This is a genomic window from Nonomuraea sp. NPDC003709 (assembly GCF_040610775.1).
GTDB classification, from domain to species: domain Bacteria; phylum Actinomycetota; class Actinomycetes; order Streptosporangiales; family Streptosporangiaceae; genus Nonomuraea; species Nonomuraea angiospora_A.
Map to the genome: position 1 here is coordinate 112,618 of NZ_JBEXMW010000008.1, position 57,337 is coordinate 169,954.

49 protein-coding genes (1 of these 49 cut by a window edge) are annotated in these 57,337 nt (G+C 71.4%); 31 read left to right on the forward strand and 18 right to left on the reverse strand.

Going from position 1 to position 57,337, the window contains the following annotated elements:
- Positions 1-336 precede the first annotated feature (336 nt).
- Positions 337-996 (reverse strand): DUF1707 domain-containing protein, encoded by a 660-nt coding sequence (locus tag ABZX61_RS24900; RefSeq protein ID WP_355198039.1) that lies wholly within the window; start codon positions 994-996, stop codon positions 337-339.
- A 455-nt stretch (positions 997-1,451) separates the two neighbouring features.
- Here ABZX61_RS24900 and ABZX61_RS24905 point away from each other — a divergent pair, with 455 nt between their 5' ends.
- Positions 1,452-2,132 (forward strand): hypothetical protein, encoded by a 681-nt coding sequence (locus tag ABZX61_RS24905; protein ID WP_355198041.1) that lies wholly within the window; start codon positions 1,452-1,454, stop codon positions 2,130-2,132.
- A gap of 251 nt (positions 2,133-2,383) precedes the next feature.
- Positions 2,384-3,619, forward strand: a complete 1,236-nt coding sequence (locus tag ABZX61_RS24910; protein WP_355198043.1) for a hypothetical protein — start codon at positions 2,384-2,386, stop codon at positions 3,617-3,619.
- A gap of 120 nt (positions 3,620-3,739) precedes the next feature.
- Here ABZX61_RS24910 and ABZX61_RS24915 read toward each other — a convergent pair whose 3' ends face one another.
- Positions 3,740-4,609 carry a CPBP family glutamic-type intramembrane protease gene (locus tag ABZX61_RS24915; RefSeq protein ID WP_355198045.1) on the reverse strand — a complete coding sequence of 290 codons (870 nt, stop codon included), beginning with the start codon at positions 4,607-4,609 and terminating at the stop codon, positions 3,740-3,742.
- A 112-nt stretch (positions 4,610-4,721) separates the two neighbouring features.
- Between ABZX61_RS24915 and ABZX61_RS24920 the strand changes: the two genes are divergently transcribed.
- The 3 genes from ABZX61_RS24920 to ABZX61_RS24930 all read left to right on the forward strand — a co-directional run bounded on the left by ABZX61_RS24920 (position 4,722) and on the right by ABZX61_RS24930 (position 7,864).
- The gene (locus ABZX61_RS24920) at positions 4,722-5,963 is read left to right on the forward strand and encodes a sensor histidine kinase (RefSeq protein ID WP_355198047.1); all 1,242 of its coding nucleotides are present in this window, start codon (positions 4,722-4,724) and stop codon (positions 5,961-5,963) included.
- Positions 5,951-6,595, forward strand: a complete 645-nt coding sequence (locus tag ABZX61_RS24925) for a response regulator transcription factor (protein WP_355198049.1) — start codon at positions 5,951-5,953, stop codon at positions 6,593-6,595. The genes ABZX61_RS24920 and ABZX61_RS24925 overlap by 13 nt, the downstream gene beginning before the upstream one ends.
- 285 nt (positions 6,596-6,880) lie before the next feature.
- Positions 6,881-7,864: a hypothetical protein gene (locus tag ABZX61_RS24930; RefSeq protein ID WP_355198050.1), complete on the forward strand. Its 984-nt coding sequence runs from the start codon at positions 6,881-6,883 to the stop codon at positions 7,862-7,864.
- A gap of 150 nt (positions 7,865-8,014) precedes the next feature.
- On the opposite strand, the gene ABZX61_RS24935 is transcribed toward ABZX61_RS24930, so the two are convergent.
- Positions 8,015-8,770 (reverse strand): hypothetical protein, encoded by a 756-nt coding sequence (locus ABZX61_RS24935; RefSeq protein ID WP_355198052.1) that lies wholly within the window; start codon positions 8,768-8,770, stop codon positions 8,015-8,017.
- Positions 8,771-9,454: 684 nt separating this feature from the next.
- Complete coding sequence (locus tag ABZX61_RS24940; protein WP_355198054.1) at positions 9,455-9,826, reverse strand: hypothetical protein; 372 nt, start codon at positions 9,824-9,826, stop codon at positions 9,455-9,457.
- Between the two features lie 66 nt (positions 9,827-9,892).
- Between ABZX61_RS24940 and ABZX61_RS24945 the strand changes: the two genes are divergently transcribed.
- Complete coding sequence (locus ABZX61_RS24945; protein WP_355198056.1) at positions 9,893-10,636, forward strand: Sir2 family NAD-dependent protein deacetylase; 744 nt, start codon at positions 9,893-9,895, stop codon at positions 10,634-10,636.
- A gap of 97 nt (positions 10,637-10,733) precedes the next feature.
- On the opposite strand, the gene ABZX61_RS24950 is transcribed toward ABZX61_RS24945, so the two are convergent.
- Both ABZX61_RS24950 and ABZX61_RS24955 read right to left on the reverse strand, forming a co-directional pair.
- The gene (locus tag ABZX61_RS24950; protein ID WP_350726922.1) at positions 10,734-12,119 is read right to left on the reverse strand and encodes an SPFH domain-containing protein; all 1,386 of its coding nucleotides are present in this window, start codon (positions 12,117-12,119) and stop codon (positions 10,734-10,736) included.
- A gap of 143 nt (positions 12,120-12,262) precedes the next feature.
- Positions 12,263-13,486, reverse strand: coding sequence for an oxygenase MpaB family protein (locus tag ABZX61_RS24955; protein WP_355198058.1), 1,224 nt, complete (start codon positions 13,484-13,486; stop codon positions 12,263-12,265).
- A 181-nt stretch (positions 13,487-13,667) separates the two neighbouring features.
- Between ABZX61_RS24955 and ABZX61_RS24960 the strand changes: the two genes are divergently transcribed.
- Together ABZX61_RS24960 and ABZX61_RS24965 are read left to right on the forward strand one after the other, a co-directional pair.
- Entirely contained in the window at positions 13,668-14,315 is a 648-nt protein-coding gene (locus ABZX61_RS24960) for a TetR/AcrR family transcriptional regulator (RefSeq protein ID WP_355198574.1), read from the forward strand.
- Positions 14,316-14,502: 187 nt separating this feature from the next.
- Positions 14,503-15,348 carry an SMP-30/gluconolactonase/LRE family protein gene (locus tag ABZX61_RS24965; protein ID WP_355198060.1) on the forward strand — a complete coding sequence of 282 codons (846 nt, stop codon included), beginning with the start codon at positions 14,503-14,505 and terminating at the stop codon, positions 15,346-15,348.
- Between the two features lie 213 nt (positions 15,349-15,561).
- Here ABZX61_RS24965 and ABZX61_RS24970 read toward each other — a convergent pair whose 3' ends face one another.
- Both ABZX61_RS24970 and ABZX61_RS24975 read right to left on the reverse strand, forming a co-directional pair.
- Positions 15,562-16,074 carry an NUDIX domain-containing protein gene (locus tag ABZX61_RS24970; protein WP_355198062.1) on the reverse strand — a complete coding sequence of 171 codons (513 nt, stop codon included), beginning with the start codon at positions 16,072-16,074 and terminating at the stop codon, positions 15,562-15,564.
- A gap of 70 nt (positions 16,075-16,144) precedes the next feature.
- The gene (locus ABZX61_RS24975; protein WP_355198064.1) at positions 16,145-17,161 is read right to left on the reverse strand and encodes a serine/threonine protein phosphatase; all 1,017 of its coding nucleotides are present in this window, start codon (positions 17,159-17,161) and stop codon (positions 16,145-16,147) included.
- Positions 17,162-17,364: 203 nt separating this feature from the next.
- On the opposite strand from ABZX61_RS24975, the gene ABZX61_RS24980 reads away from it, so the two are divergent.
- Entirely contained in the window at positions 17,365-18,396 is a 1,032-nt protein-coding gene (locus tag ABZX61_RS24980; protein WP_355198066.1) for an NADP-dependent oxidoreductase, read from the forward strand.
- A 48-nt stretch (positions 18,397-18,444) separates the two neighbouring features.
- Positions 18,445-18,837, forward strand: coding sequence for a MerR family transcriptional regulator (locus tag ABZX61_RS24985; protein WP_350726928.1), 393 nt, complete (start codon positions 18,445-18,447; stop codon positions 18,835-18,837).
- Between the two features lie 211 nt (positions 18,838-19,048).
- Here the strand turns inward: ABZX61_RS24985 and ABZX61_RS24990 are convergent, their stop codons facing one another.
- Positions 19,049-22,003 (reverse strand): BTAD domain-containing putative transcriptional regulator, encoded by a 2,955-nt coding sequence (locus ABZX61_RS24990; protein ID WP_355198068.1) that lies wholly within the window; start codon positions 22,001-22,003, stop codon positions 19,049-19,051.
- 133 nt (positions 22,004-22,136) lie between these two features.
- Between ABZX61_RS24990 and ABZX61_RS24995 the strand changes: the two genes are divergently transcribed.
- Genes ABZX61_RS24995 through ABZX61_RS25010 form a run of 4 tightly spaced genes read left to right on the forward strand, consistent with a single transcriptional unit; the run spans position 22,137 to position 25,833 of the window.
- Positions 22,137-22,589, forward strand: a complete 453-nt coding sequence (locus ABZX61_RS24995) for a carboxymuconolactone decarboxylase family protein (RefSeq protein ID WP_350726930.1) — start codon at positions 22,137-22,139, stop codon at positions 22,587-22,589.
- On the forward strand, positions 22,583-23,287 hold the full coding sequence (locus ABZX61_RS25000) for an SDR family oxidoreductase (protein ID WP_355198070.1): 705 nt from the start codon (positions 22,583-22,585) through the stop codon (positions 23,285-23,287). Before ABZX61_RS24995 ends, ABZX61_RS25000 begins: the two co-directional genes overlap by 7 nt.
- 31 nt (positions 23,288-23,318) lie before the next feature.
- A complete protein-coding gene (locus tag ABZX61_RS25005; RefSeq protein WP_355198072.1) occupies positions 23,319-24,614 on the forward strand; it encodes an FAD-dependent oxidoreductase in 1,296 nt (431 codons plus the stop codon).
- Between the two features lie 13 nt (positions 24,615-24,627).
- On the forward strand, positions 24,628-25,833 hold the full coding sequence (locus ABZX61_RS25010; protein ID WP_355198073.1) for an SGNH/GDSL hydrolase family protein: 1,206 nt from the start codon (positions 24,628-24,630) through the stop codon (positions 25,831-25,833).
- 11 nt (positions 25,834-25,844) lie between these two features.
- Here ABZX61_RS25010 and ABZX61_RS25015 read toward each other — a convergent pair whose 3' ends face one another.
- Positions 25,845-26,513 carry a hypothetical protein gene (locus ABZX61_RS25015; RefSeq protein WP_355198075.1) on the reverse strand — a complete coding sequence of 223 codons (669 nt, stop codon included), beginning with the start codon at positions 26,511-26,513 and terminating at the stop codon, positions 25,845-25,847.
- A 247-nt stretch (positions 26,514-26,760) separates the two neighbouring features.
- Between ABZX61_RS25015 and ABZX61_RS25020 the strand changes: the two genes are divergently transcribed.
- On the forward strand, positions 26,761-27,960 hold the full coding sequence (locus ABZX61_RS25020) for a cytochrome P450 (RefSeq protein WP_355198077.1): 1,200 nt from the start codon (positions 26,761-26,763) through the stop codon (positions 27,958-27,960).
- An 81-nt stretch (positions 27,961-28,041) separates the two neighbouring features.
- Positions 28,042-29,028 carry an aldo/keto reductase gene (locus tag ABZX61_RS25025; protein ID WP_355198079.1) on the forward strand — a complete coding sequence of 329 codons (987 nt, stop codon included), beginning with the start codon at positions 28,042-28,044 and terminating at the stop codon, positions 29,026-29,028.
- An 18-nt stretch (positions 29,029-29,046) separates the two neighbouring features.
- Here the strand turns inward: ABZX61_RS25025 and ABZX61_RS25030 are convergent, their stop codons facing one another.
- The 3 genes from ABZX61_RS25030 to ABZX61_RS25040 form a co-directional block, all read right to left on the reverse strand.
- Positions 29,047-29,700 carry a haloacid dehalogenase-like hydrolase gene (locus ABZX61_RS25030; RefSeq protein ID WP_355198081.1) on the reverse strand — a complete coding sequence of 218 codons (654 nt, stop codon included), beginning with the start codon at positions 29,698-29,700 and terminating at the stop codon, positions 29,047-29,049.
- Between the two features lie 36 nt (positions 29,701-29,736).
- Positions 29,737-30,018 carry a hypothetical protein gene (locus ABZX61_RS25035; protein ID WP_355198083.1) on the reverse strand — a complete coding sequence of 94 codons (282 nt, stop codon included), beginning with the start codon at positions 30,016-30,018 and terminating at the stop codon, positions 29,737-29,739.
- A gap of 94 nt (positions 30,019-30,112) precedes the next feature.
- Complete coding sequence (locus tag ABZX61_RS25040) at positions 30,113-30,829, reverse strand: GntR family transcriptional regulator (protein ID WP_355198085.1); 717 nt, start codon at positions 30,827-30,829, stop codon at positions 30,113-30,115.
- A 308-nt stretch (positions 30,830-31,137) separates the two neighbouring features.
- Here ABZX61_RS25040 and ABZX61_RS25045 point away from each other — a divergent pair, with 308 nt between their 5' ends.
- From ABZX61_RS25045 to ABZX61_RS25060, 4 genes are read left to right on the forward strand one after another with little or no spacing between them, the layout of a single operon-like run.
- Complete coding sequence (locus ABZX61_RS25045) at positions 31,138-33,444, forward strand: LuxR C-terminal-related transcriptional regulator (protein WP_355198087.1); 2,307 nt, start codon at positions 31,138-31,140, stop codon at positions 33,442-33,444.
- Positions 33,434-34,963, forward strand: coding sequence for a sugar ABC transporter ATP-binding protein (locus tag ABZX61_RS25050; RefSeq protein WP_355198088.1), 1,530 nt, complete (start codon positions 33,434-33,436; stop codon positions 34,961-34,963). The genes ABZX61_RS25045 and ABZX61_RS25050 overlap by 11 nt, the downstream gene beginning before the upstream one ends.
- A complete protein-coding gene (locus tag ABZX61_RS25055; protein WP_355198090.1) occupies positions 34,957-35,970 on the forward strand; it encodes an ABC transporter permease in 1,014 nt (337 codons plus the stop codon). Before ABZX61_RS25050 ends, ABZX61_RS25055 begins: the two co-directional genes overlap by 7 nt.
- Positions 35,967-37,070, forward strand: coding sequence for a substrate-binding domain-containing protein (locus tag ABZX61_RS25060; protein ID WP_355198092.1), 1,104 nt, complete (start codon positions 35,967-35,969; stop codon positions 37,068-37,070). Before ABZX61_RS25055 ends, ABZX61_RS25060 begins: the two co-directional genes overlap by 4 nt.
- 3 nt (positions 37,071-37,073) lie before the next feature.
- Here the strand turns inward: ABZX61_RS25060 and ABZX61_RS25065 are convergent, their stop codons facing one another.
- Positions 37,074-37,841 carry an alpha/beta hydrolase gene (locus ABZX61_RS25065; RefSeq protein ID WP_355198094.1) on the reverse strand — a complete coding sequence of 256 codons (768 nt, stop codon included), beginning with the start codon at positions 37,839-37,841 and terminating at the stop codon, positions 37,074-37,076.
- A gap of 74 nt (positions 37,842-37,915) precedes the next feature.
- Here ABZX61_RS25065 and ABZX61_RS25070 point away from each other — a divergent pair, with 74 nt between their 5' ends.
- From ABZX61_RS25070 to ABZX61_RS25085, 4 genes are read left to right on the forward strand one after another with little or no spacing between them, the layout of a single operon-like run.
- Positions 37,916-39,163: a CoA transferase gene (locus ABZX61_RS25070; protein WP_355198096.1), complete on the forward strand. Its 1,248-nt coding sequence runs from the start codon at positions 37,916-37,918 to the stop codon at positions 39,161-39,163.
- A complete protein-coding gene (locus ABZX61_RS25075; RefSeq protein WP_355198098.1) occupies positions 39,160-40,026 on the forward strand; it encodes a MaoC family dehydratase N-terminal domain-containing protein in 867 nt (288 codons plus the stop codon). The genes ABZX61_RS25070 and ABZX61_RS25075 overlap by 4 nt, the downstream gene beginning before the upstream one ends.
- 1 nt (position 40,027) lies before the next feature.
- Complete coding sequence (locus ABZX61_RS25080; protein ID WP_355198576.1) at positions 40,028-41,656, forward strand: acyl-CoA dehydrogenase family protein; 1,629 nt, start codon at positions 40,028-40,030, stop codon at positions 41,654-41,656.
- A 50-nt stretch (positions 41,657-41,706) separates the two neighbouring features.
- Positions 41,707-42,159: a GNAT family N-acetyltransferase gene (locus ABZX61_RS25085; protein ID WP_355198100.1), complete on the forward strand. Its 453-nt coding sequence runs from the start codon at positions 41,707-41,709 to the stop codon at positions 42,157-42,159.
- On the opposite strand, the gene ABZX61_RS25090 is transcribed toward ABZX61_RS25085, so the two are convergent.
- Entirely contained in the window at positions 42,160-45,663 is a 3,504-nt protein-coding gene (locus tag ABZX61_RS25090; RefSeq protein WP_355198102.1) for a BTAD domain-containing putative transcriptional regulator, read from the reverse strand.
- Between the two features lie 16 nt (positions 45,664-45,679).
- Positions 45,680-46,348, reverse strand: coding sequence for a hypothetical protein (locus tag ABZX61_RS25095; RefSeq protein ID WP_355198103.1), 669 nt, complete (start codon positions 46,346-46,348; stop codon positions 45,680-45,682).
- A 159-nt stretch (positions 46,349-46,507) separates the two neighbouring features.
- Between ABZX61_RS25095 and ABZX61_RS25100 the strand changes: the two genes are divergently transcribed.
- Together ABZX61_RS25100 and ABZX61_RS25105 are read left to right on the forward strand one after the other, a co-directional pair.
- The gene (locus ABZX61_RS25100) at positions 46,508-48,547 is read left to right on the forward strand and encodes a sensor histidine kinase (protein ID WP_355198105.1); all 2,040 of its coding nucleotides are present in this window, start codon (positions 46,508-46,510) and stop codon (positions 48,545-48,547) included.
- Positions 48,537-49,184: a response regulator transcription factor gene (locus ABZX61_RS25105; protein ID WP_355198107.1), complete on the forward strand. Its 648-nt coding sequence runs from the start codon at positions 48,537-48,539 to the stop codon at positions 49,182-49,184. The genes ABZX61_RS25100 and ABZX61_RS25105 overlap by 11 nt, the downstream gene beginning before the upstream one ends.
- Before the next feature lie 39 nt (positions 49,185-49,223).
- Here ABZX61_RS25105 and ABZX61_RS25110 read toward each other — a convergent pair whose 3' ends face one another.
- Complete coding sequence (locus tag ABZX61_RS25110; protein ID WP_355198109.1) at positions 49,224-49,901, reverse strand: TetR family transcriptional regulator; 678 nt, start codon at positions 49,899-49,901, stop codon at positions 49,224-49,226.
- A gap of 102 nt (positions 49,902-50,003) precedes the next feature.
- On the opposite strand from ABZX61_RS25110, the gene ABZX61_RS25115 reads away from it, so the two are divergent.
- From ABZX61_RS25115 to ABZX61_RS25125, 3 genes are read left to right on the forward strand one after another with little or no spacing between them, the layout of a single operon-like run.
- Complete coding sequence (locus ABZX61_RS25115) at positions 50,004-51,542, forward strand: acyl-CoA carboxylase subunit beta (protein WP_350726962.1); 1,539 nt, start codon at positions 50,004-50,006, stop codon at positions 51,540-51,542.
- Complete coding sequence (locus tag ABZX61_RS25120; protein WP_355198111.1) at positions 51,539-51,736, forward strand: acyl-CoA carboxylase subunit epsilon; 198 nt, start codon at positions 51,539-51,541, stop codon at positions 51,734-51,736. The genes ABZX61_RS25115 and ABZX61_RS25120 overlap by 4 nt, the downstream gene beginning before the upstream one ends.
- Before the next feature lie 8 nt (positions 51,737-51,744).
- Complete coding sequence (locus ABZX61_RS25125) at positions 51,745-53,490, forward strand: biotin carboxylase N-terminal domain-containing protein (RefSeq protein ID WP_355198578.1); 1,746 nt, start codon at positions 51,745-51,747, stop codon at positions 53,488-53,490.
- Positions 53,491-53,511: 21 nt separating this feature from the next.
- Here ABZX61_RS25125 and ABZX61_RS25130 read toward each other — a convergent pair whose 3' ends face one another.
- Positions 53,512-54,870 (reverse strand): cytochrome P450, encoded by a 1,359-nt coding sequence (locus ABZX61_RS25130; protein WP_355198113.1) that lies wholly within the window; start codon positions 54,868-54,870, stop codon positions 53,512-53,514.
- A gap of 208 nt (positions 54,871-55,078) precedes the next feature.
- Here ABZX61_RS25130 and ABZX61_RS25135 point away from each other — a divergent pair, with 208 nt between their 5' ends.
- Together ABZX61_RS25135 and ABZX61_RS25140 are read left to right on the forward strand one after the other, a co-directional pair.
- The gene (locus ABZX61_RS25135) at positions 55,079-56,542 is read left to right on the forward strand and encodes a serine/threonine-protein kinase (RefSeq protein WP_355198115.1); all 1,464 of its coding nucleotides are present in this window, start codon (positions 55,079-55,081) and stop codon (positions 56,540-56,542) included.
- A gap of 173 nt (positions 56,543-56,715) precedes the next feature.
- A protein-coding gene (locus tag ABZX61_RS25140) for a TerC/Alx family metal homeostasis membrane protein (protein ID WP_355198117.1) crosses the window boundary here: on the forward strand, positions 56,716-57,337 show its 5' portion. Its footprint extends 428 nt past the window's final position; only the first 622 of its 1,050 coding nucleotides appear in the window; its start codon is at positions 56,716-56,718; its stop codon lies off the right edge, out of view.

Below are 57,337 nucleotides of genomic sequence, written 5' to 3' on the forward strand. Positions count from 1 at the left end.
GCATTCACTAAAGGCCGCTTACCAGTACGAATCCCGGAGAACGTCCGCCACAACGACCACGCCGGGACGTCGCGCCTGCTCCGCCTGGCGTCCACGCGTGTGGACCGGTCACACCGAGCTCAGCCGGCTCGGCGTGGCCCGGTTCGCTGCGCGACCGCGACGAGTTCACCCTGAAGCTCCGTCATTCCTACAGCAACGGTCGGCCGCCGCTGCGACCGTCTGGGTGGGCGGCCCTCGGCCGGACGGCACTGCGTGGGGGCTGGTTGGCGGGGTGGTGCTCGGCAGCGATGCGGGCTGAGGCCTCCTCACCCAAGCGCATGTACCGGCCCATACCGGTCAGGCCCTGGTGGGGACTCTTGGCTTGCGGACCGGGACCAGTGCCGGCGCCGCGTGGGTCGCTCGCGCCCGCGAGACCGCCATCGATGCCCCTCCCGCGGCCGGCTCCTTGGAGGAGGTGCCCAACCGCGGCAGGAGCCAGGGCCGGTGTCCTTCCAAGGGCGGCGTCAGCCCGGGCCGCCGCCGAAATTCATCGTCAAGGGCAACCAGCCCACCCCGCTGATCTGGCTCAAGGCCATCCTCAACCGTCACCAGCGCCACCGCCAGAAGCGGCGTTGACGGCGGATGAGCAGCCGCCCGGCCACCTGCCTGCCGCGTACCTACGAAATGGAGTCCTTGTCCGGCGCCGCCGGCGGCGGCGTCGCGGACCCGGACCGGGCTGGCGCCCGGCTCGACCTCATCGACGTCCACGGTCGCGCCGGGCGGCACCACGAGCGTCGTCCAGCCGAAGGAGACGTCGAGGTCCGCCTCCACGACCCGATGCGGATACGGATCGGCCTCCCCGTGAGTACGGGCCGCCAGGACTGCGCTCAGGCGCTGCTCGAACTCCTCCGGCGTGAGCCGCCCCTCGCCGACGGCCGCCCCGGGCAGCGACCTGATCGCGCTCGTCGTCCGACAGTCGCGACTCGCGGGCTCGTGGCACCAACCCCTCGTCCACATCACCACTCTTGGCAGCCACCGCGCCCTTTGGAGTCTCGGCGGCTCGCCTCTGGGGCACAAGGTGTCCGGAAGGGGGCGGTACGACGTGTACGGATCCCGGCTTGATGCGCCGTCTTTCACGGGCCATGGTCGCGGGGCGGACCGCTGCAATAGGGAGCGGCCAGTGCTGCGTCCCGGATCGACTCCAGGGCGTCTCGCCAGCCGACAAGGCCTTCTGCTCGAAAGCTTGTGCTTCGGCCGTGCTGCGCCGACTTGTCGCCGACGACGTTTCGGTAACCGAGGATGCCCGCACGCTCAAGATCGATCGCTCCACCGCCTACGAGGCGCTGGCTCGACGCTGAACAGTGGCTCACGTGGATCGTCACGGCGGGTAAGCCTAGGCCCGCTTTGCGACGGACTCAGGCATGATGGCGGAGGGCTTGCCATGCGCTGTCCCCGGATCGCACTCTGTAGCAATGACGTCGCCCTCTGAAGACGAGCCTCCGGCCGACAATCCGTCCAGCGGCCAGCCCGGCGCTTCTGCCGAGAAAGCGCAGGATGCGTCCGCGACTGATGACGACACCAAACTCGGCCTCTGGCTTGTGGGCGGCCTCATCGCATGGGTGGTGGTGGGCACGCCGTTCGTCATCGGCCTGGTCGGGTCGCTGGCAGGCGTTGACATGGAGGCACCGGCGGGGCAGGCGCTGCTCGACAGGTTCTACTGGTGGGTCGCGCTCGGCGTGCCAGGAGCGATCGCCGTGGTCGGCGGTTCCTTCTGGGGGGTGACCACGCTGCTGACCCGTCGCCGGGAACGGGTGGCGCGGCGGGAACTTATCCTGACCGAGCGCGTCAAAAGGCTGCAGGACATGGTCAAAGAGGCGCAGGTGGTCTCGCGTGAACTCGAGCGCTACCTGCAGGAGCGGCTGGTCGCGCTTCAGCAGCTCAGCGCGCAGGTGGACAGTACCGAACGGCTGGCGGCGCTGACGCCCGAACAGGTCAAGGCGCTCGACGACGTCTTGCGACGCCAGTTCACCGGACAGAACCGCAAGGGGTTCGTCACTCAAATCGTCTTCTTCCTCTTGGGCATCCTGGTCGCATTCGTCGTCAATTGGCTGTCCAACCCGATGCTCGCCCTCGTGCGAAACTGGCTGTCCTGATAGCTGGTGCAGGCGTTGCGCCGCGAGCCGACCAGGTATGCGGGTGGGTTCCGCGCTGTTCGGGCTGCAGATCACCGATGCGTACGGCGCGTTGCCGCGCGGCCGCGACATGTCTTGAAGGCCGGTCCACGTGCTTTGCGTACCTGAAAAGATCATCTCGCTCTGACCTGCGAGAAGGGACCTCGAACCCGAGGAGGAGCAGCTGAGCCGGGCTGCCCACTTGTGCGCTGGAGACCTCTACAATGCCGCGGGTGGATCGTGACCGCATTCTCCTGACCCATCCAGGTACCTCGAAGCCGAAGTACCTGGAACTCCGGGTCGACGGGGCTGAGCTGCACCGGAATTGGTGGGCCGGCACTGGGAAGCCTCAGGGGCGCACGAAGTCGTTCGATCACGGAGACGCGGCGCGCGAGGCTCTGGAGAAGGTCGTCGCCGAGAAGATGCGTGACGGGTACGCCCTGCTCCGCGACGTCGCGGCAAGCGACCCGGGCGACGTCGTCGTACAGTGCGCGACACAGGCGAAGAACGGCGTCGTGGCGATCGCTCTGCACCCGGACGGCCACACCGTCGCGGTCGCCCGCGGCATCCCCGACCGGATCGGGGCGGCCGGCTCCGATGTGCAGACAGTCGACTTACGGACCGGCGCGCGCCAGGTGGTGTACACCGATGCGTACCAGTACTCACTGATCCATACCGTGATGTTCGAACCGGACGGATCGCACCTGACGTTCACCGTCCGCGACACGATCTCCATGGCGGAGGTGAGCTACACGGTGGCGCTCGCCACCGGTCATGTCCAACGCCTGCCCTACACCCGGCCAGGGTGGGATGCCGCCCGCCGGCGGATGCTGGTGGTCGACAACGATCACGCGCTGCGAGTGCTGGGCCCGGACGGCGATTCGTGCCTCGATCTTCCGGCAAGCAAGCGCTTCCAGACCACCGCCGCGCTGTCGCCGTCGGGCCGGCTCCTCGGCCTCGCCCACGACCCGGACAACCGCGATACGGAGCACGACCTCGAGATCTGGGATGTCGATGCAGGTCAGCGAGTGCTCGCCGCCCCGTTCCCCTTCCCGGCGGGATTCCAGGGGATCAGTCACCGGTTCGACAAGCTGGCGTTCGATGGGGCCGAGCAGATCCTTGTCGCGAGCGGCGCGACGTCAGGATGCTTTGGCGTCTCGGTGGAATCCGGTGCCTTGTGCTGGGCGATCGAGGACGAGTGGGAGGGGTGCGAGCGGTTGGGTGACTTCGCGCTGTCACCCAACGGCACCCTGCTCGCCGGCGTTCTCCACCGCGGCCCGGTCGTCGTTTATGACGTTGCGAGCGGACAGCCGCTGGAGCCGCACTTCGCCGTACCCGGCGAGCGGTCAGGCTGGTACCAGGAGGTTGGTTTCTCCGCCGACGGCCGACTTCTGGCGGTCAGCGACTACCCCGGCCGCACCACGGTGTTCCGGTTCGACGGCGTGGAGTTCACCAAGCCCGGCGGCTGACCGCCGGCACCCGGGCGACTGCGGTCGTAACCGCATCCGTTGACTGTGCGGTTGTCGTTTTTGGCGAGCGGGATCGCGTTCTGGCACGACCGCTGAGCGGACAACTCGGGAAACTGGCCTTTAGACCGCGAGCTTCCTGAACTGTCCCGTCACGACGAGTACGGCGAGCAGTATGGCCATGACGAGCCAGCCCGGCCAGCCGGAAAGCGATGCGTGGAAGGCGGCGTCGGCGACGTTGACGGGCCTTCCCAGGATCGCAGGAAACGCGGAGGCGATCAGGTTAGCCGCCGCGTGAGCGGCGACCGCCGGCCAGATGCTCCCGGCGGCGAGGCGCAGCCAGCCCAGCAGTGCGCCGAGCAGCACCGACGCGGTGGTGAAGGCAAGCACGGCCAGGCCGCCCGGCAGGCCGGGATAGTGGTACCCCTGCAAGGTGAACGGGGTGTGGAACACTCCCCAGATCACCCCGCTGATCAGCAGGCCACGCCAGAGCCCGAGCGGGAGCAGCTTGGGCAGCAGGTAGCTCCACCCGAACTCCTCACCGAACGTCAGGACCATCCCGAGCGGAAAGATCAGGAGCTGGGAGGCCAGCATGCTCGCCAGACCCCCGAGGGGCAGGGGATCGTGGAAGGCGAAGCCGCCGGCGGCGGAGCTGATGCCCAGGGCGGCGAGTGCCAGGAGCGGCGGGAGGAGCAGGCCGACTGCGCTGTAGCCGGCCACCCTGGGCAGCGACCGCGATGGCAGGACGCCCGTCTGCTTCAGCAGGTCGCGTGGGCGGCGCAGCTCTCCTGTCAGCGTCGCCGTGACGAGTACTCCCAACGTCGGCGTGTACATCGCGATCATGAGGATGGGCGCGGCCGCGTCCCCGTGGAGGTCGCCGCCGTTGAACCAGGCAGCGGCGCCGGCGGCCCAGATGCCGCTGAAGGTGACGGCGAGGAACGCCGCGATCCTGGACCATGGCACGGCGGGGCGGTGGAGGGTTTTCGTGGTCATGACCACGGACGGTAGGTCTCACCCCGATCCGCTGACGATGGGGCAGGCGGCCCGGCCGGTATTACAGTCCGCTGTAGTGCGTCCCCCGGTTGCGGTGGTCAGACTGGATGCCGTGCGTGAACGATGGCGGAAGATGTGGCGGGGTAGCCGATACCTCCTGCTCGGGTTGCCGACCGCGATGGCCACGATGATGGTGCCGCCGCTTCTGGCGGCCGCGGTGCTGTCGACCGGGCTGGGCGGCGTCGGGCTCGTACTGTTTCCACGGGCGATGGCCGGGCTGCGGCGGTGGGCGGAGTGGCACCGCCGTCGCGCCGCCGCGCTTTTGGGGAGGCAGGTGTCTGCCCGGCCTATGACGCTGGGCGAGGGGATTCGCGTGCGGTGGCGTCAGGTGCTCGACGACCCGGAGACCAGGCGTGATGTCTGCTGGGTGTTCAGGCACATTGTGACGGGTGTTCCGGCGGGGCTGGCGGCGTTGTTCTGTGTCGGCACGGTGGTGTTCACCGTGTTCGCGGCTCCTCTCTGGTGGTTGTTCCCACCGGATCTACCGCTGCGGCTGCTGGGCGTCTTCCCGGTGACCGGGTGGGGCAGCGCGTTGGCCCTGGGACTCGCCCAGGTCGGAGGCTTCGCAGCCCTGGCGTACTGGGCGGTGCCCAGGCTCGCGGGCTTCCACGCGAGCAGGTGCCTGGCTGCGCTGGAGCCCTCGGCGGAGGACCAACTCGCCCGGCGGGTCGGCGAACTGGCCGAAAGCCGCGCGGGAGTGCTGGATGCCCATGGCGCGGAGCTGCGCCGTATCGAGCGGGACCTGCACGACGGCACGCAGGCCCGGTTGGTCGCCATCGCCATGCGGCTGGGGGTGGCCAGGGAGTCGCTTCCCGACGACACCGGCGACCTGGCCGACCTGCTACGGGAGGCCCACGAAGGAGCGGAGGAGGCCATGACGGAGTTGCGCGACGTGATCCGTACCATGTATCCGCCGATCCTCGCCGACCGAGGACTCCTCGGTGCGCTGGCGGCGCTCACCGCGCGCTCAGGCGTGCACGCCGAGACCGACCTCGACGATCTCGGCCACTTGCCCGCGGCGGTTGAGGCCGCCGCCTACTTCGTCGTGGCGGAGTCGCTCACCAACGCCGCCAAGCACAGCGGCGCCACCCAGGTGCGGGTGCGGATCACCCGGGAGGGCGGCAGGCTGCTGGTCGAGGTCACCGACAACGGCATCGGCGGCGTCGACGAGGACCGGGGCACCGGCATCACGGGCATCCGTCGCCGGGTCGCCGCGCTCGACGGCACCATGATCGTCACCAGCCCGCCAGGCGGCCCGACCGCCATAGCAGTGGGGTTGCCGTGCGAGTCGTGATCGCCGAGGACAACGTCCTGCTCTCCGCGGGTCTCGAACTCCTCCTGGGCACCAAGAGCATCGAGGTAGCCGCCATCGTCACCGACCATCCCGGCCTGGTCGAAGCGGTGGACCGGCACCGGCCGGACGCGCTGATCGTCGACGTCCGGCTCCCTCCGTCCTTCCGCGACGAGGGCATCAGGGCCGCGCTGGAGATCCGGCGCGCGCATCCCGGCCTGCCGGTGCTCGTGTTGTCGCAGTACGTCGAGAAGGTCTACGCGCGAGAGCTGCTCTCCGACGGCCACGGGGGTGTCGGCTACCTCCTCAAGGACCGGGTGAGCCGGGTCAGCGAGTTCGTCGACGGCCTGCGCCGGGTGGCCGAAGGCGGCACCGTCATGGATCCCGAGGTCATCGCCCAGCTGCTGGCCGGAGGCGGCACGAGCGCCATCGACGCGCTCACCAAGCGGGAACGCGAGGTGCTCACCCTGATGGCCCAGGGCCTCGGCAACAACGACATCGGCAAGCGGCTTTTCATCACCGACAACGCCGTTCACAAGCACATCGGCAACATCTTCACCAAGCTAGGCCTCCCACCCGCCGAAGGAGGCCACCGCCGAGTGCTCGCCGTACTCGCCTACCTGGACAGCACCTGAAACCGCCCACCACGAGCCGGGCGCGCGGCCGGGTCGCCGACCGCGGCTTTCCGCGAGCAGGCCGCCCTCGCCGAGGAGCTTCCGCAAGCGGATCACGACCGGAGCACGGCCGCCCCACGCCAGTCGTCCCGCCGCCGCGGCAGAGAACCGGGTGCCCGTATCCGGCCCGATCATCGCTTTCCGGCAGCCCCGGTTTGCGGCAGCATGAGATGAATCGTCGAGGCCGCTGGAGGGCATTTGGTCATTTTCGCCTGCGCAGGATGCGATGCCGTACTGACCGCGCGGGTGTCGCGGGTCGAGCTGCCCGATCACGCACGCCAGTCGTGGGGCGCTCGCAAGCTCCCTTCGCTGCTGGAGCCGGGAACGTACGCGGTGGACCCCAAGCCGTCCTTTCCGCCGTACCGGTTGTGGGACGAGGTCGGCGCGGAGGAGGCGGAGGCCCGCGGCGTTTACGCGCCCGTGTATTCGCTGCCGTACGGCCCCTCGGGACGGATCGGGGTTGCGCCGGGCGATCTGCGTGGAACCGTCCACATCTTGCGGCGGGATGACAACGCCTGTTGTGGCCTGAGCGGCAGCGCCGGCCCCAACCTGGCGTGCGCGGAGTGCGGGCGGGCGGTGGCCACCCTCGTCGACGACTGCTACCGCTGGTACGTGGCGTGGCTGGATCCGGACGCCGTGCGCCCCGTCAGCGTGTCGGGCCCCGCCTGCCGGGTGATCGGCTGGGAGTCGCTGCTGGAGGAGTATCCCGGCATACCACCCGTTGCGGAGCCCGGATGGTGGAGCCTCGAGTGGCGTGCGGCGGTCGCGGTGTCGCTGGCCCACCTGCTGGCGGCCTCGGGCGGGAAGCCGGTGGTCGTGCCCGATGGGCTTGCCGGGCAGGTGTTCGGCGGGGCGCTCGACAGGATGCTTCCGGCGGGCCCGCCGGAACGGCGTCTCGTCCTGGCCGGGCCGGGGCTGGCCGCCGCGTCCGGGGACGTTCTCCTGGTGCCGCGGCATCCGCAGACCGGCCGGGTATGGCCGTCCGGCGCGGAGGCGGTGGTGCCGCTGGCCGCCGAGGTGTGGACGTACCTGGCCTTCCATGACGACCGGCGGCTTCTTCCCGCGGCGAACCGGATACCCGCCGACGTACGCCGAGACGATCCGCCGCCGCTGTTGCCGTACGACCGTTTCAGTCCCGACTGGCAGGTGTTCCGCGACACGCTTGTGCGACTGCCGGCGGTTCGCCGGTCGTGGTTACGCGCGATCTATGACCGGGCGGCGGCCCTCTGAATCGAGCACCCGCTCTCCTGGCCCATCTCGGCGACGAAGAAAAGTCGCAGCAGGAGGCGAACATACCGCCGAGTGGCAGGCGATCCCATGGCGGAGCCTTACGCAGCGGGCGCGACCGGGCCGGTCATCCGGCCCGGTCGCGGAGGCAGATCAGCCGGGCGGCACGACTCCGTTCTTGGAGACGGGGACGGCCAGTTGCGCGGCGCCGGTGAGCCTGAGCTCCTCGGGGGGCAGGCTCCCCAGCACCGGGTTCAGGTGTCTCAGGGTCAGCGGCACCGGGGAGATGGCCGGGCTGCTGATGTCGAACTTCTCCAGGTCGATCCAGCGTACGACGTTGAGCACGTCCGCCGGGATATCGTCACGGGCCTTCTGCACCGGGACGCAGAGCTGGCGGGCGGCGGTGACCTGGACGGTCTGGGTGGGGATCTGGTTGACCAGCACGGGGTTGAGCTGGGTGAGGGTCAGGGGCAGGTTCATGGACGGGTTCGGCTGGTGCGCGTAACACAGCAGGTCGATGTGCGAGATGACCCGCAGGATGTCCGGGGCGGGGACCACGCCGTTCTTGGCGACCGGCACGCACAGATGCTGGGGTACGTTCAGCGTGACACTGATGCCCGGTACGTTCTGCAGGACCGGGTTCAGGTGGCGCAGCCCCAGATTCTGGTTGATCGAGGGCCCGGTCACCCGGTAGCACGACAGGTCGACGAACCTGACGTAGTCGAGGACATTCGGCGGTGGGATGACGTTGTTCTTGGCCACCGGGACGCAGAGCTGCTCGCGCTGGCCCAGCGTGACCTGCACGGTCGGCAGGTTACCGAGCACGGGGTTGAGGTGGCGCAGCACCAATGTGGTGGCCGGCGGCTGGTACGTGGTGGTCTTGAAGCACTCCAGGTCGAGGTTCGACACGAATTCCTTCGGCGTCGGCAGGGCCAGGGCCGCTGCGGGCGGCGCGACGAGGAAGGCGGCGGCGAATATCGCGAGGCCAGCGGATAAGAGACGTCTTATTGCGATTCTGCTGCGGGGATTTGGTGCGCCCTTTTTGTTCATGTACCCTCCAGGGCCGGATTGTTTGCTTTGACTGTGCGCTTGTGAATCCGGCTTGACAAGGCTCGTGTCCGCAATGTGCCACAGGTTTGTAAGCATGCATATCCGGCAATTTAGAGCGACCTAAAATTTCAGCTGTCCACTTCCCTCAATCCTCATTCCGCCTGCCATTGTTTACTGCTCGGACATGGCAGCCGCGGCCCGGCTGAACCCGACCGCCGCCGGGGGCCGTCGGCTGTCACGATGCGCCCGGAGATCCACCCGAGCGCCATGGTGGCCGGAGTCAGGGCCACACAGGCACGGTGCGGTACGCGTGACCGGCCGCAGCCGAGCAAGACGAGCGGCCCAGAGAGGCGAACACACCGATCAGACGTCCGGCGATTCGGGCCTGACCGGCTCGGGTCAGCCCGACACGATCGAAGCAGCCGCGTCCACCAGGCGCCGCGCGGGCCGGGCACGCCGGGCTACCGCTGCCGGATCGGCAGGATCTCGATCGGAGGCGTTGTACGGGCTGCTCGCCGATGGGCTGGTCTTCATCGACCACAATCAGCAGCCTTCGCCCGCCAGTTGAAGCGGCGGCCCGTGGGAGCAATTAGGCGCGCCAATCCATGTCGGTGTCATCGCCCAGTTTCCAGGGGAGGCGACTCCGACAATCAGATCCACTGTATGAAGCGAGTTTGTGAGGACGCATTTTTCGAAGTCGATGCCACTCGCGGTTGCTGCCATCACCAGGTCATTCTGATCTATCACGGTCAGCCCTCCTTCGAGGTTGTTCGCGACGGTGAGGTCGCTGAGGGTCGGGTTGTTGATGGTGATGGTGGCGCACGGGTGGACCGTACGGAAACCGGATTCCTGCGTGCCGGAGGTCTGGGATGCCTGAAGGGTAAAAGTAGTGTCGGCTCCAGCCGGACGCGCCACGACAAGGTCACCTGACGCTATGGAAATGCGGTGGTATGAGACATTGCCAAGGCCGACAATGATCGTATGCCTGACGCTGCCATCGCTGAGCGCAAACCTCGGCTTGCGGTCCTCACGGGAGCCGGAATCTCCGCCCCCTCGGGGCTGCCCGTGTACCGAGGCGGCAACGGTATGTGGGACCGCAACCCTGACATCGCGAAGCTCACGACCGCCTCCCGCTGGCACGGCAAGGCCCAGCAGGCATGGGAGCACTGGAACGAACTACGCCACGCCGCATCCATCGCCCGACCAAACCCGGCGCATGAGGCGTTGGTCGCCGCCGAAGCCCACTTCGACGTGCACATCGCCACCCAGAACATAGACGGGCTCCACACCCGGGCCGGATCCGCGAACGTCACCGAACTCCACGGCAACGCATTCGCCACCCGCTGCTCCCGGAAGGCATGCCACGCTCGCAACGGCGCCTGGTTCGACGACGACATCCACGAAACCGTGCCCACCTGCCCGCACTGCGGGCGCATCGCGCGCCTCGACGTCGTCCTGTTCGGAGAGCAACTCTCCGCCAAGAAGATGCGTGCCTCGATCGAGGCTTCCCGCCACGCCGACGTGTGGATCGCCATCGGCACTTCCGGCACGGTGTTCCCTGCGGCCGGGCTCATCGAGTTCTGCCGACCCGGCACGGTCCGGGTGCTCGTCAACGCCCAGCCATGGAGCGACAGCGCTTCGACGTTCGAGAAGGAAGTGCTCGGCGACGCCGCCGCCGTTCTCGGTGATGTGCTCCGCGAACTGCACGTCGCAGCCCTGCGGTGACTGGCTGGTCGGCGTGCGCCCGTTCCCGGCGCCGAGCCGGTGCGGCGGTCGGCGGACCGGGGCCCGCCACCACAGCGAACAGCGGGGACCTCGCCGATCAGGGAGCCGGGGTGTCCCGGTCGATCGCGGAACGCAGCACTCCGACCATGGCGGCGAGCTCGGCCAGCAGGCCCGACACGGTGGTCCGGTCGCTGCCGTTGATCGACACCATGCGCAGCTCCTCCGGCTTGGGGAGTTGCGCCATGATCTCGGGCAGCAAGCCGATCAGCTTGGCCTGAAGGCTGGCCGGGGACTGCTGGTTGTCGATGTCGGCCCGCATCCGCAGCCGCTCCACGTCCAGCAGCGCCCGCTCGTGGTCGGCCAGCGCCCGGGAACGCGCCAGCTCCAGCTCGCCGGCGAGCTCCAGGCTCTTGAGCTCCTGTTCCCGCTCGATCCGGAGCCTGCCGGTCTCGGCCTCCTCGGTGTGCCGTTCGCGCTCCATCCGCAGCGCGTGCAGGGTCGTATGGGTCTCCAACTCCGCCACCGCCCTGGAGTCGTCGTGCCGGCGCTGGGTGCGCCGCAGCTGCTCGGCCACCTCGGTGTCGAACTGCCACGCCTCGTTACGGGCCCGCAGCCCGGCGAGCTCCCGCTCGTTCTCCAGGCGCTGGGTCTCCTTGAGGCGTTCGGCCGCCATCTCGCGCTGGGTGATCGCCTCTTCGGACTGCAGCTCGGCCAGGCGGGCGAGCTGCCCCTGCTCGGCCCGGTAGGGCTTCTGTAAGTTCTCCCAGAGCCGCGACGAGCTGACCACGGCCTCCTTGATCTGGACGGTGACGATGCGCAGGCCGAGCCCCTGGTCGCTGTCGTCCTCGCCCTCGGCCACCGCGCGCAGGCGGGCGGTCAGCTCCTCGATGATGGGCTGCTTGTCGCTGAGCACGTCGCGCACGCCCATGGTCGCGACCTTGTCCTTGATGGCCGCCTCCGCCTGCTCCCGTAGCTGGAGGTTGACCAGCCGCATCGGGTCCTGCGGATCGCTGAAGTCCAGTTTGCGGTACGCGACGGGGAAGGTCTGGATGATCCACTGCACGTACCCCTGCACCAGCACACCCTGGAGCTCGCGGCAGACGCAGTAGGCGTTGATCAGGATGGTCTGGGTGGCCCCCGGCACGACCAGGAAAGAGTCGGTGGACGGGTTGAAGCGGAACGACACGCCCAGGCCGACGTGCAGGGGCTTCTCGCGGCCACGCCGGGTGTGCACCACGAAGGCGTTGGGCGGGACGAGCACGTTCTTCCAGCGCCAGAACCCGGTGATGCGTACGTCCACCGGGCCCGGGGCCGCCGTGTCGGGCGCCGCCCCGCCGATGGCCCGCTCGCGCTTGGCCAGCGGCCCCGCCGGCGGCGCCGGCTCGCCGGGGGCGGCGCGGCGTGCCCTGAGGTCGTCCTCGAGCACCGCCTGCTGCGCGACGACCCGTTCCAGATAGGCGTTGCCCTTGTCAGCGGTGCTCATCGTCCCCTCCGCCCACCTCACGACTGCCGCCGAGTCTTGCCTACGCCGCCGAACCACCGCAACCCGCGATCCGCTCGCGATGCCCTACGCCGTTGCGGGCGGTGTGAGACCCGAGGGCCGCGCGGACGCGGCGACGGCCGTGATCAGCTGGGCCGGTTGCCCGTCGGAATCACGATCTTGGTCTGTGCCCCCTTGGTGAGGTAGTACGTGGTCCACTTCTTGACCGCCTCGTCGAGGAGCCAGGCGGCGGCGGGCACCAGCGGCAGCCCGATCAGACCCTCCCGGAACTGCACCAGCAGCGGCCAGGCGGTCTTGACCACCGGGTCCCACAGCGGCTCGCGTCGGATGCCGTTCCAGTCGGCCACCTGGTTGCCGGTGAGGTACCTGGAGAACGCGTTGACGAGAGGCTTGTCGACGCCGCCGGGGCTGGTCAGCTCCGCGAGCATGTCCCGCAGGATGGCGTTGAGTTCCACCCCCTCGGTGGTCGGCCCCATGTTCCTGGGCAGGACCAGGTCCGACTGGGTGTAGGAGGTGTCCCAGGTGGCGGGGAGGAACTCGTCCCTGATACCGAGCATGTGCCCCAGCATCTGCACCGAGTGCAGGTACCCCGCGGCCTCGGTGGAGGAGATGCGCACCTTCCACTCCCGCATCCCGCGCATGGAGTACGTCGCCAGGGTGTGCCACGTGACGAGCATGTCCTCCTGGCTGATCGGGATAGGGCCGGACCAGTGGGGAGACGACTTCAGCAGGTGCCGCACCGCCGCGTGCACCAGCCGGGTCTTCACGGCCTCGACCACGGCCGTGCCGCCGGCACCCCAGGCGTTCTGGGGTCTGACCGCGTACGCCAGGATGTTCGTCTTGGCGATCCGGTCCTTCAGATCCGCACCACCCGCGGAGTAATAGACGGCGCGTGCCTCCTTGGGGATGGCGGTGGCCAGCATCCCGGCGCCGACGATGGTGAGGACGACGATGTAGTTCCCCTTGAGCGCGTGGAACCGCGCCCCGGCATCCAGCAGGGCGGGGTCGGCCCACGACGGCAGCTGACGCGCCTGCTCGATGAAGGCTCGCAGATCCTCCGGCAGTCCCGCGGGCAGGGGCTGGTCGTTGCGGTTCCAGTCGTACAGCAGCCGGTTGACCTCGGGTATGACGCCGCGGTCGAACAGTGAGGCGAGGAGCGGATCGGCCACGTCGTCCCACACCCATCGGGGGTCGGCGCCGCTGCCGGAGCCCGCGATCGAACCACTGGCCGGCCAGGTCCAGTCGCCGACCAGGGAGTCCGCCTGGGCCGGGGAGATCATCCCTAACGCGCCGAGCGCTCCCATGGCGGTGCCCGAGATCAGCACCTTGCGCCTGCTCAACTCTGCCATGCTCTGCACTCCTTCGAGGTGGGGGGTTCCGCTCCGGGCATGCGAGAAATGGATGATACTGAGAAACAAATCATGAGTCTGTGTATCATCATCAGAGCACAGTGTGACGAGCATCACAAGACCCGCGTTTGAGGCAGAATCCCTACAGGAGGTGATCGTGGAATCGGTGCTGTCCGGATTCATGGCGCTGTCGGACTCGGATTCGTTGCTCCAGCGCGCCTATGTCGATGCCGTCGAGCGCGTCGACGACAGCGACGAGCTACGGACGCGCATCCTTGACGCGGCGTACGAGCAGTTCTGCCGGATGGGCATCAGGCGCTCCACCATGGAGGACGTCGCCCGGCTGGCGAAGGTGTCGCGGATCACGGTCTACCGGCGGTTCGACACAAAGGACACGCTGATCGAACACGTGGTGCGCCGGGAGTTCCGCCGCTATTTCGACCAGTTCCTCATCGACATCGAACAAGCCGGCACCGCTGCCGACAGGGTGGTGCTGGGCTTCGTGAGCTCATTGCGGGCAATTCGCGGCAACCCGCTGATCGGCGGACTCATCGCCACGGAACCGGACCTGCTCGTCCCCTCCATGACGGCTGACGGGGGCCAGACCCTCGCCACCGTGCGGCATTTCGTCGCCGGCCAGCTCCGCAGCGAGCAACGCGCGGGTAACGTGCCGAGCGGCCTCGACGTCGACCTCGTGGCCGAGATGATGGTGCGGATCTCCACCTCTTTCCTGACGATCCCCAGCGCCGTCATCAACCTGGATGACGACGAGCAACTGGCCGCGGTGGCCCGGCGGTTCCTCGTGCCCATGCTGGAGCCATCAGCCTGAGCTTCAGTCCCGCGCCGGCTTCGACGCGACGGCGGGTCCGACGCGGCTGAACGGCCCGCCCGTCGGGCATCTGCCGGAAACATTCGCAGGGTTGAGGCCGTCGTGTCGATCGGGCAGGGGGTCGTTCGTGTAAAGGGCAGGAAAGCCGGGCTGCGGTCGGTGTAGCCGGGCGAAGTGAGGAGGCGTCATGTCCGAGCCGAAGGTTCTGCTGACGGGCCTGGGGATTCCCGAGTCGCCGCGGTGGCACGAGGGCCGGCTGTGGTTCTGCAACTGGATCGACAGGGAAGTCGTGGCCGTCGACCTTGACGGCAAGTCAGAGGTCGCCTCCGTACGGGGCCCGGTGCCGATGGGGTACTCCATCGACTGGCTGCCTGACGGCAGGCTGCTGATGACCGGGGACAAGTTGCGCCGTCAGGAGCCGGACGGGTCGACGGTCACCGTCGCCGAACAGGGTGGCAACGAGATCGTCGTGGACGGGCGCGGCAACATCTACATCAACGGGGCGGACTTCGACTTCGCCGGTGGCGGCGCGCCCAAGCCCGGCTACATCAAGCTCGTCACGCCGGACGGCGAACTGCGCCAGGTCGCCGACGACATCCAGTTTCCCAACGGCATGGTCATCACGCCCGACGGCCGGACGCTGATCGTTTCCGAGTCATTCGCCGGACGGCTCACCGCGTTCGACATCGATGCGGACGGAGGGCTGTCCAACCGGCGGATCTTCGCCGACGGCGTCGCCCCGGACGGCATCTGCCTGGACGCCGAAGGCGCGGTATGGGTCTCCACCGGCGGGTCCTCGATCGCCCGCGTCGCCGAGGGCGGCCACATCCTCGAGCGCATCGAACTGCCGGAGGAACGGGCACCGTTCGCGTTGATGCTCGGCGGTCCGGACCGGCGTACGTTGTTCGTCCTGACCGCCGAGTGGCGCCAGTCCGATGGCGTCACGGACAACCTCCAGCGGCTGACCACCGGATCTCGTACCGGACAGATCCTGACCTTCTCCGTTCCTGTGCCTGGTGCCGGCAGGCCCTGATCAAGATCACGGCACGGCCCGAAGCAGCCGGTCTTCGGATTGTGGTGGGCCATAACGCCCGCGTTGGCACGCTCTAAGTCGAAGGACACTGACGGCGCAGTACCGCGCTGGGTCCGGACGGGAGGCAGCTGCTGTCTCGCCGGACTCCGGTCCTCGCTCAAGGTGCTCTCCCGGCGTCACACGCGACACCGTCTGCGGTTCCCGCCTTACCGATCATCCCAGCAGGTGCCACGGCAGGACGATCGGCGAGGCCGGGAGGTCCCCGACCGCGAGCCGCGCCACCAGCGGGCCGAGATCCCGGGGCACGACCTCCTCTCCATCCGGGGGCGGCCCGAGCAACTCGGCCTGGGTCCACCAGTGGAAGCGGTCGGTCACCGCCCGCTCCTCCTCGTCCATACCGGAGGTATCCACGTCCAGCCCATTCACCCGCAGCACAAAGTAGAAGTCGCGGGAGAAGAAGCGCCGCCTGCCCTCGGACCACGGGCCCTCGCTCGTCGCCACCACCGGGCCGAGTGCTTCCGAGGCCACGACATACCCGAGTTCCTCTCGCAGTTCCCTGGCGGCGGCCTGCTGCGCGCTCTCGCCAGGATCCACGCCTCCTCCCGGCGTGAACCAGGCATAGCGCAGACCCTCTACCTGCAGAAACCTGCCCCGGTAGAGCAGGATCCGGCCGGCAGGGTCGATCAGCAGAACCCGGGCTGACGCCCGAGAGATCACTTCGCTCATCGCGTCATCTCCACACGGATGTTCAGGATGGTGATATGAGGGAGAGAGAAGACCCCGGTCAGGGTGGGGATCAGCGCATTGCGCTCATGGCGCGTTCGATCTTCTCGCTCGGGTACGGCGTTGTCCTGCGGGTGCCGTACAGGTCCCAGTAGAAGTCGTTCATGGCCGCCGCCACGGGTGCGTACCGGCGGATCACTGCGGCTACAGCCGGCGGGGCACCAGCGGGGTCCGCGCCGTCCGCGCACGCGCGGATGTATTCGTTACGTTCTGCCGGTATGCCGTTCTGCGGCACCTTCACCCCGCAGATATTGGTGACGAGCCAGTTGACCAGCCGCATCAGCGCGTAACCGATGTCGTGGGTACGGTTGCGCTCCAGGAACTCGATCTCCTGCGCGGACAGGTCGAACCGAGGGGAGGTCGCCAGTCCGAGGTCGGCGATGTACAGGCGTTCACCGTCGGTGAGGATGTTGCCGAAGTGGCCGTCGAAGTGCATCAACTCCTGGCCGTTCATGAAGGCCACGTCGGTGCGCAGGCACGACTCGACCATGGCGCTTGCCGCGATCGCGGCGTCCTGGCCGGCGGTGAGCTGAGTGGCGAGCCAGTTGTCGAGGTTGTAGGGGATGAACTCCTGGAACAGCACGATGCCGGCCGAGGCCCGGGCAACGGCGTGGAGACGATCCCGTACCGCCGGCGATCCTTCCCAGTACCGCACGACCGCCTCGACGTCGGCGTGCTCGTCGATGGGTGGCGGCGCACCCGGCAGCACCCGCCAGTGATACAGCAGCGGAAAGGCCGCACTGCGCCCGGCCAGGACCCAGTTGGTCGTCATGATGCCGGCCGTGAGTTCACGCCACGCACCGAAGCTCGGCCCACCGATCCCGTACTGGCAGAACGGAGGCAGCCCGAACAGGTTCGCGGTGGACATCACGTTGCCCGCGCGGCGCTCCAGGTCGGTCAGCGGGATTCGCTTGGCGAAGACCGGCACGCCGTCGATGTCCAGCAGCACCGAGGTGCCGCCGATTCCCGTTCCCAGAGTCTGCGCCTGCTCCAGCGCCTCGCCGAGCTGCCGGTCACTGTGCAACGCCAACGCGCTCGCGACCCCGCTGTATCTCCTGACACGCTCACCGTGAGACATGTCCAGCCGTGTGTCTTGCAGGTCCAATGGCAGGCACCCTTCGTGATCAACTTCGCGTGTCAGACGCTATACCCGTCGGGATGGGCCTTTCCGGATTCATTCCGCAGGCGGACGGGTTGACCTTCACGTATGGGTCAACCCCTACCGTCGTCGGCATGGACACACCTTCGAAAAGCACGACATTCTCCCGCACCGGACTGGAGGTCCGGCTTGTCGCACGCCCGGAGGGCCTGCCCGATCCCGGCGACTTCGAGATCGCCGAGGTCGCTGTCCCTGATCCCGCAGTGGGTCAGGTACTGGTCCGCAATCTGTTCATGTCGCTCGAGCCCGGCATGCTCATGTTGATCGCGGGGATCTCTGGTCTGCCGATGCCCCGCTATGAGATCGGTGAGGTGATGTACGGAGCCGCCATCGGTGAGGTGGTGGCCTCTGCCGACCCGTCACTTGGCGCAGGCGACCTGGTGATGCATCGGTTCGGCTGGCGCGAGTACGCCGTGGGGCAGGCCGGGCTGTTCCGTCGCGTTGACCGCACCGCCTACTCGACGCCTTCTCCCTACCTTGGCTCCGGGCTGGTCGCGTATGTCGGGCTCATGGATGCCGCGGAGCTACGGCCCGGCGACACCGTCTTCGTCTCCAGCGCGGCTGGAGCGACCGGAAGCATGGCCGGTCAGATCGCCCGGCTCAAGGGGGCGTCCCGGGTGATCGGCAGCGCCGGATCAATCGAGAAGGTCGCCCATCTGACCGGCAAACTCGGGTTCGATGCGGCCTTCGACTATCACGACGGCCCGATCGTGGACAGGCTGCGCGAGGCCGCCCCCGAAGGCATCGACGTCTACTTCGACAACGTGGGCGGCGAACAGTTGCATGCCGCGATCGAGGTCATGAACCCGCATGGCCGCATCGCGCTGTGCGGAGCCCTCAACCGGCAGGGCAAGAGCCGTCCTGGCGACGGGCCGGGCGACCTGCTCAGCGTGATCGGCAAGCGCCTCACCCTGCGCGGCTTCACCACGAGCGATCATCTCGACCGTGCTCCGGAGTTCGACACGCAGTTCCGTACCTGGCTGAGCGAAGGCGCGATCGTCTACGACGAGATGTTGATCGACGGGCTCGCGAACGCGCCGCAGGCCCTCCTCGATCTCGTGAAGGGCGCATACACCGGGAAGACGGTGGTCCGGCTCGGGACTTGACCTTGACGTGAACGTGAAGCCGTGCGGGTGGACTCGGAGGTGCCTGTGATGCTCATCGGTGAACTGGCCGCGGAGGCCGGAACCACGACCCGTGCCCTGCGCTACTACGAGGAGCAGGGCCTGCTGGAGTGCGGCCGTACGACCGCGGGACATCGCGTGTACGAGCCCGGTGCGACCCTCCGCGTCCGCAACATTCGTGAGCTGCTGGCCTGCGGGTTCACCGTCGAAGATGTGAAGTCGTTCCTGGACCATCTCGACGCTGAGCTGCCCGAGGTGTTCTGCCATGCGCCACCGTGCGCCGCCAGTAACGCCGTAGCCGCGCAGCGGGTGGCTGAGCTGGAGAAGCGCATCGCCACTCTCACCCGGCTGCGCGACAGCCTTGTCCACCGCATGCCCTGGCCGGCGGCACCTGGCGACACCGCAGATGGGCGGGTCACCTGATGACGAGGTGCCGCGGACTTTCCGGCAGGGCGAGCACACCATCCAACGCGCCGCGCACCACGCCCGCGACGCGCGGCGGACCAGGCCCACCGCGGCCGCCGTCAGCGAGTCCCCCGTGGCGGTGGGGCCGCTGGTCAGTGGGACGAGTGGATCGTCATCGCGATCATCGGTTCTGTGTTGGGGGATGGGAGCTTTGCCGTCGAGGTGCCGATCACCTGTGGTCGGAGGGTTCCGATGTGGGGAGGAGCCGGGCGAGGGCCTGGCGGGCGCGCTTTTCCTCGCCTGGGTTGTTCAGCTCCACGGCCAGGTCGAGGGCGGCAGTGTGCAGGCGTACGGCCTGGCCGGGGTCGCCCGTGGTCGCCGCGACCTCGGCCAGGTTGTTGAGTGCCTTGGCCTCGCCTCGCCGGTAGCCGAAGCGCCGATACAGCTCCAGCGCCTGCTCGTGATGGTCACGGGCCTCGGCGTGGCGGCCCAGCCGGGTGCAGGCCACGCCGAGATTGTCCAGGGCGTCGGCCTCACCGCCTCGGCTGTCGATCTCCCGGGACAGCGCCAGCGCCTGGCGGTGCAGGTCGGCCGCGCGTGCGTACTGGCCCAGCCGCTCGTGGACGATGCCGAGGTAGTCCAGCGTCACGGCCTCGCCGAACCGGTCGCCGATCTCGCGGAACAGCTCGAGGGCGCGCAGGTTCGCCTCCCTGGCCCGCTCGTGCTCGCCTTCGTCCGTACTCACCTGGCCTATGCCGACCAGCGCCCGAGCCTGACCTCGCAGATCCTCTGATGTACGGCAGGCGGCCAGGGCTCGGTCGAAGTGGTCACGGGCGACGTCATGGCTGCCCTGCACCTGGTGCACCCAGCCGAGATCGGTCAGTGCCCGCCCTTCACCGGTCGGATCCTCGCGGCGGCGGGCGGCCTGCAGCGCCTTGCCGTACAGAGCGAGCGCATCGTCGTGGTGGGCGTGGTCGTAGAGGTAGCGGTACAGCGTGGTGGCCAGCAGACCGGTGTGCGTCAGGTCGCGATCGGCGGCCAGGACGAGGTTGGCCCGTTCGGCGTCCAGCCAGGCCAGTGCCTGCGGCGCGTCCTGGAGGGGGACCGGCGGCGGCGCGGTTCGCTCGATGCGCGGTCGCCGGTGGGCGCTGTCGGGGTAGAGCACGTCCATGGCGGCCGACGCCGTGGACAGCTGGTGGCCGAGCAGCCGGGTCAGCGCCGTCTGCCCGACATGCGGCGGCTCCTGCTCGGCGGCGAGCTGCGCGGCGTAGTGGCGGAGCAGGTCGTGGAAGGTGTAGCGGCCGAAGGCGCGCTGCTGGAGCATGTGCGCATCCAGCAGGTCCTCCAGCAGGTCCTCGGTGCGTTCCACCGGGAGATCGGCGAGCGCGGCGGCCGCGTGGGGTTCGATGTCGCGGCCGGGATGCAGCCCGAGCAGGCGGAAGAGCCGCTGCTGGTCGGCGGTGAGCTGCCGGTACGACAGGGTGAACGCGGCCGCCACGCCGCGTTCCGACCTGGCCAGCTCGGTGAGCCTGCGGCGCTCGTCCCGCAGGCGTTCGGCAAGCTGGGCGACGCTCCAGCGAGGGCGGTGTCGCAGCCGGGTGGCGGCGATCCGTACGGCCAGCGGCAGGAACCCGCACAACAGCAGGACCTCCGCGACCGCCTCGGGTTCGGCGGCCGCGCGCTCGCCCACGATGCCGGTGAAGAGCGCGACGGAGTCGGGCAGGGGCAACACGTCCATGGACAGGGTTCGCGCGCCGTCCAGGTCGGTGAGCCGCTGGCGGCTGGTGATGAGCACCAGGCTGTTCGAGGCCCCGGGCAGCAGGGGGCGGATCTGGGCGGTGTCGTCGGCGTTGTCCAGGACCAGCAGCACGTGGCGGCCGGCCAGCTCGGCCCGCCACAGGGCGGCCCGTTCCGTCATGGACGCGGGGATGCGCTCGGTCGCCACACCGAGCTGCCGCAGCAGCGCCTCCAGTGCCTCGGCGGGCCCGAGCGGGCGCTGGCCCGCCGTGTGGGCGTGCAGGTCGATGAAGAGCTGACCGTCGGGGTAGCGGTCGGCGAGCCGGTGCGCGGCGTGGACGGCGAGCGCGGTCTTGCCGATGCCGGCCATGCCGTCGATGGCGGCGATCGTCACCGCTTGGGAGGCGCCCTCGCACAGCTCCACCAGCTGGACGGAACGGCCGGCGAAATCGGCGATGTCGTACGGAAGGAACGCCGCCACCGGCCTGGCCACCACGGGCCCGGCCACCACGGGCCCGGTCGCGGTGGCGGACGTGGCGGGCTCCGTGGGCCGGATGCCGGTAGCTGCGGCGGGCTCTGCGGGCCGGATGTCGGCGGACGCGGCGGGCTCTGTGAGCCGGAGGACGGTAGCCGTGGCGGGCTTCGCGGGCCGGATGGCGGCAGCCGTGGGTGGGTCACCGCGTAGGACGGTCTCCTCCACAGCCAGGAAGGCGCGGCTCGGATCAAGTCCCTGCTCCTCGGCCAGCCTGCGGCGGTAGTCACGGCCGACGGCGAGCGCGTCCGCCTGACGCCCGGCGCGGCACAGGGCCAGCATCAGCTGTCCGGCCAGCCGTTCCCGTAAGGGATGCGCGGCCAGCTCGGTGGCCAGCAGGTCGATGAGCTCCGCGTGCCTTCCGGCGGCGAGCTCCAGCTCCACCAGCCGCTCGATCGCGGCCAGCCGCTGGTCCTCCAGCCGGGCCCTGGCGCCCTCGGCGAAATAGGCCTGGACGTCGGCGAAGGCGGGCCCACGCCACAAGGCGAGCGCTTCCCGCAACGTCCGCACGGCCGCGCCCGGCCCGGCATCCGCCTCGGCCACGAGCTTGGCGTCGGTCTCGGCCACGAGCTCGGTATCCGCCTTCGCCACCAGCCTGGCGAACTCCCGCAGGTCGAGCTGCCCCGGCCCCGGAGTGATCACGTATCCCGCCGGCCGGGTCTGCACCAGGTGGACCGCGTCCGCGGCGCGCAGCGTACGCCGGATCGCGGTCAACGCGGCGTGCACCTGCGCACGGGCCGTGTCCGGCGGCGTCGGCCCCCACATCGCGTCGATCAGCCGCTCGACGCTCAGCACGACGCCGGCATGCAGCAGCAGGTAGCCCAGGAACGCGCGGTGACGCGGGGCCAGGGCGGGAAGCGATCGGTCACCGGCTGACACCTCGACCGGGCCGAGGATCGTCAGCCGCACATCCACCCGCGAATCATACATTTGCCCCTTTGGTAACAGAGGCCCCCATAGGCGATGCATCGACATCGCATCGCGATCGTATGGATCGCCCTCCCCATGCTGGTCACATCAGCCGATCACCACGCATGAGGAGGCTCCCATGCAGGCACGCATGAAGAACCCCGCCCTCGTCCTCCCCGGCGCCATGAAGGCGCTCCTGGACCTCGGCAAGGCCGCCGACCAGGCCGGGCTGCCCAAGGTCACCGTGGACCTGGTGCTGCTCAGGGCCAGCCAGATCAACGGCTGCAGCGTCTGCGTCGACATGCACGCCAAGGACCTGCGCAAGGCGGGCGAGAGCGACGAGAGGCTGTTCGCCGTGGCGGCGTGGCGCGAGGCGCCGTACTTCACCGACGCCGAGCGCGCCGCGCTGGCACTGGCCGAGCAGGTCACCCGGCTCGCCGATGGCGGCCAGGTCGGCGACGAGCTGTGGGACGAGGTCGCCGACCTCTACTCCGAGACCGAGCTCGCCGCGCTGATCATGACGATCTCCACCGTCAACCTGTGGAATCGCCTGAACGCCTCCACCCGGCAGATCGCCGGTGCGGCATGGTAACGGTCGCGCTCGTCACGGGCGCGAACAAGGGCATCGGCGCCGAGATCGCCCGCCAGCTCGCCGACGCGGGAGTCACCGCGATCATCGGCGCCCGTGACGAGGAGCGGGGGCGCGCCACGGCCGAACGGCTCGGCCTGCCGTACGTACGGCTCGACGTCACCGACGCGGCCTGCGTCCGAGCCGCGGCACAGTGGATCGAGCAGGAGTACGGCAAGCTCGACATCCTGGTCAACAACGCCGGGATCACCTTCGACGACGGACCGCCCAGCCAGGCCACCACCGCGCAGGCCCGCCAGGTCTACGAGACGAACGTGTTCGGCGTCATCGAGGTCACCAACGCGATGCTGCCGCTGCTGCGCCGCTCACCCGCGGGACGCATCGTGAACGTCTCCAGCGAACGCGGCTCGATCGGGCGCACCCTGGACCAGTCCCATCCGCTGTGGCCGATGCTCAACCTCGTCTACTGCTCCTCCAAGGCCGCCCTCAACATGATCACCGTGTCCTACGCCAAGGAGCTGTGGGACACCCCGATCAAGGTCAACGCGGTCGACCCGGGTTGGGTCAAGACCGACATCAACCACAACGAAGGCATCAAGACCCCTGAAGAGGGCGCCGCCCCGATCGTGGCCATGGCGCTGCTGGACGCCGACGGCCCCACCGCCGGCTTCGTCCAGCACGAAGGCCCTCTTCCCTGGTAACCCCAGGTGATCCCGTAAGGAGACGACAGCTATGGATCTACGTCATGCGGTCCGGGGGCGTGTGCTGCTTTCCGGCGAGGACGGGTTCGACGAAGCGGCCCGCCCGTGGGCGGTGGGCGTCCACCAGCCGGTGTCCGCCGTCGTTGAGGCCGAGGACGCGGCGGATGTGGCGGCGCTGGTGCGGTACGCCCGCGAAGCCGGGCTGACGGTCACCGCCCAGCCGTCGGGCCATGGCGCCTCGGGCGACGCGCAGGGCGTGATCCTGCTGCGCACCGGCCGCCTGGACCGGGTGGAGGTCGACGCGCGGGCGCGCATCGCCCGGGTCGGCGCCGGAGTGCGGTGGGGCCGGTTGCTGGCCGAGACCGGCAGGCACGGCCTCACCGGGCCGGCCGGCAGCAGCCCGGCCGTGACGGTCGCCGGGTTCGTCGCCGGTGGCGGCGTCTCGTGGTTCGGCCGCATGTACGGCTGGGCCGCCGACTCGGTGCGCGCCTTCGAGATCGTCGACGCCGACGGCGAGCAGGTACGGGTCACCGGCGACTCCGACGCCGACCTGTTCTGGGCGCTGCGCGGCGGCGGCGGCGACTACGCGCTGGTCACCTCGATCGAGCTGGCGCTGTACCCGGCGCCCAGCGTGTACGGCGGGCGCATCACCTGGCCGGCCGCCCGCGCCGGTGCGGTGTTCGACGCCTTCCGCCGGATCACCGCGGACGCGCCACGCGAGCTGTCGGTGTGGATCAACCGGATGGCGCCGCCGCCGCCCGCGCCGCCGCTGGTCACCGTGGACGTGACCTACCTCGGCGGCGACGCCGAGGCCAAGGCGCTGCTGACCGCCTTCGACGAGATCGGCGGCAGCCTCTCCGACAGCCGCGGCTCCATGGACATCGCCGACCTGGGCACGATCGCGGCCGAGCCGGTCGAGCCCAGCCCCATGCTGGCCCGGACCGAACTTCTGACCGACCTGCCCGTGCAGGCCCTCGCGGAGGCCGAACTCGCACCCTTGCTGAACCTGCAGGTCCGGCATCTCGGCGGGGCGCTGGCCGAGGCCGATCCCGCCGGTGGCGCGGGTGGCGCGCTGGCGGAGCCGTACATGCTCTACCTGCTCGGCCTGCGGCTGCCCCACCTGGCCGATGCGGTGCGGGCCAGGCAGGCGGCCCTGGTCGAGGCCATGGGCCAGGCGGTCAGCGGCCGCAAGCCGTACACCTTCCTCGCGCCGGCGGACGACGCCGCACAAGCCTTCCCCGCCGACACCCTGGCCCGGCTGCGCGAGATCAAGCGCCGGTGCGATCCCTACGGTGTCTTCCGCGCCAACTTCCCCGTCCTGGACTGAAAAGAGCACCAACATGCTGAAAATCGCGACTGCCGCCGCGCTGGTGGCCGCCCTGGCGGCGGCACCGGCACCCGCCGACGCGGCGACCGGCAGGTGGGCGGCGGCCTGGGCGACCGGCGTCCAGCAGCCGTCGGCCGACGTCTGGTATCCCACCTGGGCGGAGAAGGGCTTCGCCGACCACTCCGTACGGCAGGCGGTCCGGGTCACCGCCGGCGGCTCGGCGGTCCGGATCCGGCTCTCCAACGCCTACGGCACCACCCCGCTCCGGCTCACCGGCGCCAGCGTGGGCAAGGCCGGCGCGGGCGCCGCCGTACAGGCGAGCACGCTCCGCCCGCTGACCTTCGCGCACGCCGCCTCCGTCGCCGTCCCCACCGGCGGGCAGGTCGCCAGCGACCCCGTCCGGCTCGCGGTCGAGCCGGGAGAGCGGCTGACCGTGACGCTGTACTTCCAGGGCGCCACAGGACCGTCCACCTACCACAACCTGGCCATGGCCACCTCCTACCGGGCCTTCGGCGACCACACCGGCGACCTCGGCGCGGCCGCCTTCGGTGAGACCAACAGCTCCTGGTTCTACCTGTCGGGAGTGGACGTGTACGGCGGCGCGGCCGCGGTGGCGACCTTCGGCGACTCCATCACCGACGGATACGCCGCCACCCAGGACGCCGACGACCGCTACCCGGACGCGCTGGCCCGCAGGCTGAACGGCCGGCGGCCGGTGCTCAACCTCGGCATCGCCGGCAACCGCCTGCTCAACGACTCGGCATGCCTGGGCGAGCGAGGGCTGACGCGCTTCCGCTGGGACGTTCTGGGCCAACCTCGCGTCAAGACCGTGATCGTGCTGGAGGGCATCAACGACATCCTCCTGGGCATGCAGGACCCCACCCCCTGCACCACCCCCGCGGTCAAGGTCAGCGCCGCCGACCTGATCGACGGCTACCGGCGGCTCATCCGCACCGCCCACGCGCGAGGCGTCCGGATCGTCGGCGGCACCCTCCTGCCGGCCGGTCTCCCCGGCGAGGCCGAGGCCGTCCGCGACGCGGTCAACGCGTGGATCCGGACCGGCGGCGAATTCGACGCGGTCGCCGACTTCGAACGCGCGGTCGCCGACCCCGCCGACCCCGATCGGATCCGGCCGGCCTTCGACAGCGGAGACCACCTCCACCCGAACCCCGCCGGTTACCGGGCCATGGCCGACGCCGTCGACCTGCACACCCTTTGAGGGCTGGGTGATCAGCGCCGGGGATAATGCGCCTTGGCGTAGTCGTCCCGCGCCTTTTCGCACGCCTCGACCTTCGCCCCCGGTCGGCAGTCGATGTAGACGGCCGTCACCGGCCGGCACATGTCGCTGCCCGAGCCGACGCTGTGCGCGTGCCGGCATCTCTGGTACTGGATGTCGCCTTCGATGCAGAAGCGACGAGCGATCTTCGCGCCGTTGACGCTCCGCGTCTGGCAGGCGCGGTAGACCGGGGCGGCAACGGCGCAGATCTTCCCGCCGCTCCGATAGAGGCAGGCGGCATACCTCGCGGATCTGTCGCACCGGAGCGCCGACCTGCCCAGGAACCGGCAGTACCGGTAGGCCTCCCCGACAGGCTCCGCGCCCTCGGCGCACGTGTGCGGCAACGGCCGGATCACGTCGGCACGGCGGCAGTCGGCCAGGAAAGCCTGCTGGTCGCGGTGGAGGGCGTCGCTGTCGCGGCACCGGCGGCCGGCGAAGCCGGACGCCGCGCAGCGCTCGTACTTCGCCTCTTCCTTCTCGCATCTCTTCTCGTCGGGGGCGTCCTCGCAGGACTTCACCAGCTCCGGGTCCTTGGTCTCCCGGGCGCTCGCGACCACGGGCGCCACCGGGGTGGGGGATCCGCGTTCCGGGCTCACCTCGTCCGTGCCGTGACTGAGATACACGGAAGCCGCGGCCACAGCTATTACCGCGAGGACGCTGTATAAGCGGGCCCGCCTGCGACGGCTTTCGATTGTCATCGTCACGCTTTTTTCTGGATAGCCCGCTCGATTCCCTTGCAGATCATGCCATAAGCGTTGCAGTGAGACCGGTTTCGGGCGGCCGAAAACAGGGACCGGTAAACGGAAATAGCCTGGGGCCGATCCCGAACATAAGGTGGACGCCTGCCATTCCGCGCGCGAAAGGGTGACGATGATCGAGACATTGTTCGATGAGGACTATTTCCGTGACCCGCATCCCGTATTCGCGCGGCTCCGCGAAGGGCGCCCCGTCTATCGCACCGCGACCCCGCAGGGCGTACGGGTCTGGGTGGTGAGCCGGTACGAGGACGTCAAGGCGGCCTGCACCGACCCGCGCCTCAGCAAGGACTTCACGAACAACCCGGACATGATCAAGTCGAACGAGCTGGAGGGCGGCGACAGCAGCGGCTACGAGGCCGTGGTGCCCCACAACATGCTCTTCGTCGACCCGCCCGACCACGCGCGCCTGCGGCGGCTGGTGGGCAAGGTGTTCACGGCGGGCCGCGTCCAGGCGTTGCGGCCCCGTGTCGAGCAGATCAGCGCGAGCCTCCTCGACAAGGTGGGCCCGGAGTTCGACCTGCTGCACGACTACGCCGTGCCCCTGCCCGCCATGGTGATCGGGGAGCTGCTCGGCATCCCCGAGAACGACTGGCCGCAGCTCATCAAATGGTCCAACACCACCATCGAGGGCGCCGTACTGGATCCGCAGGTGGTCGTGCGGGCCGCCACCGAGTTCATCACCTACCTCGGCGAGCTCTGCGAGGCCAGGCGGGCCGCGCCGGCCGATGACCTGTTCAGCGCGATGGTGCAGGCCCAGGACGAGGAGGGCGCGCTGAGCGGGCGGGAGCTCGTCGACACCGCGTTCCTGCTCACGGTCGCCGGCCACGAGACGACCGTGCACCTGATCTGCAACGGGGCGCTCGCGCTCCTGCGCCACCCCGACCAGCTCGCCAAGCTCCGCGCGGACCCCGGGTTGCTGCCGGCGGCGGTCGAGGAGTTCCTCCGTTACGACGGGCCGGTCAGCACGTCCACCCTCAGGTTCACCAAGGAGCCGGTCACCATCGGCGGCACGGAGATCCCGGCGGGGCAGCTCGTGCTGGTGTCCTTCCTGTCGGCCAACCGGGACGCGGCGCAGTTCGCCGACGCCGATCGCCTCGACGTCACCCGCGCTCCGGGCCAGCACGTCGCGTTCGGCCACGGCATCCACTACTGCCTCGGCGCCTCGCTGGCCAGGACCGAAGGCGCGGTGGCCTTCCGCCACCTGCTGGAGCGTTTCCCCGGCCTGCGGCTCGCCGTCCCCGAGGAGCGGCTGGCCTGGCGTCCGGGGCTGCTCATGCACGGCCTGACCAGCCTCCCCGTACGGAGCTCATGAGGCGCGGTGAAGCACGCCGAATTCGACGCTTGTGTCCGGGTCGTGGATCATGGAGGGCCGAGTGGCTGAAAGGTGCTGTGCATGCGTTACCGTCTGCTGGGCCGGACCGGGCTCAGGGTCTCCGAGCTGTTCCTCGGCGCGATGACCTACCGCGAGGTGTCGCCGGAGGCGCGGCGCATCCTCGACCTGTACGCCGAGTCCGGCGGCAACGTCGTCGACACGGCCTCCATGTACGGCGAGAGCGAGAACGTCGTCGGCGAGCTGCTCCAAGGACGCCGTGACCGTTTCGTCCTGGCCACCAAGTACACCGGCAGCCGCGACCGCACCGACCCCAACGCCGCCGGCAACCACCGCAAGAACCTCGTGCTGTCGCTGGAGCAGAGCCTGCGCCGGCTGCGTACCGACTACGTCGACCTCTTCTGGGTGCACGTCTGGGACCGGCACACCCCGATCGAGGAGACGATGCGCGCGCTGGACGACGCCGTCCGCGCCGGGAAGATCCTTTACGCCGGCATCTCGGACGCCCCGGCCTGGCTGGCCAGCCGGGCCAACACGCTGGCGGAGTGGCGCGGGTGGACGCCGTTCGCGGGATTGCAGGTGCCGTACAGCCTGCTGCGGCGGGACGCCGAGCGGGAGCTGCTGCCGATGGCGCAGGCGTGCGGGATGAGCGTGACGGCGTGGGGGACCCTCGAACGCGGCGTGCTGTCGGGCAGGTACAACGAGCCCGGCGCGCCGGCCTCCCGCGTGTCGCCCGACTCCCTGAGCGAGCGGGACCGGACCGCGGCGCGCGCGGTCGTCGAGGTGGCCGGCGAGCTGGGTGTCACGGCCTCGCAGGTGGCGCTGGCCTGGGTGCTCGGGCGTGGGGTGCATCCGATCGTCGGGGCGAGCAGCGTGGACCAGCTCAAGGACAACCTGGGGGCCTCGGGGCTCGCGCTGCCCGAGGAGGCGGTGCGGCGGCTTGAGTCGGCGGTGGAGTTCGAGCTCGGCTTCCCGCGGGACTTCGTCGAGGAGGTGGATCGGAGCCCGGCCATCTACGGCGATGCCGTCCACCTGCTGGACGGCCGCTGACCGCCAGGCCCCCATGGCTCAGGGCGTCGGCGTGACGGTGGGGAGCAGGGTGCGGGCCAGGCGGTAGGCCTCGGTGAGGTCGTCGCCGCGGTAGTCCAGAGCGGCGAGGTCGGCGAGGTGGTGGTCGGCGTTGACGGCGACGGTGTGCGGCAGGTGGCGGAACAGCGGCGCGTCCGACATCGAGTCGCCGTAGGCCAGGCACTGCTCGCGGCCGAGCCCGAGCCGGGCGCGGGTGCTGTCGGCGATGCGGACCTTGTCGGCGGGCGTCAGGACGCCACCGGGGTCCAGGGGCGCGGTGAAGGGCAGGGGCGGGAAACTGGAGGCGGCGACCTCGTCGAAGCCCAGCTCCAGCAGGTGGCGGGCGAAGAAGTCCGGGGCCATGGTGATGACCAGGGAGTGTTCGCCGCGGGCCCGGATGTCGGCGCAGACCTCGGCGATGCCGCCGAGCCAGGGGGCGGCGGCGTAGGCGGCGGCCACGACCTGGGGGGTGAGGTCGGCCCAGAGGCCGGGGAGGGCGGCGGAGAAGCCCTGGGTGTCGAGCTCGCCGGCGGCGAAGCGGGCCTCCATCTCGAGGAGCCGCGGCGTGGTGCCGGTGTGGCGGGCGATCTCGAGGCTGGCGGTGGAACCGGCCAGGAGGGTGCCGTCCATGTCGAAGATATGCAGGATGCCCATGGTTGTCCGATTATGTCAGGGCGCCCCGCTCGGAGATCAGACGGTGTTCAGCTTGCGGAGGGCTCGGGAGATGCCGTCGAGGCCGCGCGGCTCCCAGGTGAGCGCGTCGCCGGACCGGTAGGCCACCTTGAGCGGGAAGTGCTCGTGCGGACCTCCCTCCACGACCCCCCGGGCGGCGGCCATGACGGCCTGGGCGATGTCGGAGCCGAGCGCTCCGAGCTTGTCGTCGGTCCACGCCGCGGCGCTCTTGACCTGGGCCAGCGCGGCCGGCAGCGCAGGGTCTCGCCGCCGAGGCGGAAGTTCTCGCCAGCCTCTCACTTGAAAGGTTGCCTGGTAAGTTGCCAGCCAGACTTTCTTGCCAAATCGAGTGTGCCAAGAGAGGGAAATGTAAATTACGTCGTGCGCACGTGGGTCAGCCGTCGGTGGCGGCGGCCCCCAGGATCTCGTTGCGGTAGGTCAGGAGGTGCCGGCGCCACACCTCCGCCGCCTCGGCGGCATTGCCCTCCCGGATGTGCCTGATGACCGTGCGCGACTCCTCGACGTGGCCCTCGCGGGCACCGGCCTCGGCCGGCGCGCGGCGTCGCAGCTCCTGCCACAACGGCCCCGCGACATGCCGCAGCGCCTCTTCGAGGGCCTGTTCGAGCAGGGGGTTGCGGGCGGCGCGGGCGATGGCCCGGTGCACGGGCAGGTCGCTCGCGTAGGCGCCGGTCTCGGCGTACTCGGTCTCCAGCTTGGCCAGCGTGGCCTCGAGCAGCTCCAGGTCCTCCGGGTGGCGCTTCTCCGCGGCCAGCGCGGCCAGGGCGGGCTCGATCGCGAGCCTGGCCTCGAACACCTGCGGCGGCAGCACCTCCACGCCCCAGGTCGCCACGGTGGCCGCGGTGCCCGTGATCACCGTGCCCCTGCCCTTGTGGGACTTGGCCAGCCCGGCGAGCTCCAGGGCGGCGAGCGCCTCCCTGATGGTGGGCCTGCTCACCGCGAAGTTCTGCGCCAGCTCGCGCTCGGAAGGCAGCTTGTCGCCGGGTTTGAGCTGCTCGTCGCGGATCGCCGCGACGAGCTGGTCGGCGACTTGGGCGGCCGCGCTCCTCTTGACCACCGGAGTCACCGAGAACCCCGCGCTGCCACGTGTCACTACTCGATGCTCCTCTTTTGTGACCATTTGTGCGCTCGTGGGCATCATATCAAGCGGCCAGGCAACCTGACATGCTGACCAGCGACCACCGTCATACGGAGCTCAGCACGGCGTCTCACCCAGGTCAACCACCGTGGCCGTGGTCGGCATCATGCCCAAGGGCGCTTGGGATGGCCATGACCGGCCCGATCGCGGCTGGCACAGGGTTTGCGTCCGCACTGCCATGACGTTGCCCGCCACGGGTAGCAATAAGCCGAGGCCTACGAGGGCGCGCACGGGTGACGAGGTTTGTGGAAGCTATGGGGGCGATGGCGCGGTCACGTGCGGGGAATCTGCCACTGGAGCTCACGAGCTTCGTCGGTCGCAGGAACGAGATCGCCGAAGGCAAGCGCTTGCTCACCTCCGGCCGGTTCCTGACGCTCACCGGAGTCGGCGGGGTGGGCAAGACGCGGCTGGCGCGGCGGATCGCCGCCGAGATGTCACGCGAGTACGGCGACGGGGTCTGGCTGGTCGACCTGGCCCCGCTGGTGGCGGGTGCGCTGCTCACCGAGACGGTCGCCGACGCCGTCGGATGCCCCCGGCAGGATCCGGCCTCCCTCGCCGAGTACCTGCACGACAAACGGCTGCTGCTGGTGCTGGACAACTGCGAGCACCTGCTGCCCCAGGTCGCCGCGCTGGCCGGCGACCTGCTGGCGATGGCCCCCGAGCTGCGCGTCCTGGCCACCAGCCGGCAGGCGCTGCACGTCCCGGGGGAGCTGATCTTCGAGGTCCCGCCGCTGAACGTGCCGGGGACGGCCGAGATGTCGATGGACGGCGCCCTGGAGAACGAGGCGGTGCGCCTGTTCGAGGACCGGGCCGCCTCGGCCGTGCACGAGTTCAGGGTCACCGACGCCAACAGCGCGGCGGTGGCGCGGCTGTGCCGGCGGCTGGACGGCATCCCCCTGGCCATCGAGCTCGCGGCGGTGAGGGTGCTGGTCCTGTCCGTGGAGCAGATCCTGGAGCGCCTCGACGACCGGTTCCGGCTGCTGACGACCGGGCCCACCACCGCGCCGCCGCGCCAGAAGACGCTCCGGGCGCTGGTGGACTGGAGCTATGACCTCTGCTCCGAGGAGGAGCGGACGCTGTGGGAGCGGCTGTCGGTCTTCTCCGGCGGCTGCGGCCTGGACGCGATCGAGCACGTGTGCTCGGAGGGCGGGATCGCCCCGGAAAGCCTCATGGACCTGCTGACCCAGCTGGTGGACAAGTCGATCGTGCAGCGCCGCGGGCAGGCCTCCGACGTGCGCTTCGAGATGCTCGACACGCTGCGCCAGTACGGATGGAAGCGGCTCGTCGCCTCCGGCCAGGACCAGGCCCTGCGGCTGCGCCACCGCGACTGGTGCCGCCGGCTGGCGGCGCGGGCGGAGGACGAGTGGTTCGGCGAGCAGCAGATGGACTGGCTCGGGCGCCTCATCCAGGAGCAGGGGAACGTGCGCTCCGCGCTGGAGTTCTGCCTGGGCGCGCCGGGCGAGGCGTGGGCCGCGCTCGAGATCGCCGCCGCGATGTGGAGCCACCGGCTCTCGTGGAGCTCCCCGAGCGAGGGTCACCACTGGCTGGAACGGGCGCTGGCGCAGGAGTCCGGCGCCAGCGCCGGGCGGGCCAAGGCCCTGTGGGTCGACGCGTGGCTCGTCCTGCTGCGGGGCGACCCGCAGGCCGCCAAACCGCTGCTGGAGGAGTGCCAGGCGCTGGCCGAGCGGCTCGGGGACGAGGCCCAGCTCGCCGGCGCGCTGCACATCACCGGGTTCGCCGCGTTGCTGGCCGGCGACTTCTCCCGGGCCATGAAGCTCCTCGACGAGGCGCTGACCCGCCGCCGCGCCCTCGGCCACCGGGGGCACGCCTGGGTGGCCCTCTTCCAGCTGGCCATGACCGCCGTCCTCATGGACGACCCGCGGTCCACGGCGCTCTGCGAGGAGGTGCTGGAGACGGCCGAGCGCGCGAACGCCGAATGGTCGATCTCGTACGCGCTGTGGGTCGCGGCCCTCGACCGGCGGCGCCAGGGCGCGCTCCGGGAGGCCGTGACCATGATGCGGGACGCCGTGCGGCTCAAGGTGCGCTGCAACGACCACCTCGGCCTGGCCCAGTGCCTGGAGGGGCTGGCCTGGATCCTGGCCGACGACGAGCAGTACGAGCAGGCCGCCCAGATGCTGGGCGCCGCCCACATGGTCTGGCAGTCGATCGGGACGTCGCTGCCAGGCCTCGGGCACCTGGTCGGCGCCCACGACCGGTGCGAGTCCGGCCTCCGGCGGAATCTCACGGAGCGGGCGTTCAAGGCGGCCTTCGACCGCGGCGCGGAGCTCACCCCCGAGCAGGCCGCCGCGTACGCGCTGGACGAGAAGCCCGCGCGGCGCGCGGAGAGCGCCCAGCCCGAGTCCGACGCCACGTCCATCCTGACCCGCAGGGAGCGGGAGATCGCCGACCTGGTCGCGAAGGGCCTGAGCAACAAGCAGATCGCCGAGACGCTGGTCATCGCCCAGCGCACCGCGGAGTGCCACGTCGAGAACGTCCTGCGCAAGCTGAACTTCTCGTCCAGGTCGCAGATCGTCAAGGCGTGGGAATCGCGCCGCCCCGATGGCGAGTGACCCGCGCCCCCGGCCGGGAACGGCGGCGGACCCGGATTCGCTCGTCCGGATCCGTGGGCTGCGCAAGAGCTTCGGCGGCATCCACGCGCTGTGCGGAGTGGATCTCGACCTCCGCCGCGGCGACGTCCTCGCCCTGCTCGGCGCCAACGGCGCGGGCAAGTCGACGCTGATCAAGATCCTGGCCGGCGTCCACCACGCCGACGGGGGAGAGGTCGTCGTGGCCGGCCACCCCCTGGGCAGCCAGGCCGCCTCCGCCGGCATGGCGTTCATCCATCAGGACCTCGGCCTCGTGGAGTGGATGACCGTCGCGGAGAACATCGCCCTCGGAAGGGGATACCCCCGGCGCGGCGGCCTCATCTCCTGGCGCGCGGTACGCCGCCGCTGCGTGGACGCCCTCCGGATCGTCGCCGCCCGCCTCGACCCGGACGAGCCGATCGCCCGCCTGACGCGGGCGCAGCGCTCGCTGGTCGCCATCGCCCGCGCGCTGGCCACGGACGCGCGGATCATCGTGCTGGACGAGCCGACCGCCTCCCTGCCCGCCGCCGAGTGCGAGCGCCTCTTCGACGTCCTGCGCACGCTCCGCGATCGGGGCCACGGGATCCTGTACGTCAGCCACCGGCTGGACGAGGTCTACCGGATCGCCGACCGGGTCGCCGTCCTGCGCGACGGACACCTAGTCAGCCAGGGCCCGCTCGCCGGCCGCGACCCAGCCGACCTGGTGCGCGAGATCGTGGGGCGCGAGGAAAGGGCCCGGCGGCGCCGGGCCCGCCGGCCGGGAGAGGTCCTGCTGAGCCTGGACGGCGTGCGTGCAGGGCGGGCCGGCCCGGTGGGGTTCGACCTGCGGACCGGCGAGGCGCTCGGCCTGGTCGGGCTCACGGGAGCCGGGCACGTGGACCTCGGCCGCGCGCTGGCCGGCGCGTATCCCATGGCGGCGGGCCGCGCGCTGCTCGGCGGCGGCCCGTACCGGCCGGCCTCGGTCGCGGCGGCCGTCGGCGCCGGGGTCGGTTTCGTGTCCGGCGACCGGCACGAGGAAGGGGCCGCCGCCGACCTGAGCGTGCGGGAGAACCTGCTGGCCAACCCCGGCGCGCGCGGCCGATCGCCGCTGAGCCCGCTGAGCCCGCGCCGCGAGCGCGCCGAGACGGCGGCGATCGTCGAGCGGCTGCGCGTCCGCCCGGCCGACCCGGAGACGCCGTTCGCCGCCCTGTCCGGCGGGAACCAGCAGAAGGTGCTGATCGGCCGCTGGCTCGGGGCCCGCCGCCGGCTCCTGATCCTGGAGGAGCCCACGGCCGGCGTCGACGTCGGCGCCAAACCCGAGATCCTCCGGCTGCTCGACGAGGCCCTGGCGGCCGGGGCCGCCGCGCTCCTGGTCTCCGCCGACTTCGAGGAGGTCGCGAACCTGTGCGACCGGGCGCTCGTGTTCGCGCGCGGGGCGGTGACCGCCGAGCTGAGCGGCGACGCCCTCACCGTCGCCGCCCTCACCCGGGCGGCCACGGCCACCCCAGGGACGGGCCGTTGCTGACGGACGACCGCACGCCCCGGAGACGGCCCTCCGCCGGCAGGCTGATCGGCGGGTACGGGCTGCTCGCGCTGGCCGTCATCCTGTTCGCCGCGTTCGCGCTCGTCCTGCCGGACACGTTCCCCACCATGGCCAACCTGACCGCGATCGTCTCCGCCTACTCGATCATCGCGGTCCTGGCGCTGGGCTCGATGATCCCCATCATCACCGGGAACTTCGACCTGTCCCTCGGCTACGGCCTGGGCCTGTGGCACGTCATGACGCTGCTGCTGATCGTGAACGCCGGCTGGCCGTGGCCCGCGGCCTGCCTGGCCGTGCTCGCCGGCGCGCCGGCGGTCGGCGCGGTCAACGGCCTGCTGGTGGAGTTCGCGCGCATCGACTCGTTCATCGCGACCCTCGGCACCGGCAGCATCCTGTACGCCGTCACGGGCTGGGTGACCCGGGGCGCCCGGATCTTCCCCGGCCCGCAGGGCCTGCCCGAGGGCCTGACCGGCCTGTACGACTCGACCCTCCTCGGCCTGCCGGCGCCCGCGTTCTACGTGCCCGCCCTGGCCGCCGCGCTGTGGCTCGTGCTGGAGCGGCTCCCCGTGGGCCGCTACCTCTACGTCATCGGCTCGAACCCGCGGGCGGCGGAGCTGGTCGGGATCCCGGTCCGCCGGTACGTCGTCCTCGCCTTCGCGGGATCCGGCCTGGTGACCGGCTTCGCGGGCGTGCTCCTTGCGGCCCAGCAGCAGATCGGCAACCCGAGCGTCGGGCTGGACTACCTGCTGCCGGCGTTCGTGGCCGCGCTGCTCGGCTCCACCACGATCAAGCCCGGACGGGCCAACCCCTGGGGCACGGTCGTCGCCATCGCGGTCCTGGCCATCGGGCTGTCGGGCATCAGCCAGCTCGGGGCGGACTTCTGGGTCACCCCGCTGTTCAACGGCGCCACCCTGCTCGTCGCCGTCGGGCTGGCCGGCTACTCCGCGCGGCGCCGGGCGCATACCGGCCGGGTGCGGAGCCTTCCATGAACCTCGCCCGCCTCGTGGCGCTCGTCCTGGTCGCCGGCGGCTGCTCGCTCGGCACCCCGCCACCCGCCCCCGGAGGGGGGTGCCACGACGTGGTGCACACCGCCAGGCGGGCGGTCGCCCGCGCCGAGGCGACGGACGTGCCCTGGGGCGGTCCCACGAGTGGGCCGCGCGCCGTCCCCGGCAAGAGCATCGTCTTCGTCGCCTCGACCATGACCAACCCCGGTGTGGCCGGCACCGCCGACGCCGTACGGGCGGCCGCCCGGTCCGTACGGTGGAGCTTCCGCGTGATCGACGGCCAGGGCACCCCCGCCGGGATCCGGGTGGCCCTGGGCGAGGCGGTCGCGCTCCGGCCGTCGGGCATCGTCATCGGCGGGTTCGACCCGGGGGCCGTGGCGCAGCAGGTCAAGCAGGCCAACGCAGCCGGGATCCAGCTCGTGGGATGGCACGCGACCAAGTCGCCGGGCCCCAGCGCGAACCCCCGCCTCTTCACCAACGTCACCAGCCGGGTGGAGGACGTCGCGCGGATCAGCGCGTACTGGATCATCGCCCGGTCGAACGGCCGGGCGGGCGTGGTGATCTTCACCGACTCCTCGATCCCGTTCGCCGAGAACAAGTCCCGGCTCATCAAGCAGACCCTGGCGACCTGCTCCGGCGTCCGGCTCCTGTCCTACGAGAACATCCCGCTCCCCGACGCGGGCACCCGCACGCCGCAGGAGGTTTCGTCCCTGCTGCCCCGCTTCAGGGACCTGTGGACGTACTCGGTCGCCATCAACGACGTCTACTTCGCCGACGCCGCTCCCGCGCTGCGCGCCGCCGGCAAGCCCGGGGAGGGGCCTCCCTACTCCATCGGCGCCGGGGACGGGGATCCTTCGGCGTTCCAGCGGATCCGCGCCCGGCAGTTCCAGCACGCGACCGTCCCGGAGCCGTTGAACGCGCAGGGCAGCCAGATCGTCGACGAGCTCAACCGCGCGTTCGCCGGGCACCCGCCGAGCGGGTACGTGACGCCGGTGCACCTGACCACGACGGCGAACGTCGACGATGCCACGTCCTGGGATCCGCGCGGCTACCGCGACGCCTACCTGCGGATCTGGCGCGGGTAGGCCCTACCAGCCCCGGGACCGCAGGAAGGCGGCGCAGCGGCCGGTCCAGTCGCCCACGACGGGATCGGCCTCGGCCAGCCCCAGCCCGTGCCGGCCGCTGGGATAGACGTGCACCTCCAGGGGGATCCGGTGGCGGGCGAGCGACCGGGCCACCTGGAAAGTGTTCTCGACGGGGACCGCCTCGTCGTCGGCCGTGTGCCACAGGAACATGGGCGGCGTGGCCGGGCCGACGCGGTCGCCGAGCGACAGCTCGGAGCGTACGGACTCGGGCGCGTCCGGGCCGAGCAGGTTGGCGGCCGAGCCCTGGTGGGCGGCCGGTCCGGTGAGCGCGGCGACGGGATAGCAGAGCACGGCGAGCCCGGGGCGGGGATCGGCCCCGTCGACGGCGTCGTGCGGGCCTTCCGGCAGCATGGAGCCCGCCTCGGTGGCGAGCAGCCCGGCCAGGTGGCCGCCCGCCGAGAAGCCGAGCACCCCCACGCGGGCCGGGTCCACGCCGGTCGAGGCGGCGTGGTGCCGCACCCAGCGCACCGCCCTGGCGGAGTCGAGCAGGGGCAGCGGGTGGCGGTGCGGCGCGATCCGGTAGCGCACGACGAACGCCGCGATGCCCAGCGAGTTGAGCCAGCGCGCGACCGGCGCGCCCTCGTGGTCGGCGAGGTGGTGGTAGGCGCCGCCCGGGAGGACCACGACGGCCGGGCTGGGGCCGTCGTGCCGTACGGGGAAGGCGGTGATGGTCGCCTCGCCGGTCGTGGGCCACAGGGGGTGCTCGCTCATGCCATGCCTTTCTGGGTTGTCCGAGACGGATGTTAGCGAGGGCCCGATGTGAACGGTTCGGTTAGGTTGGTCGGGTGCGTGATCGGGACCACCCGTTGAGCAAGGATGCCGCGCGGCCGCTGAGCGGGCTGCGGATCGTCGAGCTCTCCAGCTACGTGGCCACGCCGCTGTGCGGGATGACGCTGGCGCAGCTGGGCGCCGACGTGATCAGGGTCGAGCCGATCGGCGGGGCTCCCGACCGTACGCGCTGGCCGCTGGCCGCGAGCGGGACGAGCCTGTACTGGTCGGGCCTCAACAAGGGCAAACGCGCCATCGAGGTGGACCTGTCCGCCGAGGACGGGCGGCGGCTCGTCGCCGACCTGGTCGTCGGCGGGGGACGGCGCGGCGGGATCGTGATCAGCAACGCCGACCGGCACCCGGAGCTGACCTTCGAGGCGCTGCGGGCCCGCCGCCCCGACGTGATCCACGTGCTGCTCACCGGCCGCCGCGACGGCGGGACCGCGGTGGACTACACGGTCCAGGCGGCGACCGGGTTCCCGCTGCTGACCGGCCCGGAGGACGCCGGGCAGCCGGTGAACGGCGTGGTGCCCGCCTGGGACCTGGCCGCCGGCCTCTACCTGGCGGTCGGGCTGCTGGCCGCGGAGCGGCACCGCGTACTCACGGGGGAGGGGCAGCAGGTGCGGGTGGCGCTGGAGGACGTCGCCCTGGCGGTCGCCGGAAGCCTCGGCTACCTCGCCGAGGCGCAGCTGAACGGCACCTCGCGCGAGCGGATCGGCAACCACGTCTACGGCACCTTCGGCCGGGACTTCGCCACCGCCGACGGCGGGCGGCTGATGGTCGTGGCGCTCACCGACCGGCACTGGCGCGACCTCCTCGCCGCCACCGGCCTCACCGGCGTGGTCTCCGCGCTGGCCGCCGCCCTCGGGGTGGACTTCGGCGCGGAGTCCGAGCGCTACCGGCACCGCAGGGTGCTCGGCGACCTGATCGCGAGCTGGTTCGAGACCCGTACGCTCGCCGAGGCAGAAGAGGCGCTGCGGGCCACCCGCGTGCTGTGGTCGACGTACCGGAGCTTCACGGAGCTGGCCGCGACGCTGCCCGGGAACCCGCTGATGGGGAAGATCGCCCAGCCCGGGGTCGGCGAGCACTGGGCGCCGGGCTCGCCGCTGGTGATGGACGGCGAGCAGGCCCCTCCTGAGGCGTCGCCCGAGGTCGGCGGGCACACCGAGGAGGTGCTGCGGGCCGAGCTCGGCCTGTCCGCGGCGGAGCTGGCGGCGCTGCGGAGCAACGGCGTCATCCGGACGACGCGGGGAAGGTCCACGTGAGCTGGGAACCGCACACCCTCACCACCCGGGAGACGGTGGACCCGGGCCCGGTCGCCGCGCTGTCGGCGCTGTTCGACGACGGCACGCCCGCGGTCGGCCCGGGAGACGCGCTGCCGCCGCTGTGGCACTGGCTCGCCCTGGCCCACTGGCCCGTCTCGTCCGTGCTCGGCGCGGACGGCCATCCGGCGCGCGGGTCGTTCCTGCCCCCGGTGGAGCTGCCGCGGCGGATGTTCGCGGGCGGCGAGGTCGCCTTCCACGTCCCGCTCGCGGTGGGGAGCACGGTACGCCGCGAGGCGCGCGTGGAGTCGGTCACCGAGAAGCCGGGGCGCTCGGGCCGGCTGGTCGTCGTGGTCGTCGCCATCCGGCTGTACGACGAGCACGACCGGCTCGCCGTCGAGGAACGGCAGGACCTCATCTTCCGGGAGGCCGGGGCCGTCCCGGAAGAGGCCGCTCCGGCCGGGCCCGCGGCGGCCCTGGCGCCCGCCGGCGCGCCTTTCGCCCGGGAGGGGGAGGGTTCCTGGCGGTTCGCCACGGACCCGACGCTGCTGATGCGGTTCAGCGCGGCGACGTCCAACCCGCACCGGATCCACTACGACTGGCCGTACGCCACCCGCGTCGAGGGCTACCCCGGCCTGGTGGTGCACGGGCCCCTGATGACGCTCGCCCTGGCGGAGGTCCTGCGCCTGGAGGGGCACGGCGCGCCCGTGGCGCGCATGCGGCACCGGAACCGCAAGCCCCTGTTCTGCGGCCGGCCGGCGCTGCTGCGGCGGATCGACGCGGCCACGCTGGGCGTGTTCGGCCAGGACGAGGAGCCCCACAGCACCTTGGCGATCGAGTTCGGGGGAGGCGCCGGCCGTGCGTGAGATGACCGGGCCCGGCCGCGCGCGTGCCGTCGTGGAGGCGCTGCGGGGCGTCGTCGGCAGTGCCGCCGCCCACGTCGCCTCCGCGGACCGGGACCAGGCCGTGGCCTACGACGTGGCGTCCATGTCGGCGGCGGTCGCGGCAGCCGGGGCACTCCTCGACCACGTCGCGGACCCCGACGCGGGCCACCTCGGTGGCCCCGGCGTAGACCCTGGAGCCGGCCACGGCGCAGATCCCGGCCCGGGCCACGGCGCGGACCTGGCGCTACTTTATGCCGCCGACGTCGCCGCCGATCTGGCCGGTCGTCTGACCGGCAGGGAGTCGCTGTGGGGCGTGGACGGGACGGCCCTGGACGGCGTCGCCGCCCACGTCGCCGCGGGACGCGACCCGGCGTTCCTGGAACGCGTCGCCGAACGCGTGCTGGCCACCCGCGAGGCGGGGCCCCGGCACCTGTCCGCCGAGCTGCAGCTGGTCCGCGCCGCCTTCCGCGAGTTCGCCGCCGACCGCATCGCCCCCGTCGCCGACCGGATCCACCGCGACGACGAGGACATCCCCGCCGACATCATCGACGGGCTCGCCGGCATGGGCTGCTTCGGGCTGTCGATCCCGGCCGAGTACGGCGGCGGCGCCGAGGGCGACGAACTGGCCGCCATGGTGGTCGTGACCGAGGAACTGTCCCGGGCCTCGCTGGGCGCCGCCGGCTCGCTCATCACGCGTCCCGAGATCATCGCCACCGCGATCGCCCGCGGCGGCACCGAGGAGCAGAAGCGGCGCTGGCTGCCTCTGATCGCCTCGGGGGAGCGGCTGTGCGCCGTGGCGGTCACCGAGCCCGACTTCGGCTCCGACGTCGCCCGGATCACCACGAGCGCGACCCGCGACGGCGACGAATGGGTGCTGAACGGCGTCAAGACCTGGTGCACCTTCGCCGGCCGCGCCCACTACCTCCTCGTCCTGGCCCGCACCGACCCGGCCGGGCACCGGGGCCTTTCGCTCTTCGTGGTGGACAAACCCTCCTTCACCGGCCACGAATGGCGCCTCACCCAGAAGGGCGGCGGGTCCGTCGAGGGGCGTGCCATCCGTACGCTCGGCTATCGGGGCATGCACTCGTTCGAGGTGCGCTTCGACGGCTGGCGCGTCCCCGCGGCCGACCTGATCGGCGGGGAGGGCGGTCTCGGGCGCGGGTTCTACCTGCAGATGCAGGCGTTCGCCAACGCGCGGCTGCAGACCGCGGCCAGGGCCGTCGGGGTCATGCAGTCGGCGCTGGAGCTGGCCGTGGACTACGCGGGGCAGCGGTCGGTCTTCGGCCGGCCGCTCGCGGACTACCAGCTGACCCGCGCCAAGATCGCCAGGATGGCCGGGTCGATCGCCGCGTGCCGGGCCTTCACGTTCGCGGCGGCCCGGGCCGTGACGGCCGGCGACGGCCAGCTGGAGGCCGCGCAGGTGAAGCAGCTCGCCTGCCGGGCGGCCGAATGGGTCACCAGGGAGGCCCAGCAGCTGCACGGCGGCTACGGGTACGCCGAGGAGTACGGCATCTCGCGGCTGTTCGTGGACGCGCGCGTGCTGTCCATCTTCGAGGGCGCCGACGAGGTCCTCGCCCTGCGGGTGATCGCCCGCAGGCTGATGAAACCCTGACGACGAAATCGGTTGGCGGAGGCCGCGGATCGGCCGAGATCATGGCCCTCATGTCGATCCGTACGGCCCGCGAAGCCGATCTGCCCGCCCTGCTCGCCCTCGCCGTCGCTTTCTACGAGGAGGACGGCTTCACCACGCCGGAAGGCGACCTCGGCGCCAACCTCACCACCTTGGTCACCTCGCCCGCGGCCCGGGTCGCGGTGAGTGAGGAGCACGGCCGGATCATCGCGTTCGCGATCACCACGACCTCGTTCGGGCTCGAGTCCGGCCTGATCGCCGAGCTCGAAGACCTCTACGTCGCCCCGGAGGCGCGCAGGCGCGGCGAGGCCAACGGGCTGATCGAGGACAGCCGGAGCTGGGCCGCGGAGCTGGGATGTTCTCTCCTGGAGATCGTGATCGCCCCCAACGGCAACGACGTGAGCCATCTCTTCGACTTCTACGGCAAGCGCGGGTTCCAGGACGAGGGGCGCCGCCTGCTCAGCCAACCGCTGTCCAGGACGTGATCACGCTCTGGTGGCGACCTGGAGATGCCGGCGGACGCCGGTGGCGGCGGCGCGGTCGCGCCACCAGTGCAGGCCGGCGGCGTCGGCCTGCTGTTCGAGGGCGGTGAGGTGGGCGGTGGCGGCGTCGTGATGGCCGGTGGCAGTGGCGAGCAGGGCGAGGTACCAGTCGACGGGGCCCAGGCAGAGCACGGCTGACAGGGCGGAGATGCGGCCGCTGTAGGGGAGCAGGGCGGTGTAGGCCGTACGGCATTCGTGGGTGCGGCCGAGCGCGGCGACGGCGGCGGCGCGCAGGCAGGTGGCCGACAGCCAGGACCAGTCCCGGGGAGGGGTTTGACGGGGGCCGCCGTTGAGGCGCCGCGCGTGGTCGAGGTGGCCCTGGGCGCACAGGTGCAGGGTGGTGGCGTCGTGGTGCAGGGTGGGATGGACGCCGCGGACGGCGGCGATGACGGGCGCGGCGTCGGCGATGGCGCCGCGGTGGTAGCCGAGCGCGACGCGGCCGGTGGCGACGGTCTGGCGGGCGTGCCAGAGGTTGAGGTGGCGGGCCTGGTCGTCGGCGTCGTCGTAGAGGCGGTCGGCCTCGTCGAAGCGGCCGTCGAGGGTGAGCCGGTTGGCGTGCCAGAGGGTGTGCTGGAAGCGGGGCCAGGGCAGCGGGTGGAGTTCCAGGAGGGCGTCGCAGCGGGCGGCGGCCCGATCGGCGCCGGCCACGTCGAACGCCTCCAGGCGGCCGCAGGCGTCCACCATGCCGGCGAGCAGCTCGACCTGAGGGTTGTCGGTGTGTTCCGCCAGGTCGTGTAACTCGCCGGTGAGGTCCGCCAACCCGGTGAGGGCCCGGGGCCGGGGCACGGTGAGACGGCGGTCGTCGCGGGTGCGGGTGCGGGTGAGCGGGTGGGGGTCGTCCACCGGGTGCCGGCCCACCTGATGCCGGCCTACCTGGTCCTGGGCTGCCGGATGCCGGACCATCAGGCGCCGGTCGGGCTGGTGCTGGCCCGCGTGGTGCTGGCCCGCGTGGTGCTGGCCCGCGTGGTGCTGGGCTGCCGGGTGGCGGTCCGTCAAGGGCAGGCCTGTCAAGGGCAGGCCCGTCAGGGGCCGGTCCGCCACGGCCCGGCTCGCTTGGTACGGGTCGCGTAGCAGCGACAGGGAGGGCTTGCCGAGCGCGGTGAGGGCGCGTACCACCAGGCCGGCGCCCGCGTCGGCGCGGTCGGCGGCGCGCAGGGCGGCGGCTCCGGCGCGGCGGGCGGCATCCCGGTCGCCGGCCGCCTCCAGGGCCTGGACGTGGTGGAGGAGCAGCTCCACGTGCTGGGCGGGGTCGCCGCCCGAGGCGTCGTGGGCGGCCACCGCATGGCCCCACCACCTGGCCGCCTCCGCGTACGCCAGGCGCAGGCCGGCCTGCTCAGCGGCGGCCACGGCCCAGCGCACGGCCTCGCCGTGCGAGCCCGCCTGGACGGCGTGCCAGGCGATGGCGGCCACGTCGGCGGACGGGCGGGCGGCCAGGGCGGCGGCCAGGTCCCGGTGGACGGCGGCCCTGCGCCGTGGCTGCAGGCCCCCGGCCAGCGCCTCCCGCACCAGATCGTGCACGAACACCAGCCGCCCACCCCCGGCGACGGCCGGCTCCACGCGAAACGCGCGCCTGCCCCCGACGGGCAACCCCGCGCCGACGGCCCGACCGGGCGCATCCTGCGCGCCGGGCACCCCCATATCGGTGGAGAGGTCGAATGCGTCGCCAGAGACGGGTAGTGCCGCGTCGGTGGTGAGGTCGAGCGCGTCGCCGGAGAAGGGCAGTCCCGTGCCGGTGGTGAGGTCGAGGGCGTTGTTGGGGACGGGCAGTCCCGTGCGGGCCGTTAGGTCGGCGCTGGGGGTGAGCAGGCCTGCGCGGGTTGCGCGGTCGAGGAGGTCGGCCGCCTCGGGGCCCGCGACCTGCGTCACGATCGCCGGGTCGAACTCCCTGCCGAGCACCGCCGCGACCGACAGCACGTCCGCGACCTCGGCATCGAGCTGCGACCGCACCAGCCCGGCGACCGTCTCCGGGACGGCGTCCACGGCGTGTCCGCCGGCCCGCAGCAGGAGGCATTCCCGCACGAAGAAGGGGTTGCCGCCGGTCCGGTCGGCCAGCCGCGCCGCGGCCTCGGCGTCGAGCTCAACGCCCATGCCGGCCGCCATGGACCGTACGGCCTCCGGCGCCAGGCCGCGGACGCGCAGGCGGACGAGGTCGTAGCGGGCCAGCCGGCTCAGCGGGTCGTCGAAACCCGGGCGGAACGCGGCGACCAGCGTGACGGCGGCGCCGTCCAGCCGCATGACCAGGTCCCTGAGCAGGTCCAACGACGCGGAGTCGGCCCGCTGCAGGTCGTCCAGGACGATCACCAGCGGCCGGACGCGCGCGGCCGCGGCCAGCCACCGCGCGACGGCGTGCGCGTCGGCCGGGCGGTCCGCGTCGAGCAGGCCGGCCAGGGTCTGCCGGTCGCCGGGCGGGCAGTGCTGTTCGAGCGTCCGCAGCACCTGGACCCACGGCCACAGCGGCGGCAACCCTTCGGCGTCGTGGCAGCGCCCCCAGAGCACGAGCTGCCCGAGCGCGGCCGAGCAGTGCTCGCCGAACTCCTCCAGCAGGAACGTCTTGCCGATCCCCGCCTCGCCGCTCACCGCCGCCAGCCGCAGGCCGGTGTGTGCGGCCCGCTCGGGCAGCGCCATCAGCTCGGCGAGCCGGTCGTCCCGGCGAGCCGGCCGGGGCTGGGCCGTCACGACCAGGGTGGCCGGGGCGGCCCGCTCCAGGGAGTCGGCCTGGCGGAGGATGTCCTGTTCGAGGGAGCGCAGCTCGGGGCCGGGGTCGAGGCCGAGCTGGTCGGTCAGTTGCCGGGCCGCGCGGCGCAGTACGGCCAGCGCCTCCGCCTGCCGCCCGGTGCGGTACAGGGACAGGGCGAGCAGGCACCACAGCCGCTCGCGCAGCGGGTTCTCGGCCGTCTCCGCCTCCAGGTCCGTGATCACGGCCTGCGGGCGGCCCAGGTCGAGCAGCGCCCGGGCGCGCCGCTCGAGCGCGACCAGGCGCAGCTCGCGCAGCCGGCTCACCTCGGTGAGGGCCCAGGTCTCGTCCCCGAACTCCCCGTACGGCATGCCCCGCCACAGCCCGAACGCGGCGTCCAGGCAGGTCAGCGCCTCCCCCGGCGACTGGAACTCCGACCGGCCCACCAGCTCCTCGAACCGCGACGCGTCCACGTCATCGGCGGCCAGCAGGTAGCCGGGCGGCCGGCCGATCAGCACCTTGGGCTTGGCCCACGGCCCGCGGTCCGGCTCGATCGCCCGGCGCAGGTTCGACACGTACGAGTGCAGCGACGACAGCGCGCTGGGCGGCGGCGTGTCCCCGTACATGTCATGGATCAGGGTGTCGGTGGAGACCACGACCCCCCGTGCGATGAGGAGCCGGGCCAGCACCGCGCGCGGGCGGGCCCCGCCCAGGCCGACGGGCTCCCCGTCGTCGGCACGGACCTCGAGAGGTCCCAGAACTCGAAATTCCACAGCACGTCCGGTTCGCTCAGGCGGATCTGGAGAAGAGGGTGGCCGCGGGCCGCAGGGCCATCAGCAGGCCGAGCGCGGCGTACCCGATGACCAGGTGGGTGCCGCCGACCCAGCGGGCCAGCTGCTCGCCGACCAGCAGGTAGCAGGGGACGGTCACGACCGCCCAGCTCTCCGCGATGAGCGGCCACCAGCGCAGCACCCCGCGCCACCGCGCGGTGACGGCGAGCTTGACGCTGATCGCGGCCATGCCCAGCATCGACAGCGGCCAGCAGATGTCGAGGAAGGCCAGCCAGGTCTCGTCCTTGACGCCGTCCGGCAGGACGCCGTGCAGCAGCGACCAGACGCTGGCGAGGCCGAGCACCGCGGCCTCGAGCTTGAGCGCCACCGCGGCGCCTCGCGAGGTGCCGATCGCCCGCGTCTTCATCTGCACCCAGAGCAGGCAGAAGATGCCGAGCTGGAACGCCAGCCCGGTCAGGTCGATGATCCGCTCGCCCACGCCGACGCCTTGCGTGCCGTGGATGTAGATGGCCGTCGCCCAGGTCAGCGAGCCGACCATCAGCCCGATCCCGGCGCGGCGGACGGCGCTCTCGCTCACGGCCGGGGCGGCGCCGGTGTAGGGGGTGGAGTTGAGCACCTGGGTGTCCGTACGGGCCCGGGCGGGCTCGTTGCGGATGTGGGCGTCCATGGGGTTCCTTCCGGTTTGTTGCGATGTCCCCAACGATGTCCGCCCGCTGTCCCGGGCCGGCAGAGCCGCCCGTCCCTGATCCGGTCCCGAGGCGCCCCGCCGTGTCCCGGGACAGGCTGTCCCGGGACAACGGGACACAAATCCGGCGACAATGCTCAGGTGACAAAAGCCAGCCGCCTGTCCGCGATCCCGGCGGCGCTCGCGGTCGTGCTCACGGTCGGCACGGTGCTGCTGGACGTCCGCAATTCCGGGATCTCGTTGCCGCCCGGCGCGGGCCTCGAAGCCGTGAGCTGGCCGGCCGCGGTGTCGGGCCTGGCCCAGGCGGTGCCCGGCGCGCTGCTGCTGCGGCGGCTGCCCCGGCATCCCGTCGCCTGGGTGCTGACCCTGTCGGGTGTGCACTGGGCGTTGAACGGCTTCTCCGGCGCCTGGTCGGTGTACGCGATCTACACCTCGCCCGGGGGTTTCGCGGCCGCGCCGGCCTACTGGTTCTACGCCCGGTTCGGCGCGGCGCTGCTGGTCGGGCTGCCGCTGCTGATCCTGCTCTTCCCCGACGGGCGGCTGCCCGCCGCCAAGGGCTGGCGGCGGCTGTCGATCGCCGGCCTGGGGCTGGCCGGCTACCTGCCGCTGGTGTGGCTGTTCGTGCCGGCGTCCGCGATGATGCGGTTCCAGAACGCGCCGCTGCCCCCGGAGATCATGCGGCTCGGCCTCGACGCCGTCAGCCTGGAGCTGCCCTACGAGGTGTGGGCCGCCCTGCTCGGCCTCGCCCGAGCAGGGGCGGCGGTGAGCCTGATCATTCCCTGCGCGGTCATGGTGCACCGCTACCGGCGGGCGGACGCGGAGCGGCGCGCCCAGATCCGCTGGCTGACCTGGGCCGCGCTGGCCGACATGTTCGTGCTCATGGTGCCCCTGGAACAGCTGTCGTCGGTGCTCCTGTGCGTCGGGATCGCGCTCACCTCCGCCGCGGTGCTGATCGCGGTGACCGAATACCGCCTGTACGACATCGACCGGCTGCTGCCGGCGACCTTCCTGTACGGGATGTTGGCGGTCCTGGTGGTGGCGATCGACGTGGCCGTGTTCACCGTCGCGGGCAGCGTGCTGGGCGAGCGCGACTCCGCGCTGGCCGCGATCGCGATCGTCTCGGTGGCCTACGCGCCGCTGCGGACGTGGTTGTGGCGGGCGGCGCGGCGGCTGGTGCGCGGGGCGCGCGACGACCCGTACGCGATGGTCTCGACGCTCGCCGAGCGGCTCGAGGTCACCACCGAGCCCGACGCGCAGCTCGCCGCGCTGGCCCACACGGTGTCCGAGGCGTTCCGGCTGCCGTACGTACGGGTGGAGATCGAGCGGCCGGGCGGCGTGCGTACCGTGGTCGAGCACGGCGCCCCGGACGGGCCGCAGCTGTCGCTGCCGGTCGCCTACCGCGACGAGGCCGTGGGCCGGCTGGTCCTGTGCCGGGCCGACCTGACCGAGCGCGACCAGCGGCTGCTCGGCGACCTCGTCCGGCAGGCCGCCCAGGCGGCGCGGGCCAGCGAGCTCAGCGCCGACCTGCAGCGCATCCGCGCCAGGCTCGTGACCGCGCGCGAGGAGGAGCGCCGCCGGATCCGCCGCGACCTGCACGACGGCCTCGGCCCCAGCCTCGGCGCCGTCGCGCTGCGCATCGAGACCGCCCGCAACCTGGCCGCCACCGCGCCCGCCGAGTCCGACCGCATCCTGGAGCAGACCGCGGCCGAGGTCTCCGTCGTGCTGGCCGACGTCCGCCGCCTGGTGCACGACCTGCGCCCGCCGGCGCTCGACGAGCTCGGCGTGCTCCGGGCCGTGGAGCAGCAGGCCGACCGGGTCCGCTCCGGCGGCCTGCAGATCGCCGTGACCGGCGACGACGCGCTCGGCTCGCTGCCCGCCGCGGTGGAGGTGGCCGCGTACCGGATCGTGTCGGAGGCGCTGGCCAACGTGGTGCGGCACGCCGCGGCGACGCACTGCGAGATCATGCTCGGTGTGCGCGGGCGAACCCTGGAGATCACGGTACGCGACGACGGCCGCGGCATCGGCAACGACGTCGAGGCCGGGGTCGGTATGTTGTCCCTGCGCGAGCGGGCGGCCGAGCTCGGCGGGGAGTGCCGGGTCACCTGCCCGCCCGGCGGCGGGACGCTCGTCCGCGCGCGACTTCCCCTCGAACAGACCACGGAGGTGGCCGGTGTCCGATGAGACGATCCGAGTGCTGCTCGCCGACGACCATCCGGTCTACCGCGACGGGCTGGCGGCGCTGCTGGCCTCCCTGCCCGGCATCGACGTCGTGGGCACCGCCGCGGACGGGCGGGAGGCCGTCGGGCTGGCCGCCGACCTGCAGCCGGACATCGTGGTCATGGACGTCAGCATGCCGGAGCTGGACGGCATCGAGGCCACCCGCCGGGTCGTCGCCGACAGCCCGCACATCGGGGTGGTCATGCTGACCATGTCGGAGCAGGACGCCACCCTGTTCGCGGCGATGCGCGCCGGAGCCCGCGGCTACCTGCTCAAAGGCGCGAACCAGGCCGAGATCGTCCGCGCCATCCAGGCCGTCGCCCACGGCGAGGCCATCTTCGGGCCGTCGATCGCCCGGCGGGTGACCGAGTTCTTCACCGCGCCGCCCACCGAGGACTCGGCGTTCCCGCAGCTCACGCCGCGCGAGCTGGAGATCCTCACGCTGATCGCGGCCGGCCGGTCGAATCCGCAGATCGCCTCGGAGCTGTTCCTGTCGCCCAAGACCGTGCGCAACAACGTGTCCAACATCTTCGCCAAGCTGCACGTGGCCGACCGCACCGAGGCCATCATCCGCGCCCGCGACGCGGGCCTCGCCCGCTGAGCCCCTTCGAAAAGAGGGGGTTGTCAGGGGTTGCGTTTTCTACGTGGACGACTCCAGGTGCTGCTGGATGACGGCCATGACGTCCTGGGGCGAGGCCGCGCGGCTGAAGGTGGCGACGACGATCTGGTCGCCCTTGTCCTGCGGCTGCTCCAGGTGGCGGAAGGTGGCGATCACGTACCGGAGCGCGTGGTCGAGGGGGCCGGAGGGGTCGTACGTGCCGCCCGCGCGCAGCCATCCCCGCAGCACCTGGTTGTGCGCGGCCACCACGGAGGCGGCCATGAGCTCGGCGCGCAGGCCGGCGTCGGGGGAGTCGCCGAGCCACTCGCCGACGAACTCGCGGAACAGCCGCTGGTAGCGGGCCACGCTGGCGATCTCCCTGTCGCGTAGCGCCGGCACGCGGCGGACCAGGCGATATCGGCGCAGCGACACCTCGGCGTCGTCGACGTAGTGGGCGAGCACGATGCGCACCGCGTCGGTGATGGCGACGATCGCGGTGTCCGCGGTCGAGGCCCGCAGCCGCGCGGCGATCCTCTCCAGCAGGGTGTCGTGATCGGGGAAGATCGCGTCTTCCTTGGAGCGGTAGTAGCGGAAGAACGTGCTGCGGCTCACGCCCGCTCGCGCGGCGATGTCGTCGACGGTGGTCTCGTCGTAGCCGCGCTCGTCGAACAGCGCCACGGCGGCTTCGGCGAGGCGTTGGCTGATGGGCGGTTTCGGCACGTGGTCATTCTCCCGAAAGTTAGGGGTATCCAAGCGTGCGAAACTGAGTATCGTCAATATGAAACTGAGTCTTATCGGTGGGTCTTATCGGCGGAGTGGTGCATGTCAGCGCAGGGCACAGCGGGCAGCCTGGCCCGCCTCAAGGAGCGGTTGGACGAGGCAGTTCACGTGGGCGAGGCCCGGGCGGCGGCCAAGCAGCACGCGAAGGGCAGGCTGACCGCGCGGGAGCGGATCGAGCGGCTGCTGGACGCGGGCTCTTTCGTCGAGCTGGACGCGCTGGCCCGCGGCGGGCTCGTATACGGCGACGGAGTGGTGACCGGTTACGGGACGGTCGACGGCCGCCAGGTGTGCGTCTTCTCGCAGGATTTCACGGTCTCCGGCGGCAGCCTGGGGGAGGTGTACGGGCAGAAGATCTGCAAGGTCATGGACCTGGCCATGAAGAACGGCGTGCCGATCATCGGCATCAACGAGGGCGCCGGGGCGCGCATCCAGGAGGGCGTCGTCTCGCTCGGCCTCTACGGCGAGATCTTCCGCCGCAACATCCGGGCCTCCGGCGTGATCCCGCAGATCTCCCTGATCATGGGCGCGTGCGCGGGCGGCCACGTCTACTCGCCGGCCCTCACCGATTTCACGATCATGGTGGACGAGTCGTCGCACATGTTCGTGACGGGCCCGGACGTCATCAAGACCGTCACCGGTGAGGACGTCACCTTCGAGGAGCTGGGCGGCGGCCGGGTGCACAACAGCCGCAGCGGCATCGCCCACTACCTGGCCCATGACGAGGACGACGCGCTCGACTACGCCCGGGCGTTGCTGTCGTACCTGCCGCAGAACAACCTGGACGACGCGCCGCACCCCGAGTTCGAGGCCGATCTGGAGCTCGGCGCCGACGATCTGGCGCTGGACGAGCTGGTGCCGGACTCGCCGAACCAGCCGTACGACATGCACGAGGTCATCGCGGCCCTGCTGGACGACGGCGAGTTCCTGGAGGTGCAGCCGCTGTTCGCGCCGAACATCGTGGTCGGCTTCGGGCGCGTGGAGGGCCGGTCGGTGGGTGTGGTGGCCAACCAGCCGATGCGGCTGGCGGGCACGCTCGACATCGACGCCTCCGAGAAGGCCGCCCGGTTCGTGCGCACGTGTGACGCGTTCAGCATCCCGGTGCTCACGCTCGTGGACGTGCCCGGCTTCCTGCCCGGTACCGAGCAGGAGTGGAACGGCATCATCCGGCGTGGGGCCAAGCTCCTGTACGCCTACGGCGAGGCCACGGTCCCGCTGGTCACGGTGATCACCCGCAAGGCGTACGGCGGGGCGTACGACGTGATGGGCTCCAAGCACCTGGGCGCGGACGTGAACCTGGCCTGGTCGACCGCGCAGATCGCGGTGATGGGCGCCCAGGGCGCGGTCAACATCCTGCACCGCAAGCGGCTGGCCGCCGCCGACGACCCGGACGCGCTGCGGGCCGAGCTGGTGCGCGAGTACGAGGACACCCTCGCCACCCCCTACCTGGCGGCCGAGCGCGGCTATGTGGACGCGGTGATCGCGCCGAGCGAGACCCGGCGCGAGGTCACCCGCGCGCTGCGGCTGCTGCGCGGCAAGCGCGACGCCCTGCCGCCCAAGAAGCACGGGAACATCCCGCTATGAACGTGATCAAGGGCGATCCTTCGCCGGAAGAGCTGGCCGCGCTGGTCGTGGCGCTGCGCGCTCTCGCAGATGACGACGTTCCCGAGCCGCCCGTCGGTGGCTCGTCTGCGCGCCGCCGTGTGCTGCGCCGCCCGTTGGTGAACGGCCCCCGCGGATGGCGGGAGTCGAGCTGGAGTCTTGGAGGATCCCTGTGAGCACGACCTTGCGCAAGGTGCTCGTCGCCAACCGCGGCGAGATCGCCGTCCGGATCGTCCGGGCCTGCCGCGACGCGGGGATCGCCTGCGTGGCGGTCTACGCCGACCAGGACCGCGACGCGCTCTTCGTCCGGATGGCCGACGAGGCGTACGCGCTGGGCGGCGCCACGCCGGGGGAGACGTACCTGTCGATCGAGAAGATCATCGAGGTGGCCGCGCGGTCGGGCGCCGACGCGGTGCACCCCGGGTACGGCTTCCTGGCCGAGAACTCCGGCTTCGCCCAGGCGGTCATCGACGCCGGGCTGGTGTGGATCGGGCCGCCCCCCGCGGCGATCACCGCGCTCGGCGACAAGGTGCAGGCCCGGCACATCGCCCAGAAGGTCGGCGCGCCCCTGGTGGCCGGGACCCCCGACCCGGTGTCCGGCGTGGACGAGGTCCTGCGCTTCGCCGAGCAGCACGGCCTGCCGATCGCGATCAAGGCGGCCTTCGGCGGCGGCGGGCGCGGGCTCAAGGTCGCCCGCACCCTGGAGGAGATCCCCGACCTGTACGACAGCGCCGTGCGCGAGGCCGTGACCGCGTTCGGGCGGGGCGAGTGCTTCGTGGAGCGCTACCTGGACCGGCCCCGCCACGTGGAGACCCAGTGCCTGGCTGACGCGTACGGCAACGTGGTCGTGGTCTCGACCCGCGACTGCTCGCTGCAGCGCCGCCACCAGAAGCTCGTCGAGGAGGCGCCCGCGCCGTTCCTCACCGGCGAGCAGGAGGCCCTGCTGCGCCGGAGCTCCAAGGCGATCCTGCGCGAGGCCGGCTACGTCGGCGCCGGGACGTGCGAGTTCCTGGTCGGCCAGGACGGCACGATCTCCTTCCTGGAGGTCAACACCCGCCTGCAGGTGGAGCACCCGGTCACCGAGGAGGTCACCGGCATCGACCTGGTGCGCGAGATGTTCCGGATCGCGGCGGGGGAGGAGCTCGGCTACGACGATCCCGAGCCGCGCGGCCACTCGATCGAGTTCCGGATCAACGCCGAGGACGCGGGACGCAACTTCCTGCCCGCCCCCGGCACCATCACCGGCTGGCAGGCCCCCTCCGGCCCCGGTGTCCGCCTCGACGCCGGGTATGAGCAGGGCGAGACCGTGCCGGGCGCCTTCGACTCGCTGATCGCCAAGCTGGTCGTCACCGGCGCCACCCGCGAGCAGGCCCTCCAGCGGGCCGGCCGGGCGCTGGCGGAGTTCGGGATCGACGGCATGCCGACCGTGCTGCCGTTCCACCGGGCCGTGGTGGCGGAGGAGGCGTTCACCGCCGTCCCCTTCACCGTGCACACCAGGTGGATCGAGACCGAGTTCGACAACCTGATCGCTCCCTACGACGGCGTGCCCGGCGAGGCCCCGGAGCAGGGCGAGCGCGAGCGGATCACCGTCGAGGTGGCGGGCAAGCGCCTGGAGGTCGTGCTCCCCGCCGGCACCGCGAAGCCGCGCGCGGCCGCCAAGGCCGCTCCCCGGCGCGAGAAGAGAGGCGCGGCCAAGGCCGCAGCCAGTGGGAACGCCCTGGTCAGCCCGATGCAGGGCACCATCGTCAAGGTGATGGCCACCGACGGCGACGACGTGACCGCCGGGGCCACCATCGTGGTGCTGGAGGCCATGAAGATGGAGCAGCCGCTCACCGCTCACAAGGCCGGGACCATCGTCGGGATGTCCGCCCAGGTCGGGGCCACGGTGGCGGCCGGGACCGTGATCTGCGAGATCAAGGACCCGGCCTGACACCGAGGCGGACCCGGCCGGTCAGCGCTTGAGGCGCAGGCCGCGCAGGAAGCCCCACAACCCGCCGGACCGGGACGAGTCCGGCCCGGCCTGGGCCTCGCCCGCCGCGGACGGCTGCGCCGCGGGCGCGTCGGCGCCGTCGGCGGCGCGCTCGCCCGCCGGTACGTAGCCCTCGGCGAGCTCGAACTGGACCGGCAGGGACCGCAGGGCGCGCATAAAGGGGGAGGGGCGCCAGGGCAGCTGGTCGGCCGGGAGCGCGAGCTTGATCTTGGTGAGCCGGCTGAACAGCCGGCGCACGGCGATCGTCGTCATCTGGGTCGCCAACCGGTGCCCCAGGCAGCTGTGCGGCCCCGCGCCCCACGCCAGGTGCGCGCGGGTGCTGCGGATGGCCTCGTGGTCGAGCGCCCCGGCGAAGCGCGGATCGGCGTGGGCGCCCGCGACGGAGAGCATCACCGGATCGCCGGCGGCGATCGTGTAGTGGCCCATCTTCACGTCGGTCTTGGGGAAACGGAAGGTCAGGTTGGCCATCGGCGGGTTGAGCAGCGCGACCCGGTTGACCGTCTCGTCGATCGCGCCCACCGACAGGCTCGCCCGCACGTCCCGGTTGGAGACGACCTCGACGACGACGTTGCAGACGAGGCTGGCGGTGAAGTCGAGCAGGCCGGGAAGCATGAGCAGCTCGCGGGCCAGCTCGTCCAGCGTGAGGTCCGGAGCGGCCGCGATCATGTAGGAGGGCAGGTCCTCGCCGGGCCGCTCCCGCTTGGCGGCCGCGAGCTCCGTCATGGCCGCGTACAGCCGCTCGAACGCCGCGGCCGCGTCGGGCCCGGCGTCGATCATCCGCCAGATGTCCATCACGACCTCTTCGCCGCGTGCCGCGGAGAAGCCGAGCATGCGGTTGGCGACCATGAGCGGGAGCGGCCGGGCGTACTGGGCGGCCAGGTCGGCCCAGCCCATGGAGCCGCCCTCGGCCAGCACGCCGATGAGGTCGTCGGCGTACTGCACGACGGCCTGTTCGAGCAGCTGGGCCTGCGGCTGGGTGTGGTCCTGGAACGGCGCCAGCGCCTGCGTCCACGCATTGCGGAACCGGCGCTGCGCGGCGCCCTCGGAGAAGGCCGAGTTGTTGATCTGGAAGACGGGCAGCAGCGGCCAGTCCGCGGGGATCCGGCCCTCGACGTTCATCCGCCATCTGTCCACGCTCTTGGTCCAGATGCCGCCCGAGTTCTGCAGGACGCGGAGCACCTCCTCGTAGCCGAGGACGAACCAGACCGGCACGCCGAGGACGTCGACCGGAGCGACCGGACCGTACCTCTTGCGCAGGCGTTCGTGGACGAAGGCGGGGTCCGCGTCGTAGTCCCTGGTCAGCAGCGGTTCTACGGACATCGACAGCAAGGGTTCTGCGGGCTGCTGGGCCCATGGGCCGTGGGTCACGGGGATGAACTACCTCTCTGGGAGCTTTGGGCCGGTTCGCTCAAGAGATCTGAAAGCATCACGCAAAGCGCCCGTCATGGCAAGAGGAAAGTGTACGGGGTGTCTTGAATCATGGACGCTGCGTGGTCTCCGGCGGTCTTTTCAAGCGATCTGCTATCGAATGTCATGCATCGACGATCACAATCCTCGGGTGAGCCCTGAACCCCAGCAAATAGGCCTATACACCATCATCCGTCCCTTGGGTCAGGGCGGTATGGGGGTCGTCTACCTGGCCCGGGACCAGGGATCCCGGCTCGTCGCGCTGAAGAGGCTGCGCGAGGGACCGGCCGGTGACGCGGGCTTCCGCCGCCGGTTCACCAGGGAGGTCGAGGCGGCGCGCAGCGTGGCCCGCTTCTGCACGGCGCCGGTGCTGGACGCGGGTATCGACGGCGAGAGCGCGTACATCGTCACCGAGTACGTGGACGGCCCCGACCTGGCCACCGCCATCAGGAAACGCGGTCCGATGGCCGGGGCCGACCTGGAGGCCCTGTCCGTCGGCGTGGCGACCGCGCTCACCGCCATCCACCAGGCCGGGGTCGTGCACCGCGACCTGAAGCCGCAGAACATCCTGCTCAGCCCCGTCGGCCCGCGGGTGATCGACTTCGGTATCGCGCAGCTCGTGGAGCCGGACGCGAGCCGGTCCACCGGGATCGTGGGGACGCCCGCGTACATGTCGCCGGAGCAGGCCACCGAAGGCCGGATCACGGCCGCGAGCGACGTGTTCGCCTGGGGCGGCGTCGTGGCGTACGCGGCGACCGGCCGGCCGCCGTTCGGGTCGGGCGGCGCGCCCGAGGTGCTGTTCAGGGTGGTGCACTACGCGCCCGAGCTGACGGGCCTGGACGAGCGGCTCAGGCCCCTGGTGGAGCAGGCGCTGGACAAGGACCCGGCGCGGCGGCCCACGGCGCAGCAGATCCTCGACCGCCTGCTCGGCCGGGAGTCGGTGTCGGTGGACACCGGGGTCCGCACGGTGAGCAGCTCGTGGGCCGCCTCGCGTGCCCGCCGCCGGGACGCGCCGGCGACCGGCCGCTGGAAGGCCCCGGTGGCGGTCGCGGCCGCGCTCATGGTGACCGGGGTCACGGTCACCGCGGCCTGGCGTCCCTGGGAGACGGCCGCCCACGGCGGGGGAGCGTCCCCGGTCACCGCAACCTCCCCGGCGGTGTACGACGGCGGCGTCCCTCCGCTCGCGCAGCAGGACACGTCCGTGCGGAACCTGGACGGCCAGCGGGTTCCCGTCCACATCACGATCGACAACCTGTACCGCGTGGACGGAGACCTCCGGCTTGAGCTGACCGTGCGGAACGACGCCAAGGACGGCGCGTACGCGGACCTGTACACGATCCTGGGCCGGGACTCGGAGGATCTCTCGAGCATCGGCCTGACCTACAAAGGCGCGCCGAGGACGCTCCGCCCCTTCATCGAGAAGGACGGCTTCTGCGTCTGCTCCAGTTGGACCTCGGTCAACAACATCGCCCCGGCCAAATCCCAATTCCTCGTCGCGGAGTTCGACAACGTGCCGTGGACGGCGAAGAGGGCGGACCTCGACCTGCTGGGGCTCGGGGAGTTCAAGGACGTCCCCATCACCTGATCCGGGCACCATAGTGGAGCCTTGGCGGGATATGTCCTACTCTGGGGCTGCGAGGGGAGTACTTCCCAAGTGCCGATCCGGTCAGTACGGACGTACCATGCGTCCCCGGACGGCCGCCCGCTACCCCCGGGTGAAGGAGACCTCGAACGGCTGAGCACGTTCGAGGAGGTTTCATGTCCGCGGGGACATTTCTGGCTGTGCCCGAACAGGGCAGCATCGCGTCCGTCACCCTGTGGGCGGTCACTGTGGCCGCCCTGGTCCTGCTGTTGGTGATCGACATCCTGCTGACCCGGCGCCCGCACGAGGTCCACATGCGCGAGGCCCTGGCTTGGTCCGCGTTCTACCTGGTGCTCCCGCTGGGCTTCGGCGCGTACCTGTGGGGCTCCTTCGGCACCGGGGTGGCGGTGGAGTTCTTCACCGGGTACGTGGTGGAGAAGTCGCTGTCGGTCGACAACCTGTTCGTGTTCATGCTGCTGCTGACGGCCTTCGCCGTGCCGAACGAGCTGGCCCAGCGAGTGCTGCTGTACGGCATCATCGGGGCGCTCGTGCTGCGCGTGATCTTCATCGCGCTGGGTGCGGCGGCGCTGCAGAGCGGCACGTGGGCGTTCCTGCTGTTCGGGGCGGTCCTGATCGTCACCGCGGGCAAGGTGCTCAAGGAGGCGCTGAAGGGGGAGGAGCAGCACGTCGACGTCTCCTCCATGCGCAGCGTCCGGCTGCTGCGCCGGTTCGTCCAGGTCACCCCCGACTACCGCGGCTTCCGCCTGATGGTGCGCGAGCACGGCCGCCTGGCGATCA

Coding starts and splice junctions, on each gene's coding strand:
- ABZX61_RS24900 (WP_355198039.1), bottom strand. CDS start 996: ATGTGGACGAGGGGTTGGTGCCACGAGCCCGCGAGTCGCGACTGTCGG.
- ABZX61_RS24905 (WP_355198041.1), top strand. CDS start 1,452: ATGACGTCGCCCTCTGAAGACGAGCCTCCGGCCGACAATCCGTCCAGC.
- ABZX61_RS24915 (WP_355198045.1), bottom strand. CDS start 4,609: ATGACCACGAAAACCCTCCACCGCCCCGCCGTGCCATGGTCCAGGATC.
- ABZX61_RS24945 (WP_355198056.1), top strand. CDS start 9,893: ATGCCTGACGCTGCCATCGCTGAGCGCAAACCTCGGCTTGCGGTCCTC.
- ABZX61_RS24950 (WP_350726922.1), bottom strand. CDS start 12,119: ATGAGCACCGCTGACAAGGGCAACGCCTATCTGGAACGGGTCGTCGCG.
- ABZX61_RS24955 (WP_355198058.1), bottom strand. CDS start 13,486: ATGGCAGAGTTGAGCAGGCGCAAGGTGCTGATCTCGGGCACCGCCATG.
- ABZX61_RS24960 (WP_355198574.1), top strand. CDS start 13,668: ATGGCGCTGTCGGACTCGGATTCGTTGCTCCAGCGCGCCTATGTCGAT.
- ABZX61_RS24965 (WP_355198060.1), top strand. CDS start 14,503: ATGTCCGAGCCGAAGGTTCTGCTGACGGGCCTGGGGATTCCCGAGTCG.
- ABZX61_RS24970 (WP_355198062.1), bottom strand. CDS start 16,074: ATGAGCGAAGTGATCTCTCGGGCGTCAGCCCGGGTTCTGCTGATCGAC.
- ABZX61_RS24980 (WP_355198066.1), top strand. CDS start 17,365: ATGGACACACCTTCGAAAAGCACGACATTCTCCCGCACCGGACTGGAG.
- ABZX61_RS24985 (WP_350726928.1), top strand. CDS start 18,445: ATGCTCATCGGTGAACTGGCCGCGGAGGCCGGAACCACGACCCGTGCC.
- ABZX61_RS24995 (WP_350726930.1), top strand. CDS start 22,137: ATGCAGGCACGCATGAAGAACCCCGCCCTCGTCCTCCCCGGCGCCATG.
- ABZX61_RS25000 (WP_355198070.1), top strand. CDS start 22,583: ATGGTAACGGTCGCGCTCGTCACGGGCGCGAACAAGGGCATCGGCGCC.
- ABZX61_RS25005 (WP_355198072.1), top strand. CDS start 23,319: ATGGATCTACGTCATGCGGTCCGGGGGCGTGTGCTGCTTTCCGGCGAG.
- ABZX61_RS25010 (WP_355198073.1), top strand. CDS start 24,628: ATGCTGAAAATCGCGACTGCCGCCGCGCTGGTGGCCGCCCTGGCGGCG.
- ABZX61_RS25020 (WP_355198077.1), top strand. CDS start 26,761: ATGATCGAGACATTGTTCGATGAGGACTATTTCCGTGACCCGCATCCC.
- ABZX61_RS25025 (WP_355198079.1), top strand. CDS start 28,042: ATGCGTTACCGTCTGCTGGGCCGGACCGGGCTCAGGGTCTCCGAGCTG.
- ABZX61_RS25030 (WP_355198081.1), bottom strand. CDS start 29,700: ATGGGCATCCTGCATATCTTCGACATGGACGGCACCCTCCTGGCCGGT.
- ABZX61_RS25045 (WP_355198087.1), top strand. CDS start 31,138: ATGGCGCGGTCACGTGCGGGGAATCTGCCACTGGAGCTCACGAGCTTC.
- ABZX61_RS25050 (WP_355198088.1), top strand. CDS start 33,434: ATGGCGAGTGACCCGCGCCCCCGGCCGGGAACGGCGGCGGACCCGGAT.
- ABZX61_RS25060 (WP_355198092.1), top strand. CDS start 35,967: ATGAACCTCGCCCGCCTCGTGGCGCTCGTCCTGGTCGCCGGCGGCTGC.
- ABZX61_RS25065 (WP_355198094.1), bottom strand. CDS start 37,841: ATGAGCGAGCACCCCCTGTGGCCCACGACCGGCGAGGCGACCATCACC.
- ABZX61_RS25080 (WP_355198576.1), top strand. CDS start 40,028: ATGACCGGGCCCGGCCGCGCGCGTGCCGTCGTGGAGGCGCTGCGGGGC.
- ABZX61_RS25085 (WP_355198100.1), top strand. CDS start 41,707: ATGTCGATCCGTACGGCCCGCGAAGCCGATCTGCCCGCCCTGCTCGCC.
- ABZX61_RS25095 (WP_355198103.1), bottom strand. CDS start 46,348: ATGGACGCCCACATCCGCAACGAGCCCGCCCGGGCCCGTACGGACACC.
- ABZX61_RS25115 (WP_350726962.1), top strand. CDS start 50,004: ATGTCAGCGCAGGGCACAGCGGGCAGCCTGGCCCGCCTCAAGGAGCGG.
- ABZX61_RS25120 (WP_355198111.1), top strand. CDS start 51,539: ATGAACGTGATCAAGGGCGATCCTTCGCCGGAAGAGCTGGCCGCGCTG.
- ABZX61_RS25130 (WP_355198113.1), bottom strand. CDS start 54,870: ATGTCCGTAGAACCGCTGCTGACCAGGGACTACGACGCGGACCCCGCC.
- ABZX61_RS25135 (WP_355198115.1), top strand. CDS start 55,079: ATGTCATGCATCGACGATCACAATCCTCGGGTGAGCCCTGAACCCCAG.